Below are 52,135 nucleotides of genomic sequence, written 5' to 3'. Positions count from 1 at the left end.
CTCTTTGCTTTGGCGGACCTTATCAAATTAACTCGGCAAAGGGGGGCTTTTTAAAGTGGCGAAGAGGGGTCAATTTGAAGCGGTTTATCCAGATTGTGCACATTAGCTATCTTTTTGTGTCCTCGGCAAAAATAATTTTGAGTAAATCATTTAAAGGTTTATCTTTCCTCAAACTATTTTTTTCATCTGTTACGCTCAACAATATGGTAGTAATCCTGGCTCAGCTAATTACAATGCACTGCTCTATCCACAAGTACATCTATCAACTCAAACAGCTACTGTCTACCTCATGCCTAGGCAGTTTGGCACTACCGCTGATTACATCAGCCCTTACTTTAAACGCTACAGCGGCATGACTTTGAGGGATTATATCAGTCAGTGCCGAAAAACGCTCATCACACGACGCCTGAAAAGTGAAAATTATAGCCTAAGGCAAATCGCTACAGAATTCGGCCCTACCGATGAAAGACATGTTAGAAAGGTTAGCCAATAACCCAATCTGAATGATTCTACCACAAGTTTCTGCTTTAGAAAATGTATACCCTAAGACTACTAAAGTTAAGGCTATCTATTTCAATCTTCCCTTCGTCTCACTAACTGCAAACATTGTTACTTATCTCACGATGGCCCAGTTTAAGAATAGAAAAATGGGGTGTTGAAGCGATTGGTTTTGTATTATATTAGCTCCCCATATTTAAAAACACAAACATCATTGAAATGACGCTCAAAGAAATTCAATTAAAGAATCAGAATGCAGAAAGCATTATAAAACTCTTTCAATCAGGAATGCTGAACATTACAAAGAAGGACCACAAAGATCTTTTGAAGCAATTCGCAACATCCCTCACAGACGGAAGGTATATCCAGTCACGAAACATGTTATTTATATGCCTCGGTTACGATATAGATGTTACGCTGAATTTTATTAAGTCCAAAGGCGTTTTCAGATATTCCAGTTTTATCGGTCAAAAATGTATAGTTGAATCTATTGTTAATGAAGCGATTGGGTTTTTGGAAATGCAAAGTCCTACAGCATCGGAAGCCCTAAATTATTTCACCAGTATTTCCAATTTCTCTTTTATTCACAAACATTTTAATGAACTCAATTCAGGGATACATAATGAGATTCGAAATTTCAAAAAGAAATATCCAAAATCCTCGCTCTTCAAAACACTAATTGCATTTGTTGAATTTCAATTTTTAATTGATTACATGCCTGACAATGAGGATGAAGATCGCCTTAGCTACCAGTCACGTACCAAGGAAGATTTTTGCTCAGCTGTTTCTTATCTCACATTTCTCATTAATTCTATTAAACCTTTAAGAAAAGAGGATGTTCGGTTTGCTGCCCCTGAATTTATTACCAATAACGAGATTGAGCCAATAATCTCGCTTGCATGTCAGTTAGAAGACTATAAGGAGATAGAAATTTTGATTGACAATTTCGGATATCTTTTGGTCAGGGAGCAGAATGGAGTACTTCGTTTATGTCCGCAATCTGTCGACTTTGAAAAATCAATGAGATTAGGGTATATCAGACATGATCTCCAGGCATTAAATGACGCGATGCTGCTACTGAAAGACCCTGTCTTTGAAACTGCAGAATCTATCGACAAGTTAAGCGATATGATGCTGGAAAACTTCCCGGAATCTACTTTGCAATATACAGATACCCATAACTATCCGAGATATGTACTCGGGCTTCCGGATGGAGAACCAAGGGACATAATCAATAATTATCTCAGTCAGGATGCTTTGTTTCAGGAGGAGGTTTATCATTTGAATAAGATTTTCAAGGAACAGCTTTTTGGTGAAGACGCTCTTCAAAAAGTACTTAAGGGTTCGATAACGCTAATGGAGTTTATTAAGATCCGAAGAATATTGGTAATGATGGAGCAGATGATGAAAAAAGCACTCTTCAAGTTGGAAGGTGCAAAGACAGCTGATATCATAAGGTCAATGGTTCCAATTTTTGACGAACAATTTCTATACAAAGTGCTTGATGGGATATTGACAGATGATAAAGTTGAAGACTTTCTCGATTTGTTGATCTGGGAGCCCCAAATGAAAGGAGTTTTCGATATACAATATCACAATTTCATTTTCATCGATGGCGTATTTGTTCTACCAATCTCTGTTTTCTCACATTCTAATACAATTAGAAATTTATATGCCAGTCAATATAAAAGAAATAATACCAATCTTCTTTCCGATGGATCGGTAGACGCCTTAACTGAGGATCTCAGTGAAGCTTTGGGTGAAGTTGGCCTTGAATGCACAAAAGGTGTGGTTTATGGTACGAGTGAAGTCGACCTTGCTTTTTTGCTTGATGATTTATTGGTGTTAGTTGAATGCAAGCATACCTTACTACCTACGTCGGTCCATGAGTTGAGGACAACATACGATTATATTCAAAAGGCGCAGCTTCAATTGGATAAGGCAATCATTAGTTTCAAAAATGGAGAGCTAAGAAGAAAATTGAGTGAACGCTTTGGAAAAGCCTTGCCGCCAGAAATTAAGATTAGAACTATGGTCGTCACTAGCAATAGGCTTTTAAACGGTAACCTTTACCAGCATCCAGTACGTAATATTCATGAGGTAAATAACCTTGTTAAGTCCGGAATTATGAGAACCAACGAAGGGGATTTCTGTCTATGGACCGGAAAGCGCTTTTCAGCATTGGATCTGGAATTGTACCTTGATGAAAAAATTATCCACTATCAACATATTTATAATAGCTTGAAATCTTTTGTACAGAGATATCAAACAGCTCAAGAGACAATTTTATATGAATCTTATTTTATAAATATGAAGGAGGCAACTGATAGCTTATCTGAGATCGTGAAAGACTTACCTCAGATTTAAATACATATTTAAGACGACTAATGGTTACTAAACGGTTTTGGGGTTTTATTGGCTGATTAATTACCGGTATTTTGTACCTTTAAGTAAACCTTAATATTATCTCGGATCATGGAAAAACTAATGAACCCAGCTTTGCTGAAACGCAATATGCTTATTGCGTCATTGTTTGTAACAAGTTTTGAAATGTTGAAATCTACAATTCAGGAAAAGATAAAAGGGTTTCTTTGTCCTAATTCAATACTCAATCCCCAAGGTGAATTTGAGTACGAAATTAGTAACGAATACCGTTCTGAAATTCTGGATAAGGTTATTCCTAACATCAATAGAAGGCGAGCGCCAGACTACCACTTATTTTATTCTTCATGTCTTTGGTTGATGGACAATGGCGTAATAACTAAAAAAGATATTCGCTCTCTTGAGAAAATACGCAAACATAGGAATTTGATTGCCCATCGACCGGTCTTGCTTTTGATTGACGAGAATGTAGATGTAAATATGGAATTATTGCAAAAAGCACAAGAGTTATTGAATAAAATAGAAAAATGGTGGGTTATTAATTTTGAGATTCAAGTTAATGCAGATTTTGACGGAAAGGACATTGATGAAAAGGATGTGAAAACAGGCTCAACTATCTTTCTGGATTATCTAATGCATGTAGCGAATGTTGAGACCGTTGTTTCGGACGATGATAATAAAAACTCGTAATTTAGATTAGGAGAATAGCACCCTTCGTTAATTATGGATAATGGTCAGCTAAATTACTATACAAATCCTGAACATTTGGATAGTATGGTGGAATTTGCAAAGGATTATGCCATCCAGGTGTTGGTTAGCTGCCCCGAGGAGGCAAATAAGAAGTGGATACCCAAAAAAGACCGTACATGCAGGTTTTGTAAAAAACGGATGCCCGAAGTCAATTTTAAAATGGATGCCCATTTGATTCCTCAATTCTTGGGTAACAAGAATCTAATTTGTCAGGATGAGTGTGACACATGTAACAGCAGGTTTTCTACATTTGAAACTGATTTATCCGCTTACCTCGGACCGTTGAATAGTTTATTCTCCAGAGAGGGTAAAAAAAACCGAGTACCAAAGTTTAATGTTCCAGGAAGCCCTTTAAGTGCTAAACCAACCGTTATGTACGGGGCAAAAGTTACAGAGGTTGAAAATGAGGGTATGCCAATGGAGGTCAACATCACCACGGGAAGCGCAAAATTATCATATAAGAAGAGCCCTTATACCCCGATAAACGTTTACAAAATCCTTTGCAAAATGGCTTATTGCCTATTGCCTGAAAGTGAGATTGCCCATGATGATCCGCTACGAATATTTTTACTGGGTAATTCTTTAGATCAGCATTTTTCTATATTTGCAACAGTTCAGGAATATACCCTGCCTTTAGATTATCCAAGGCCAGAAATACGAATGTTCAAACGAGTGACTGCGTCAACTAAACTTATCTCACATGTCTGCATGCTGTATTTTGGAAATATGATGTTTGAGTTCTTACTCCCAGGTAATATTTGTGATGACTACATGAAAGGGAAGGTAGATCTTCAACAAAAATTTTGTCCACCATTTTTCTTCCAACCCTATCGACATGCACCATTCTTTTCAAATAAGGTAGACTTCACCAGTCTTGAAAAAAGAAAGGCAGAAGAAGGGTTTATCTATCTTAATTTTGATCCAGGCCAGCTAAAAAATCTAAAGGGATACGATACCATAAACGAAAGATGGACAGATAAGAATCTTGCAGATAATGAAATTGTTAAGCTCATTTTCGGGAAAATGGATACTGAAATGAAATTTCCAGATAAACCCATGGGTTAAAAATCTGGCTTTTCCTTAATTTTTATTCCTTTCCTTTATCATAGATATGACAAGTACCAGTACAAATATCAGCAGTAAGAAACATCTCACTATGGGCCTTGAGGAATAATTCCATCCTGCAGAACATTTTAACTGGTGGACAAATCATAACGTACAATCTCCAACGCTTAATTATCTGCTTTTTCTTTCAGGAGTGATTTTGCTAAAATATAGGCATCCTCATAATATTGGGCAGATTCAAATTTCTGACGCGTTTGATGAAGTAAGTAGATATCCCTATTCATCGTATATTCCAGAATGTAAAATCTATCTAACACTTGCTGTAAAGATTGTTTTCCCCAAGAGTCCTCCACACTGCCATCTGGGTGTAGGATTACTACATGACAAAAACCAAGTTTGTTTCCACAATCTGGATGGTACCGGGATACAGAGATGCCCATTGCCTGTAAACCCGTTAGTTCAGATAAAGCCTGAGCAAAGGGAATGCAGTTGCCATGCGAAAATTTGGAAGCAAGATAGGCTGGAATTTCCGGATTTTGTCTTTTCGGGATTAACGCTAGAAAACTGGGATTGGCAAAAATGGCCTTCGTAGCCCTTTCGATTTCAGCCTCGTTGGCCTTTACCCGCAGTGGCATTTCTAATAGGTTCTCTTCCTGATAACAACGGGTTGATATATAAGTCTTATCCGGCCTAACCCTGGATGCTGCAACTCGACGGATAACATACTGATTGAAGGCCATAATGCCCTTTTTCCCCGTAAAATCAAAAACGACATCCTGATTGGTCTCAACATAAACACGAACGGGTATCATTTCATTCTCGGTCGTTTCCTGGCTGCCTGTTAACCAATCTACCTGAAGCATCCAGCCAGTGATTCTGGCCAATGCAATGGCAAAATTAATGCCATCTGATTTCTCCCAGTGGCTTATTAGGGCAGGTGGAAACGCTGCAGAGTTTGGTTTTAATTTCATATGTTACATTATTTTGGGCTTTAAAATTAGTTTTTTTTTGTGCTGGAAGTAAACTTCAAAGCAGAAGTTTTTCGGGCGGTAGGCAGCGGATCAAATTTAAGTTAACTGGCCACCGGGTGGAGCAGCATTAATGCGTGCTGCCTCGCCTAGTATTGATACTTTGTCTTCACGACCGCTAAGTGGGCCAATTGTAATTGGGCAACAATCTGGGAAGCAGAACCTATATGCTGCGCGTGACGCCAGCATACGTTTGTTTCTGCAATAAACTCATCTCTGTTTAGGCTCATTGCCGCTATTTATGGATTTTCTATTCGCCTGCAACTTTCGTTTATAAACATCTACTTCGATATTTTAACTAATGTCAAATAATAGTGCAGAGGTGAGGTGTGTCAAGAATAATTTGCTTAAATTGCTTGCAGGACTAATACCATAACGCTTCATCAATGCCTAAAATTCATACACTAAAAATCTGCAATTTTCGCGGTATAAAGAATTTTGAACAATGCTTCGCAGACGAGGATTTTATTTGTATACTCGGGAGGGGAGATTCTGGGAAGACAACTATTTTGGAGGCAATATCCATAGTGCTATCTCCAAACTGGAATTTAGTATTTACTGACGCCGATTTTTATGATGGAGATATCGAGCATGTGATTCTCATCGAAGCTTCGCTGTCAGAACCACCAGAAGATTTATTGCGGGATCATAAGTTTGGGAACTATCTTCGCGGGGTTGATCCTGAAAATGGAATTATATCTGATGAAATTCAGGATGAACACGTCGATGCGATCACCATCCGATTGACTGTGACCAGAGACTTGGAGCCGCTTTGGGAAGTGATCTGCGATCGCCATGATCCTGCAGAAATCAAAAGCTCTGATAGAGCGAAATTTAATGTTTTTTTAGTTTCCGACTACTTAGATAAGCACTTTTCATGGAATAAAGGAAATCCACTCTACTCACTTTTTAAACAGGGGGAGGAAGAGGCACAAAATAAAAACATCATCATTGATGAAATGCGTAGTGCTAAAATACATATCGACAGTAGTACAGGGTTTTCTTATTTAAATGAGACAACCGGGAAAGTCCAAGAAGCTGCAGCGTTTCTAGGTGCAAATATTTCCAGCGCAAAAACTACCATAGACGTTAGGGACCTAAATATAAAAGATGGAAAAGTTTGTCTACATGATGATAAAATCCCCTTCAGGTTAAAAGGAAAGGGGTCAAAGAGACTAATTTCTATCGCAATTCAAACTGAGTTGATGAAGCATGGTGGTATATTGCTAATAGATGAAATAGAACAGGGACTGGAACCAGATAGAGCCCAGCATCTGTCGAACGTTCTAAAGAACTCCAATAATGGACAGGTGTTCATTACGACGCATTCCCGCGATGTGTTGGTTGAACTAAAAGCACACAATTTATTTAGAATGAAGAATGGTGGAAGTGCGCTCTATCATTTTGATTCAGAAATGCAAGGTTGCCTTCGAAGCAATCCGGAAGCTTTTTTCGCTGATAGAGTCATAGTCTGCGAAGGGCCTACTGAAGTAGGGTTTCTAAGGGCACTTAATGCTTTCAGAAAAAATAATGGTAAAGAGAGTATCGCGCTGAAAGGTATTCGACTAGCTAACGGTAATGGATCATCTCAGATTGAGTATGCTGAGAGGTTTAATAAAGCTGGTTATGACGTCTGTATTTTCTGTGATTCAGATTTAATGGAGGTCAACGATAAAAAGTTGGGGTTGAAGGCACAAGGCATAAAAATTATCGATACTGAAGTTAACAATGCATTGGAATATCAGATTTTTTCAGACCTCAATTGGAAAGGTGTTCTTGAACTTTTAGAGTATCGGAAGCTTGAGCGGACAGAAGCTGAGATTATTGCCCAAGTTTCAAAATATCATTCTGGAGCATTCCCTCTTGATGGTTTTGCTAATGATACAGCCAGTTTAAGAATAGCGCTTGGCAAAGCTTCGACAGAAGGAAAACAGGCTTGGTTTAAGAGAACCGATCACGGAGAGAAGATCGGAGCGATCTGTTGTGAAAATATGAATGACTTTACCGGTACACATTTACATGACCAGCTGGTGCAGTTGAATAAATGGATTGACAATGTTTGATATTGACGACTTCATACGGCAAAAAAAAGCCATACTCATCGCGCCCGCTGGATATGGAAAAACGCACACTATAGCCGCCTCAATGGAAAAATTGAAGGAGAATGGCACACATCTTATCCTAACGCATACACACGCTGGACTGGCATCAATTAAGGAAAAACTGAAAAAAGCCTCAATTCCTAGCAGTTCATTCCATATCGAAACTATTTCTGGCTTTGCCCAGCGTTATGTTTATTCATTTGGTAAACGGAATGAAATTCCCGACCCAGTCGAAAGTGACTATTTTAAGGTCATCATAGCAAAGGCTCTTAAATTGTTTGCACTTAAACCAGTTCAAAGAGTGTTGTCCAGAAGCTATCGAACGCTATTTGTTGATGAATATCAGGATTGTACACTTCAGCAACACAAGCTTATCTTAGCCCTTTCTAATTTATTTCCGACTAGGTTTTTAGGAGATCCCTTACAGGGTATTTTTCAATTTGAACCACTCGATCCGATAGTTGATCTTGAATGCGAAGATCAAATGGCTGGCTTTTTGGATAAAAGGTATGAATTGACTGAACCTCAGCGTTGGTTGAGAGGGAACAATGAACAATTGGGACTTGACCTGAAGAAATTGCGATGCGAATTACTTCTCGGTAATCCAGTAAATCTAAACCATTATCCATCGATTGTACATTACTCTTTCGACGAATCGGATATCTATTTGCCGACAAAGCCCTACTATAGATTGGTCAGCAAGTTGCTGGAGGAACAAAACATTTTGATTCTGCATCCAACCTCCCACAGCATTGGGCCGCGGTTAAAGCTTGTCAAGCAATTCAAAAATCGACTTGTTCTATTAGAGTCAATTGACGACAAAGATTTTTATAACTTGGCTCAAAAGTTTGACCAGCATATAATCGGGTCATCGGCAGTGACTCTTAGAACAGTTTGTCTACCGCTTTTCAATAAGACAGTCCTTGGTAAATGGTTTAATGAAAGAGGACTGATTTCAAAAAATAAGCAAGCAGATAAGGATGCTATCGCCAAGCTTAAACAAATTATTCAAAGTTTAGATATAAATGTTTCTTATATAAAATTTAAAGAAGCGTTAAAGGAAATAGATAAATTACCAGAATTAAGGTGTTATAGGAGGGAAGTTTTTCAATGTCTCTGCAAGGCTTTGGACTTGGCTCATTCAGGAAATATAACAGTTACTGAAGCAATGGTTGAAGTAAGGAATTCTATACGGCGGTTTGGTAGAAAAGCAAATATTAAGTGTATAGGTACAACTTTGCTCACCAAGGGACTTGAATTCGACACAGTTCTGGTTTTAGATGCCCACAAATTCAATAATATTAAACACTTGTATGTAGCCTTTACCAGGGCAGCAAAACGATTAATCATTGTATCTAAAAGCAGCACAATTAACGTCATAACAAACTAATTAATTTTTCTGACTGGCTATTCCTTATCATTATTTGAAATTTCTTCCTCCATGAAAAGCGTTCTTGGTGTCTACATTGACACTTTCACGGACTTGTACCTGCTTGTTCAGTGTTGGGAATGTTGAATGCATCTCTTTTTTACCGACTAGGTTCATCACAGAAAGATCAAATACGAAACGTCCGCTCATTGAACTCAAGTTCAAAGGGTGGCTCTAATTCCCTCATCAATAAAGATAACAAAATGTTTTTGAATGCGATTTTGGATAAATTTAATTGACTTAAAATTATGGCGTGTTCTTTGAATCTCGCTTTCCATTGCAATTCCTCGTACCAGCGGGATTTCCATTAAAATCGCTCACGCTGGCGATTTTGCTAGTGTGATCAACTCATTTCGGAATTTAAGATCAGTCTCTTTCAGTCTAAATGGACCAGTTCAACAATTTGATAATTAATATGCTCCAAATGAGTCATGTGTTTTCTTGGACTGGTCAATCCGCTACGGAAGAATCTGGTCAATGAAACCGAAATCTCCAGCAAAAAAAATAATTAAGTCGTCGAAGTTTTTCGCTTTCGGCTGGGCGGGATACATTAACAAGGAAGGCTGAAGGATGTAGTCTACTCATGCTTTCCGAGCCGGTATCCGTGTGGTCGATTAGCGAAGTCTCGAAAGCAGGGCCTTTTTATGACTTTGAGATACAGGGATGAGTTGACCACCAATTTTTAACATGTCGTTTTGAAAGAAGTCGATCTTGTCTAGGGCAATTAGGTATGATTTATGTACGCGAATAAACCTTGATGGGCTCAGTTTTCGTTCCAGATCGGTGAATGTTTCAGGGGTTTTAAAAGATTTACTCTGCGTGCAAATAATTCTATAATCTCTGTCACCTTCGATGAAAAGCAACTCGGATAAGAATATTTTTTCTAGTTTATAGCCTGATTTGATGAAGATCACTTTGCTATCAAATTTTTTGTCATAAATATCCTTTGCTCGTTTGACCGCATGGTAAAAACGTTCAAATAAAAAAGGTTTAAGCAAATAGTCCGTCACATTTAATTCAAAGCCCTTCAACGCATATTCACTAAATGCGCTCAGGATGATCACCTGACCGTCGGGACGTGCTATTTCTAGAAATTCAATTCCGGAAATTTTGCCGATATGGATGTCTAAAAAAATTAGGTCAACGATATTGGATGAAAGAAATTCCACTGCATTAAAAGCCTCCTCGAACACAGCCATACACTTAAGGAAAGGAATCTGTTTTGTGAACAGCTGAATACGCTCAACTGCTAAGGGTTCATCCTCTATGATAATATAGTTCATAAACTTACTTCCAGTTTAACATTATAATAATCTCCTTCAGCTTCCGTACTCAAACGATGCCTGTTTGGATAGAGCAGTTCCAGCCTTTTTCTTATCAGCGCATTACCGAGCCCTCCACGACTGATAGCTGTATTTTCACCCAAAACCGAATTGGTGCACTGGAAGCGTATTGTCCCCGCATTGGTGCTAACCAAAATTTTTATGGTGGCTTTGGCTTTGTGGTTTCCGGTATGCTTGAAAGCATTTTCGACATAAGACAATAATAGCATAGGGGGCACCGGTAATCCGGGCTCAATCTCCCCGGTTTGAAAATCGACATAATTTAAATTGGATGTCCTGATTTTCTGAAGGTCAATATACTCCTTTAAGCAGGTGAGTTCCTGTTCAAGGCTGATAAACTCCTGTTTGGTTTGATATAAGAGGAATCTTAACAGATTGGATAACCTGTTTAAATAGCCGGAGGCAGCGAGCGGGTCTTTGCCGATAAGCACGTCGATATTGTTGATGGTGTTAAAAAGAAAATGCGGGTCAATCTGCGATTTTACAAAAGCGAGTTCTATTTCCCTGTTTTTAGCGTGCAATTTTTCCTTTAGCTGGATATCGCTATACCAGGCAATGCAGCCTTTTATTACTGTTCCTGCAATGCCATTTAACCAGGCAAGTATTGTGATAATCAGCAGTATTTCTTTCGCTGGCCGGGAACCTTGGCTAAAGCTAAAATGATTAGGACGGTCAATGATGAGGGATGCCAGCGCAAAGCCAGACAGCGCAGAAATAAAGGCGGTTAACACGCTGGCTAGCACGAAATACGAAATCTTCCTTTTTGGCAAAAATGCGTTAAAGAGTAATGCATAGTGCAGATAAAAACACATCAATCCGGGCATTAGGGCAAAGCTTATCATCAGCTGTATCCAGTACCTGAATTCTCCTGTACTTAAAGCTGCCGGATGGGGAGATTTGGGGCTGATATTTATCATAAAATATACCGCCGTCAGCGAACAGGCAAAAAGACACCAGTATCCAATATGCATCAAGGTTACCAATAAGTTTCTCATGATTTGTCTTTTTTCTGAATGTACAAAATATAAGCGAGCAATAGAAACAAGGTGAAATAACCCAGTGAAAAACTGTTAAATGATACCCCGGGTGCAAAGTTCCGCTTATCACGAAGAAAATTCATTGCCAAGTAACCATATGGCAGCCAGTAAGCAAATTTCCAGCTTAGCATACCAATCGAGAGGATCCAAAGGATGATCCCACTTCCCACCGGCACTAGAAAATTTTTGAATTGTAGACTGATCAGGTATTGTAAACTGATAATCGGCATACAGCCAATCAGGTAATTCAGATTTTCCTTTAGAAAGTAACTTGAATCTATTTTTGCGTCCGGGTAACCAATTCCCCGTAGCAGGGGCGGGAAGATGCCAGAGAGGTAAATGCCCAGGTTAAAAAGGAATAGAAATAGTAGCATCATCAATAGGATAACTGAAAACTTAGCGAAAAAAATCACGGAAAACTGCTGGGGCGAGGTGTGCAATAGTTTCCAGCTATTATTTTTATACTCTATTTGCGTGATCAGGCTACTGGCCAGTATCGCGCCAAGGGGAAGTAAAAATACAGCAACAGATTCCCAGCAGTTTTTCCAGTGCATCTGCCAGTATTTAGCAGTATGGATGGCTTTACTGAGGCCTTGATAATGAACGGTCCTGACCACCGTAAGGATTAGAGGGGTAAAAAAAGCGCCGCACACCACTAGCCAGGAGGCCAGGCTCCGCCTGGTTTTAAGCCATTCACTTTGGAAGCTATTAAAAAAAGAGAACATAGGATTATGGTTTTGTAATGACCTCCAGAAAGATTGTTTCCAGGTCATTGGGTAAACGGTAACATTGATAAACTGAAATTTTTGCATCGACCAACCGGGAGATAATTTTAGGGATATCTTCCTGGCTTACGCTCAGTAGGACGCCATCCTCTACTAGCCTCAGTTGAATGCGTGAGGCGCTTAAAATTGAAAAAGTCCTTTGGGGCGCGTCTGTAGAGAGGAAAAAACCCGATTTTGCCGCGTGCATCAGTTGAAGTGCTTTTAAGGTGTCCTGGAACAACAACTTGCCCTTATGGATAATGCCTACATGGGTGACGAGCTTTTCCATTTCTGCCAGCAGATGGCTGGAGATAAGCATACTTGTTCCAAACTGCCGATTCAAATTTATCAGGAACTCGCGGACTTCTATCATGCCATTTGGGTCCAGACCATTAGTCGGTTCATCAAGAATGAGTAATGAAGGCTCATGTAATAGGGCCATGGCGAATGCCAGTCTCTGCTTCATTCCCAGTGAGAACTGACCTGCCTTTTTTGCCCCTACAGCTGAAAGCCCAACCATAGCCAATACCTGATCGATCCTGGAAGGCGCGCACCTATACACGCGCTGTAAAACCAGCAGATTTTCTTTTGCAGTTAAATGCCCGTAAATCGAAGGGGATTCAATCATCGATCCTATTTTTCTAAGGCAATTCCTGCGATAATCATGGAATGAATGTTGAAACGCAATAACCTCCCCTTGCTGCAGATCCAGTAAGCCAAGTATTAGCTTCAATGTGGTGGTTTTGCCAGCTCCGTTAGCGCCCAGAAAACCGTATATTGCAGATTCGGGCAATTTGAGATTGATATCGCCGATCACTCTTTCGCCATCACGATAGCTGTAAGAGAGTTTCCTCGTTTCCAGAATAAAGGGACTGTTCATGAAGCAAAGGACCGTCTAAGATTGGGGAAAAACAAAATTATTAGAGCAAGTAGGTTATTGGTCCTGCATGATGGTTGAAGTACTCTGCAAGTTGAAACTAATTTGAATTAGCGAAGAGCATGCCGGTCGGTTATTAATCATTGTACATATAAGTCAAATTATTAGTCGGCTTATTTTAGTACCTTGGATTAAGTTTTTATTATCAATTCTTAGTCGCCTGTTGATGATGAATGATCTTTAGATTAGTAAACCAACCATCTGAACCGTTTCCCGTCCAAAAGCCAACTTTACCCACTTTTGGTGAGGTAAGCGGTTTTGACTTGAAAATTTCGGAGTTTGATCCATTGATGAAGACGGTAATTATCTCTGCAAAAATCTCCACTCTCACATGAAACCAATCTTCAGGGTTGATGCTGGAATTCATCGGCGCCTCATAACGATCAGGAAATTTTTCTCTTAAGATGGGCCAGTCTGATTTGGGCAGCGACATATATTGAACCGCGTGCTTTCGGCGTACGGGATCGGTTGTTCTAAAGTTAAATGGTCTGAAGTAAATCGATTGATATGTGGTATCGTTCTGTCCGTGAAAAGCAATACCTACGAAGCTTTCTTGCAGGACGTCTTTTCCCTTAACATCGAACTCGATACTACCTAGCTCAAAATCCAAGCCTTTAATCCATAGGATTCCCGGATTTGGGTTTGCCTCAACATAGATTATAGGTGAACGTGTAGGATCGTTTTTAATACTAAATTTCCGATTAATCGCCTCAAGATTATCTTCTTTGAGCGCAGGGGAAATTCTCTTTTGTGCGTAAGTACTAAAATTTGCCAGCAGCAGGCTGCTAATTAATGTTATAATTTTAAATTTGTTCATGAATTATTGTTTTTGATTATTTGCCAGTAATTTTAGAACTTGATAGTAATTAGTGGTGTTTCAGAGCTGTTCAAATCTGTGCAAGTTGATTCATATAAATTATGTCAGAAATTCAGGAGCTAGTTTTTCTTTGCACCCAGCGCATAGAACAACATCTGGAGTGGGGCGATAGTCAAGGCTGGCAGTCGGAGGATTTTGAAAAACTGAGTGATCGCATTTTTCAACAGACCGGCGTTATGCTCAGCTCCAGTACACTCAAACGCATTTGGGGAAAAGTCAGGTATGATAGTTCGCCAAATCGGAACACTTTGAATACACTGGCCAAGTTCATTGGTTTTGAAAGCTGGCGCGCCTTTGCTTCCGCACAGGATCTAAAGGGAAATCCTATACAGATTGAACCGGGGGTCACGATTTTCTCCGAAAAATCAGTATCTGAAAAAAAACTGTCCCGAAAATGGCTTATTGCAAGTGTCTCACTTGCAGTGTTTTTTGTTGCTGCACTGATATTCTCTGTGAGCGGTTCCAAGCGACTGCGATACGGAAAGCTCCTCTTTTCGAGTAAGGCATTGGCTTTCGGAGTGCCTAATACCGTAATCTTCCGTTATGATGCGACGAGTTCGAATGCTGATAGTGTATTTATTCAGCAAAGTTGGGATCCACGAAGGCGTTTAAGAGTGGACAAATATAAACATGAATTTGCCAGCACCTACTATTTGCCAGGATATTATCGCGCGAAGCTCGTATTGGATGATTCAGTTGTAAAGGAGCATGATCTTTTTATTGAATCGAATGGGTGGCTGGGAGTTATCGAAAAAAGTCCCTTACCATATTACCTGCCGAGAGGAGCTGTAGAGCATGAGGGTTGGCTGGGTATATCGCCTAAAGACGTAAACATAAATTATACCGACTATACTGCTAACGTTCCGACCTTTGTTCTTACCCGGGTCGATCGTGGTTGGGAAATTCCAGTTAAAGATTTGATGTTACAGGTGGATCTTCAAAATACATTTGAGTGGAATAATCCCTGTAGGCGTGTATCTTTACAACTGCTAGGAACCCGGGGAGTGATCACTATACCGCTGCTATCACCAGGCTGTGTGGGGGAGGCAATTGTGAGGCTTGGGGATAATGTGCTCGAAGGCAGCACTAATGACCTCTCTGCTTTTGGGGTTGACTTTTCCAAATTAGTCAGACTTTCCTGTATTTCTACGAAAAACTCTTTTCAGGTTTTTATTGACGGAAAGTTAGCTTACAGGGGGACAGCCATCCAAGGTACTGGCAACATTGTTGGCGTTAGAATATCATTTACAGGAACCGGGATCCTGAAAAACTTCAAATTGAGTAGAGCTATAAAATGATTTTCCTTCACTCATGGTTTATCTTTATTCTCAAAAATCATTCTTCGAGCTGATTTCCAGTTCCTCAAACTAGTCGCCAGCTTTTTTTCAGATCGATAGTCAACACTTCACCTCTTCAAATGAAATATATAAGCCGTCGATTTTGTGCTTGTTCGAATTAAAAGAGTGGGGGCATAGCGTTACCTTTTAGAATTATGGTTAACCATTTGTCATTGTTTTGTTCTTCTTCTTTTGAATCCTTTAATCAGTTTTTTCTAGCCCTAGTCGGGCATTTCCTTAGCCATGCTAAATCCGGTCTTTTTTTTCAACAATCCAGGTAAACGGGAGTTGCTCATCATAAATTACAGGAATTTAGAAATTTTCAGTGTCAAAGATTTCACCCTACTCACATCCGGTAGAAACCATTTTGTCTCTGGGTATAGAATTGGGGATAAAAATCACATTTCCCAACTTTCGCTTGCTATTCGTCATCAAAACGGGTATCCTTGTTCTCGTGTTTGATTTTATTTTTCCAGTTGATATACCACTTCTGGTGATGAAGACTTAGTAAAAAATAAATACCTGCCGCAGATGCGATAGAAATGATGAACATATTCAGTCCAACTGCAACTCCAATGCCCGCTGTACACCAGATTGTAGCGGCAGTGGTTAATCCATGGGAACTGTTTGTTTCGTTATTTTTATAAATAATCCCAGCACCCAAGAAACCAATACCTACCAATATATTGGCAATGATACGAGAAGCTGCGGCAATATTCCCCATGTGCTCTCCTATGGCGGTAAAAAGAGCTGCACCAAGGCATACAGCAGCGTAAGTTCGTATTCCTGCGCTACTAAAATGCCGCTCCCTATCTAGTCCGATTACACCGCCCAGTATAAAGGCCAGCAATAGTCTCAACACAATATTCCACTCGTTATTTAAGTCCATATCATTAAACTTTTAAAAATATCATTTCGTTGAATGTTGATGTGTGTATATGAATTTGTCGTTGCAATTCTCGAGAACCGTACGGTTTGGACAATTCTCGAAAAATCTCTACCTCTTTCATTGTTACTACTTCATATCAATCTTTTGTAATGGTGACCTCAACACTGCATTAAATACCCAATTCTATCTGAAAAATGCCTCCAAAAATGTTTCCAGGGGCATTAGTTTTAAATTTCCCGTCATTAAACTGGTAGTTAGCATTCAATTGTAATTTTAGCCGGTGAGCCCGGAAATATCTAGTTAGTCCGAGCTCAACAACCTCTGTTTTTTTTTCATACTGCCGAATATCATTACGGGGGCTTAACCGGGTATACCTGCCTGCAACCTCATAACCACTTTTTTTGTTCAAGATATAGGAAAGCTGTTGATTTAATCCGTGTCCTACATATACATTAGCAGTTTGTCCGTTCAAATCCTGTCGTATTGGGTTTGTGGCATTGCGCTCCATATATTCGAATTGATACGCCCATCCTCTAAATTTAGCAATAAAATCAAAAAACTGTGTTTTCAGTGTGACGGGGGTGCTCAAATAAATCCCGGTCTGTCCACCAGCTCTTGTTGTTCGGTCATTATAACTGTATCCACCGCCAAGTGAAAGTTTAAGGGATTGTTCATAAGCAAGATCTCCTTCAATATAATCCCCTTTCCCTTTAAATTCTCCCAAGGGCAATACCTCCGCGCGCCCTGTATAGGCAAGTCCCATATCGGTGCTTGTAGATACCCTCCCTTCGCCAGTGCTCACGGCAAACTTCAACTTCATCGGAACGCCACCTATTTTAGGTGAGTAATATGCCTTAAGCCCAAAGTCCCTGTCAATGTTAAAATTGGCGTTAACTAACGAGCGTTCTGCAAATTGTAACTCGCCTGAGGAATTCACCCGCTGTCGATTGCCAGGTAGTTTACTTTGGCCAAAAGAGATATAGAATTTATCTGTGAAGTTGTAGAAAACAACTGCATCACGTACAATATTCACAATGTCGGTGTCATCATAATCCTGGTCCCCCCTTGTAAAACCCAGTTGAATGCTGTAGGTTAGTTTTGAATTATAGATGAAGCCATCCATCCTTAGTCTCAGACGGCGGATTCTAGCTTCAACACGCTCCGTATTTTGTATTTCACCTTTTGTAAGTGTGTACATAGCTCGGTTTTGCATTCTGAATCGAAAATTAATGTAAAAGGTAGAGTCATCTCCCAAGTACTGTATCCCCTTGAAGTTTTCTACAGTTGCTTGTTCGTCATGTTGTGCAAAGCTTATAGTTGAAGAGAGCAGAAAGAAACTCATTAGCAAAAGCAATCTATTCATACTATTTAATTATATGTGATGTTAAAATCATAAAATGTTTGCTATATCCCATTGTAGGTCACAGCAAAACCTGATATAAATGAGGGTAATCGAATTAAAATTTGACCTTTCTGATGGAGGGTTTAGATTTAAATGAATTATAAAACCCTATTTAGAGTTTACAGAAAATTCCCTTCCGTTACATCGGATTGGAAATTGACAGTATTCGTCTGGAGCTTAAATTTTAATCGCTTATTCGTTGAAATAGTGGGATGTCTGGATTTTTCAGACCGAGTGAATCGAAAACTGCTTGACCAGTCTTTAAACTAAAAGCTGATTAAACTAATATCCAATTCAAAATGATATTTTATATCAATAGGGTTTTTTTCTTAATAAAGAGGGGTACTTTGGTGAGAGAAAGAGGTATAGTGAGAGAATAGTAAGGAAAGCCTTCGAAGCAAATATCATTTAAAGGATTTTTTTTTGAAAGGTTTGAGACGGGCAGCCTTACTATTTTAAATTGAGCTGTGGGAGTTTTGGCGGGCTGAACAAAAGATGACTGAACGCATTCAATTACGCTCTCATCACTAGACACCTCACCATGCCCGTTATAATACTTATTATCCTGATCGTAATGAAAGAGACTACTTTCACGTGTAAAACTGTTGATAACTATCAATAGATAGAAACCTGCTAAAAATATGCGCACTATTAGTCTCATTTATGAAAAATTACTTCAAATATAAAATTTGCTGCTTTATTCTAAGATAAAATTTTAAAAAAAATGACTGAATCACCTTCTATAGGTCAATAAATTCATAATGGAAAAAATCTTAAATATAGATATTAACCACCTAGATCTGAATCCTTTTACACTTACTCTCGAAGGTAATCAGATGTGTTAGAAATGAAATAAGTCACCAAAGAATCCGCGTCTCTTTCCGCTACCGTGGTGTCCACCATGACGTTCACTATGATGTCCATGTTGGTTAATTTCTTCGGCATGGGGCTGTGGAATCTGTTGAGATCTTTGGTTTGGGCCACTATAATCAGAAGTGCGTTCAATAATTTTGTCGAGCTCGCCCTTATCAAGCCACACACCACGGCAATTAGGACAGTAATCTATTTCAACACCCTGACGTTCGGACATTACCAATGTTTCATTACAATGAGGACATTTCATATTTTTATATTTAAATTGTGTTAACAATTATTGCAACAATCATCTTTTCAAACTGTTTGAGTTATCGATGAAAAAGCTTTACTCAGCCTCAATACTTGGCGTTTTTTAATACAGTATGTAACTTGTTTTAATATGTATAGCACTTATGGTATTTGATATTAGATATGTTTTTTAGTTTACAATTAGAATAAAATATAAGTCTATATTTGTCTTGTGAAATTTAGATTGATTCATATTGCTATCGCATTTGCGTTCAGTTTCCTGATAGATCAGTTTGTTGCAGACAATTCGCATACATTTCACGCCAATGATTCTACGATGATGCGAGGTTTGTCTCGGGGAAATGAATCATCCTTGCATAGTGTAATTGCTCCCAAAAGTTTTCTTTTAAGCGTCCAGTTCAACAGAAATTTCAAGATTTTGCCCGATTTAATCAATCGGTTTGATTTTTTATTGCTGGAAAATAAATGTCAACTATCTACAGGACATTTTGAGTGGATTGCCAATTTCACCACGTCATTCAATATCCAGGCGCTAAACCATAGAGGTCCTCCTGAATGTCATATTACAGCTGCTTAAATGCATTCCAAGTCTAAGGGGCTTTCTTGTGTTTAGCCAATTTCTTCCAATATTTTTCTTATTAAACCCTTGTCGGTAAAGCAAGGGGCTACTTATACCTTTTCAAATGGATTTTTTTAAACGGATTTCGCAACAGCGCATGTCCGCGATATTTTATATGCTTATGGCCATTATTCTAATCCGAATTTGTGCCATATTTATCATGGGGCCTATGCCTCAAGATGCTTATTATTTTTTCTATGCGCAACATCCCAGTCTGTCTTATTTCGATCATCCCCCGGCAATAGCCTGGTTGATTAAAGCTTCCACGACGATTTTTGGCAAAAATATAGTAGCTATAAAATTGGGTGACTCAATACTTTCAGCTCTTACAGTATTGAGTGTTTATCTTTTGGCACGTCTTTTCTTTCTAAAGAATATTGCAGGTAAAGCAGTTACTTTATTATTGTCTACACTCATGGTGAGTGTCCTGTCATTGATATCCACTCCAGATGCGCCGTTGCTTTTCTTTTGGACATGGACATTATACAGCCTTTACCGAGCTATATTCGAGGAAAGGAGGGTTTATTGGTTGTATTCTGGAGTACTTATGGGCCTTGCTTTCGATAGCAAGTACACAGCAGTTTTTTTACCTGCAGGACTTATACTATTTCTATTAATATCAACAAAATATCGTCATAGGCTTTTCTCTCCTTGGCCTTGGCTCACCATAGTCATAATGGTACTTGTCTCCGCCCCAGTGATTATTTGGAATTACGAAAACCACTTTGCTTCATTTGCTTTTCAGGGTTCAAAACGACTGGAATCCGTCGGCTCTTTTGAGCTGAATCCGAGATTCACCCTGGGTTTGATAGGCCATCAACTAGCTCTACTCATTCCTGTTCTATTTATCTTTCTGTTGCGTGGGGTATATCTGAGTCTCAAAGATTGGGGGCAAAAACGTGTATTTCCAGAAAAAAAGAAATTTCTTTTAAGTTTTTTCTTACCCATATTCTTGACCTTTTTCCTGCTTTCACCAATCTATTGGGTAAAGATAAACTGGATCATGCCGGCATATATATCCGGCATTATTCTCATAGCCGCGAGCGTAAAGGAAAAATGGATTGAATATCAGGTTATTTTCTCATTTATTATACACTTAGGATTACTTGCTGAAATTCTATTTTACCCATTTCCGATAAAATCTGATGATACCTGGGTGGGATGGAGGGCACTTTGGCAGAGAACTGAAATCTACAAGCAGAAATACAAAGCCGACTTTGTATTTTCAGCCGACAGCTACAAGTCTTCGGCCACGTTAAACTTGTATAGTGACTCTTTTGTTTTGGGGCAGAATGTTATTGGAGAACCCGCACTTCATTTTGATTACATAGGCACTAACCTAAGTAAACTTAAAGGGAAATGCGCAATATTTATCGATTCAGATCCCACGTTTAAAAACATTGCAAGGGGAGAACCAAACCCGGCAAAGCTAAAACCTTATTTTCAAAGCGTGAATCAATTAAAACCTATTATTATTTTTCGAAATGGTAAGCCTGTCCGCAAGTTTTTAGTTTATCTCTGTCATCTTTATAATCCTTTTCCTTTAGGAAAAAACCCGATGTCACAGATAGACCGGAAGCATCAATTAACATTTATTAAACAAAAGTCAACATCATATCCGTATATTAATCTAAAAAAATAGATACTATGCTTACTCAAAAAAGAATCTCAGTATTATACTTTATCAAATTAATCAAGAACGACCTGTTAACAATTGGTATTTATGCTATGACAATAGGAACTCTTGATCACTATGGCTTCTTAAAACAAATACAAATACCCTTGGCCCTCGCCGCTTTTGTCGGAACGACCATTTCCTTATTACTTGCGTTCAGAACTTCACAGTCTTATGAGCGGTGGTGGGAGGCGCGAGTGGTCTGGGGTGCTATAGTAAATGACAGTCGTACACTCATCAGGCAGCTCAAGCAGTTTCTACCCAAAAGCGACGAGGCTAAATGGTTCCTGGTATCCTACGCAGAACGTCAGAGTATCTGGTGTTACACGCTTGCAGATTCACTGCGCAAGGTTCCTTTTTCGCCAAAAGTTGCAGAATATTTCGAGAAAAATAATCTGGAAAGTGCCAATCGGCCAAATTTACTTTTAGATATTCATTCTAACGATCTGGCATTGATGAGTGAGCTTTTTTCTATAAATCCTAATAAACAGGTACAGGTTGATTCAACAATAGCTCGGCTTTGTGATTCGATGGGGAAATGTGAGCGGATTAAAAACACGATTTTTCCAAGGTCATATAGTGTGCTCATCCATTTTCTGATCTATGTACTGATGACCATTTTGCCGTTTGGTCTGGAAGACAAATCCGTGTTTGTGGAAATTCTGCTTACCTTTTTGGTACCTGTTTTATTCATTATGATTGAGCGGACAGCAATCTTCATGCAGGATCCATTTGAAAATCTGCCAACAGACACCCCGATGACGACACTTTCAATGACAATCGAACGCAATATCATGGAAATGGCAGGCGCCAGGCCTCCCGTTCAGCCACAGCAGCCTGATACTTACTATATCATGTAGTAAAGCAAAACTGGTGAAAATAAATTTTCTTCGAATAACATCTAAATAGAATAACGTATCGAAGACAACAGTATTAAAAACATTATGTTCCAAAATCACAATTGACAATGCCGAATCCCCTAAATTTAAATTTAACAAACATTGAAAGCAATTGGAGCAAATTGTCTGCAAAGGCAATAGATTATGCGCCCCGCATTGCTACTGCGATAATTTCTGCTGTTATCATTCTACTTTTTGGCTTATGGATGATCAAAATCATTAATAAAATCATTTCGAGAGTGTTCGAAAAACAAAACGTTGATATTTCACTGCGAAGGTTTCTAAGCAACCTAACTGACTGGTCTTTAAAAATCCTGCTATTCATTATTGTTATTACCCAACTTGGCGTTCAAACTTCTGCGTTTATTGCCATGATCGGAGCTGCAGGACTTGCTATTGGGCTCGCACTGCAAGGTTCGCTATCAAACTTTGCTGGAGGTGTACTTATTCTGACCCTGAGGCCATTCAAAATTGGAGATTATATCTCTGCCAGCTCTGGTGTCTCTGGAACTGTGATGCTGATTGATATATTCAATACTAAACTGCGTACCCCGCAAAACCAATTGCTTGTGGTTCCCAACGGAATATTGTCAAATAGTAGCATTACCAATTTTACGGAGCTTGGAACAAGAAGGACCTGGTTTGATATAGGGGTTTCCTATAATACAGACTTAAATAAAGCAAAAGATATCTTATTAAATACTATAGCCAAAAATGAGTTAGCTTATAAAGATCCGAGTCCAGAAGTTGTAGTAACAACCTTGGGAACAAATACTATAAACTTATCAGTCCGGGCAACAACAGGCAATGAAAACTTTTGGACAATGAACGAGCAATTGATTATCGATTGTAAGAACGCACTCGATGCGGGTGGAATAGAAATCCCTTTTGCCCAAACAGATGTCTATGCCATAGGAAAGAAATCCCATTAGACACTTTTACTAAGCCGCCTGTTGCAATGCTTGAAGCTACAGGCGGTTTAGATTATTCTAATACACTTCATTCAAGTTCAACTCCGAGATTAGTTTACTTATTTTGGTATTCACCAGTGAGGAGTGATTGATAAAGGACGAATACTAGCATTATATGACAATTTTCAGACGGTTAATTAGCTAATCTTTTATCAAGATATTTGTTTGTTAAAAATTTTGTTTATTTTTGGAAAAAAAATACAGTGAAATACACGAGTTTGTTTTTCGGCCTATTAATTTCGCTACTAAGCTTTGTGCCTTGTAGTGATGTATTCGCGATCAGCAGAATGCAACAGGCGACTGTATCTATCTCTAAAGATTTATCTCATCCTTCAAGGGAAGTGCAGGATTTTTGCTCTCCGTTCTGCATATGTTCTTGCTGTAATGTGATGAGTGAAATTCCCAATCCCATTTCAGTAGCGCAAGTGTTGCTTCAGATTACCACAGATTATCAGGTTCTCGAGCCCGCTCAAGTAATTTCTTTACCATTATCGGTTTGGCAGCCGCCAAAACTTAGTTAATTCAGATTTTTTCGATGCCATATTGTGCCCTAATTAGATTGGGGTGACAGTGTTTTGCATCGTTATTTTTTTGTTTTTAACTTAATTAAAAGAATAATGCTTCAAAAGATTATTCAGTTCTCCATAAAGAACAAGCTCGTTATTGCTTTGTTCACTTTGGGGCTGATTGCATGGGGAATATATTCCCTTAAAAAATTACCAATAGATGCCGTTCCAGATATTACCAATAATCAGGTTCAGGTCATCACACTTAGCCCATCCCTTGCTACTCAGGAAGTAGAAAGGCTTATTTCATTTCCCGTTGAGCAGACCATGGCAACTATTCCGGAAATTGAGCAAATACGTTCAATTTCCAGGTTTGGTCTTTCAGTAGTTACCATTGTTTTCCATGATGATGTAGATATATACTGGGCCCGCCAACAGGTTAACGAAAAACTCTCAGAAGCCAAAAATAATATTCCACAAGGTTTAGGAAACCCTGAAATCTCGCCGATTTCAACCGGCCTCGGGGAGATTTATCAATATGTTGTTCATGCCAAGCCTGGCTTTGAAGATAAATTTAATGCCCGTGAACTTCGAAGCATCCAGGACTGGATCGTTAGAAGGCAACTTCTAGGTACACCAGGTATAGCCGAGGTGAACAGTTTTGGCGGACTGCTTAAGCAATATGAAATTGCACTCGATCCTGATAAATTGAGAAGTTTAAACCTAAGTATCAGTGATGTATTTTCTGCATTAGAGAAAAATAACCAGAATACAGGTGGTGCTTATATAGATAAAAAGCCAAATGCTTATTTTATTAGGAGCGAAGGCTTAGTTGGTAACATAGATGATATCAACAAAATCGTAGTTAAAAATAATGCTAATGGCATTCCTGTACTAATTCATGACATTGCCACAGTTCAAATCGGAAATTCGATCCGCTATGGTGCATTAACTCGCGCAACTAAGCAGGGTGAAGGTGAAGCAGTAGGTGGTATTGTGATGATGCTTAAAGGCGCAAACGCCAATAATGTGGTGAAACAGGTTAAAGCCAAAATTGCCCGAATCAATAAAACCTTGCCTCAAGGTGTTACCATAGAGGCATTCTTGGACAGAAGTGCGTTGGTAGACCGTGCGATGGGTACTGTAGCGAAAAATCTGATTGAAGGTGCTTTGATCGTTATTTTTGTTCTCGTGCTATTCCTTGGAAACTTCCGAGCGGGACTCGTTGTTGCCTCTGTAATTCCATTGGCAATGCTTTTTGCAATTGCCATGATGAACCTTTTTGGTGTGTCAGGAAACTTGATGAGTCTGGGAGCAATTGACTTTGGATTGATTGTCGATGGTGCGGTGATTATTGTTGAAGCTACTATGCACCATCTTGGTATGCGCAGAGAAGGGAAACTTACCCAAGCAGAAATGGATGAGGAAGTATATGAATCAGCAGTAAAGATTCGTTCGGCGGCGGCTTTTGGTGAAATTATTATCCTGATTGTTTATCTGCCTATTCTTGCGCTTGTAGGCATTGAGGGAAAAATGTTTGGTCCTATGGCTCAAACCGTTTCCTTTGCTATTCTGGGTGCCTTTCTGCTTTCTATGACTTACGTACCAATGGTGTCGGCATTGCTACTTAGCAAAAAGATTGTCCATAAGAAGAATTTCTCAGACCGGATGATGGACTTTTTACACCGAAAGTATCTGCCATTGATTAAGGGTGCTTTAAACTGGAGAAAGGCAGTTGTGATCATATCTGTTGGACTTTTAGCAATTAGCATATTTGTGTTTACAAGGATGGGCGGTGAATTTATTCCTACCCTTGAGGAAGGGGATTTTGCTGTAGAGACAAGGTTACTAACTGGAAGCTCGCTTTCCCAAACCATTGATAAAGTTAACCTGGCTTCAAAAATCTTAGTAGATAAGTTTCCTGAAGTAAAAGAGGTAATCGGTAAAGTTGGAGCCGCAGAAATTCCTACAGATCCAATGCCAATGGAGGCTTGCGATTTGACAATCGTTTTAAAGGACAAAAAAGAATGGACGACAACTCATGATAGGGAAGATCTTGCTGAAAAGATGAGTAAAGCCCTTGAAGAAGTACCAGGGGTAAGTTTCGGCTTTTCACAACCTATCCAACTTCGTTCGAACGAGCTTATTTCCGGTGTGAGGCAGGATATCGGTATTAAGATCTTCGGAGATGATCTGCAAACGCTTACTGATCTTTCTCAAAAAATAGGTAAAATCGTCTCCAGTGTTCAGGGTGCGAAAGATTTATATCTGGAACAGGCTACAGGCCTTCCACAAATTGTGGTGAAAATTAACCGCGATCGCGTAGCCCAATATGGATTAAGTGTCGAAACGGTAAACCAGGCTTTAAATACTGCATTTGCCGGTCAGTCAGCAGGCCTTGTTTACGAAGGCGAACAGCGTTACGATATTACCGTTCGCTTGTCCCTGGCTAACCGAAAAGGAATAGACGATGTTAAAAACGTTTACGTCACCGCGCCTAGCGGAAATCAGATTCCTTTGGACCAGTTAGCCGAAATCGAATTTAAGATCGGTCCTAACCAGATTCAAAGGGAAGATACCAAAAGAAGAATTATCGTTGGCTTAAATGTTCGTGGTCGTGATATCCAGAGTGTAGTTACTGAGATCGAAAGCAAAATTAACAAAACCATAAAATTGCCAGCGGGTTACTATATTACCTATGGAGGGCAATTTGAAAACCTGAAAGAGGCAACAGCACGATTATCTGTAGCTGTTCCGATAGCGTTGCTTTTAATCCTTTTGTTGCTATATTTCTCATTTGGATCGGTAAAACAGTCGGTGCTGATTTTCTCGGCCATTCCAATGGCCGCGATTGGTGGTATTCTTGGGCTACTGGTTCGGGGTATGCCATTCAGCATTTCTGCAGGTGTAGGTTTCATTGCCCTGTTTGGTGTGGCTGTACTAAACGGTATCGTACTGATTACCGAATTTAATAGGCTCAAAAAAATGGACAAGTATTCTATCCGAGAAATTGTGCTGGAGGGTACTTCGATACGTTTACGGCCAGTGTTAATGACCGCGATGGTAGCATCACTCGGATTCCTTCCCATGGCCGTTTCCAGTGCCGCAGGAGCCGAGGTCCAAAAGCCGCTCGCAACAGTAGTTATCGGCGGATTGATTACTTCAACGATTTTAACATTAATTGTTTTACCAGTGCTATATACTTATTTCGAAGGCTTTAAAAGCAAAAAGAAAACAACCACGCTTCCACCAGCAATCCTGGCGATTGTAGCTTTGATTGGTTTATTCTCATTTTCAAGTCCCGCCATGGCACAAACCGGACCAACGCAGCCTATGAACATGGAGCAGGCTGTTTCCAGGGCAATTGGAAATAACCAGGCCGTCAAATCTTCCACACTCCAGATAGGGAAACAACAGGCCCTCCGGGGGAGCTCAACAGACCTTGGAAAAACCAGTGTGGATGTTCAGTATGGTCAGATCAATACCATAAAGAGAGATAACAATTTTTCTGCCACTCAAAGCATCCCTTATCCGGGACTTTTCAAGAGTCAGCGTAACCTGTACGATGCGCAGATTAAAAGTGCAGAGTTGGGCTTAACGGTTACCCAAAAAGAACTGACATATCAGGTGAAGACGGTTTATACCCAGCTGGCCTATTTCAGAGCCCTTGAAAAACTTTATCTAAGTCAGGATAGCGTTTACAGTAATTTTTTGAAGGCAGCATCCTTGCGATATAATGCCGGAGAAACTAATTTGCTTGAAAAAACAACAGCCGAAACCCAGTATAATGAAGTTCGCAACCAGATGAGTAAAAATCAGGCGGATATACTGGCTTACACGGCAGAACTGAAGCGTTTGCTGAATACAAAAGAAGACATCAGTATTATCCAGGACGAATTCAAACAAATTGTCTGGACTGGGGCGCAAGGTGACTCCGTTACTGCTGAAAACCCGATCCTATTGTTACAGCGCCAGCAAATTGAAATTGCTGATAAGGCCATCAGGGTAGAGCGTGCGCGTTCAGGGCCCGATTTTAGTGTGGGATACTTCAACCAGTCGCTGATTGGCCTACAGAATGTTGATGGGCAGGATATCTATTATGGCGGGGGCAAGCGTTTTCAAGGAATTTCAGCTGGAATTTCAATTCCCCTGTTCTTTAAGCCATTCGCTTCGAGGATCAAAGCGGCTAAAATTGAAAAGCAGGTTGCTGAAAGCGATTTCCTACTCTCGCAAACCGATCTGAGAGGTCGCTATGCACAAGCCTATCAGGATATGCTAAAGAACTCCAGGAGTACAGCCTATTATAAAAATAGTGCTTTGCCAAACGCGAACCTAATCTTAAAGCAAGCCCAAATTGCCTTTCAGGCTGGAGAGATTGGCTATGTAGAATATCTCCAGGCGATTCGCACCTATTCCGATATCCGCTTCAATTACCTGGCGGCAATTAATCAATACAATCAATCAGTATTCACATTACAGTACCTAGAAGGTCAATAATAGATCAAATGAAAAAAATAATGAAAGCCCTTAGCCGATTGTCTTATGTAGCCGTTGTGGCTATCTTACTTTCTTCTTGCGGCAATAAAGAAAAAGATGCTGCTTCGACAGAGGAAGCAGCCGATAGTACCCAAACAGAGGAAAGTAATTCCGTTGAAGTTAGCTCATCACAATACAAAGCAATCGGCGTATCCCTCGGCAGCCCAGAACTTCGGGCACTAAGTGGAATGCTCAAAGTAAATGGTTTCATCGATGTGCCACCACAGAATCTGGTAAGTATTACCACGCAAATGGGCGGTATCGTAAAATCGACCCCACTTCTTCAGGGGAGCAAGGTGAGCAAAGGCCAGGTTATCGCGATTTTGCAGAATCAGGAATATGTGCAGATGCAACAGGATTACCTGGAAAGCAAAAGCCAGCTCGAACTTTCAGATGCTGAATACAAACGTCAGCAAACCCTCGCACAACAAAACGTTAATGCGCAAAAAACACTCCAGCAGGCAAAAGCAGCGTACCAGTCAAATCTTGCCCGGGTGAGTGCGCTCAAGCAGCGCCTGCAACTGATAAATATTAGCCCATCATCTCTTAATGAGGGAAATATCAGAAGTCAGATCAACATCTATTCCCCTATCAGTGGTTATGTTACCAAGGTGAATGTGAATACAGGAAAGTTTGTTGCACCGAATGATGTGATGTTTGAAATCGTAAACAGCTCAAATCTGCATGTCGAATTAAATGTTTTTGAAAAAGACGCACAACTGGTAAAAAAAGGCCAAAAAGTTGTCTTTTCATTAACCAATGACTCAACACAGCGGACAGCAGTTGTGCAGCTAGTGGGTGGAGAGATCACTGCTGATAAAACCGTGACTGTCCACGCCATTGCACAAGGAAGCAATGGTTTTATACCTGGAACTTATCTTAAGGCTTTTATCGAAACTGGCGCTGTAAAAGTGATGACCCTACCTGCGGCCGCTGTAGTGGACTTCGAAGGGAAAAAGTATATTTTCGTTAACAATGATGCGGATTCAAAAGGGAAAGCCGTTAAGCCTGTTAAGGAAGATGCTCAGGGAGCTGAAAATAGCGGCCCGTCTTATCATTTCGAAATGGTTGAAGTAAGTACAGGAATTACCGACGGAGGTTACCTTGAAGTGAATGTTCCTGCAGGCCGCGATTTTACAGGAAAAGTGGTACTTAAAGGAACATATGACTTGCTTTCAAAAATGAAAAATAGTGAAGAAGAATAATCTTGTTATGCCTTAGGGCATTTCACACAGATTGAAACCAGGGTGTCCCGGTTAGGGGGACACCTTCTTTACAAGAAAACATCAAAAGCTATGGATAAGAAAAAAAAGGAACATGACCACGACCACCAAAATCACAGTAAAGCTAAAACTGTCCCGGGTGGAAAAAAAGTGAGCTCCAGTAATAAAACCGGAGGTAGAAAAGCAGAAAGCGAAGACCACGAACATGGAGGTATCTTTGGCCCGAATACCGAAATGATTTTTGCGATTCTTTGCGGAGTATCATTAGGAACGGGTTACGGTTTAACTTTTGTAAATGGTCTGCCAGACTGGATTAGCCTAGTGTGCTATATTCTTGCCTATTTCTTTGGTGGCTTTTTTACTGCAAAAGAGGCTATTGAAACTATCGCCAAAGGAGGTTTTGAGATTGACTTTCTAATGCTTGTTGCGGCAATTGGTGCAGCAATTTTAGGTTCCTGGGCAGAAGGGGCGCTTTTATTGGCTTTATTTAGTTTAGGGCACGCCCTTGAACATTATGCAATGGGCAAGGCAAGAAAATCTATTGAAGCCCTGACTGATCTAGCTCCTCCCGAAGCACTTGTCATTCGGAATGGGAAAGAATCTACCGTTCCCATTGAAGAACTGGAACTAAGAGACGTAATTATCATCAAGCCCAACAGCAAAATACCTGCAGATGGGGTGGTTGTAAAAGGGCAGGGATCTGTAAATCAGGCGCCGATCACTGGTGAAAGTGTACCGGTTGAAAAAGTTCCAATAGACGACCCTGAAAAGGATTATTCGAAAGAAGTAAAGATTAAAGCTGAACATCGTGTTTTCGCTGGGACTATAAACGGCACTTCGGTTCTTGAAGTAAGAGTAATCAGGGAGGCAAGTGATTCGACAATATCAAGGTTAATAAAAATGGTTAATGAGGCGGAAAAACAAAAATCACCCACACAGCTTTTTACAGATCGTTTCCAGAAATTTTTCGTTCCGACTGTTTTAATCCTTGTGACTTTATTATGTTTTGCGTTTTTAGTTATTGATGAGCCTTTTTCAAAAAGTTTTTACCGTGCCATGTCGGTGCTGGTAGCAGCCAGCCCATGTGCGCTGGCGATCTCTACCCCTAGTGCAGTGCTGAGTGGTGTAGCCAGGGCAGCAAGGGGTGGTGTATTGATAAAAGGTGGAAAGCCTTTGGAAGACCTTGGTGAATTAAACGCAATAGCTTTCGATAAAACCGGAACGCTGACTGAAGGCAAGCCTCAATTAACCAATGTTATCCCGTTAAATGATTTTCCGGAGGAGGAATTTCTAAAGATTGTCGGCGCGGTTGAAAAGCGTAGTGACCACCCTCTGGCGCAGGCTATTGTCAAAGGAATCCAGGAAAGATCCAAAGGAATTAAATTTCCAGAAGCGAAAAATGTCAAGGGTGTAACGGGAAAAGGTGTCGAGGCTGAAGTCGGAAGTAAGAAAGTTCAAATCGGTAATCGTGCTTTATTTAAGGATGATAAGATAGGTCGGGTAGTTCTTGATAAGGTTGAATCCCTTGAAAAAGAAGGCCACACCTCCATGTTTGTTAAAATCGGTGATGATTTTGTCGGAATTTTATCCCTTATGGATATCCCCCGCAAGGAAGCAAAACATGCACTTAACGCATTGGCGGAAATTGGTATCAAAAAAATGATCATGCTCACTGGCGATAATCAACGTGTTGCAGATGCAGTTGCCAAGCAGATCGGCGTGACTGATGTCTGGGGCAACCTGATGCCTGAAGACAAAGTCGAAGCTGTGCAGAAGCTTGCAAAATCTGAGAAAATGGTTGCAATGGTCGGCGATGGTGTCAACGATGCGCCTGCAATGGCCAAAAGTACTGTCGGCATTGCAATGGGAGCAGCAGGTTCTGATGTAGCGCTTGAAACAGCTGATATCGCCCTGATGGGGGATAAACTTGAAAGTCTTCCTTTTGCTATAGGCCTTAGCCGTAAATCAAGAGCTATTATCAAACAGAATCTGTGGATATCCTTGGGCGTTGTAGCCGTTTTAATTCCACTTACCATAGCGGGGGTGACCTCTATCGGCCCAGCTGTGGTTGCACACGAAGGATCAACTCTTATAGTAGTATTCAATGCCCTTCGCCTGTTGGCTTATCAGAATAAATATCCCAATATCGGCAAAGTAAAAGAGAAAAAATAACCCACATTATAGATCGTAGGACATAGGGGAACAGGATTCTGTTTCCCTATTAATGAGAACATGTTTATGACGTGGAGGGAATGCTATTGCGTTTATTTTGAAGCTAATTTATTTTTAAATAACTAAAAATCAATATTATATGATGAAATTTAGTCAGCTTGACTCCCATTATAAATTATATATCTCGTTAGTTTCAGCGGCAATCGCATTTGGAATTTCCGGGATTTTTTCTGCGGACTTCCCGATCCGTCTCATGTTTACTTGGCTCACGTACTCAGCAGTCAACATTGCACTATCTTGGATGACCATTCTTACCTCGCATCCGAAAGATGTTAAACACGAGGCCCACGCACAAGATTCAAACCGGAGTCTGGTCTTTCTGTTTATGCTCGCAGCAGCATTCTCGAGTCTCTTCGCCATTGTGATTCTCTTGCAGGAAAATGCAGGCAAGCATAATCAGAACATGGTCGGAAGCATAATCATTCCACTACTGTGTGTAGCTGGCTCGTGGTGGATGATGCATACCGTATTCACACTTCGATATGCGCATTATTATTATTGCGATGTTGACCATGAGACCAAACACCGGGTTGAAAAACCTGAGGGACTGGATTTTCCGGGTACCAAAGAACCTGGTTACATGGACTTCGTTTATTTCTCGTTTGTTGTCGGAATGACATTTCAAGTGTCAGATGTCGCGGTTACCTCAAGCCGAATTAGAACACTTGCATGGGCCCACGGTGTGCTTTCATTTGCCTTCAATGCTATTATTATCGCCCTCACTATAAACGTGCTCTCGGGTATGGTACAAAAATAAAGTATATGGATGATAAAAGAATTATAGACGCTATCGAGCAGACACAGGGACTCGATCAAAAAATCAAGGCCAAAGCGCTGGAAATTGCCATGACCTTAGAAGGAAGGGAGAGTCTGGGAGAGAAGCTCGTCACTATCATAGCGATCAAAAAGGCACAGCAATGGTTCATTAACCTGAATGGCTAAAGACGTTGCTGAAATTATTAATCACAATAAAAATCTTATGCAAAAACCAAAAATCATTGAAAAGAGATCTTTTCCAAAAAACAATGGCCCCGCTAAGAAGAAAAAAAAAATAAAACCACGATTATCACTTCCGGTGATGATATTCTTTTATCTGCTCATGATACTTTTAGCGATTGCAACATTTTTGAAGGTGAAACATTTCATTATTTCTCACTGGAACAAGGATAAAGAGCGAACTACTTTCAAAATCGAAGGTAATTTAAATCTCATAGAAAGGAGTGAGGTATGAGGAATAAAAATCTTGTTTACCAGAAGCTTTGTAAAAAAGTGGCAGAACATGTGGAAATGTTATTTGCGCTATATTGGACACCGGAACTGGTTTATCATGATCTGCAACACACAGAGTTAGTAGTAAAACGTGCGATGGAAATTGCAGCAGATTACTGTCTGAGCCAGGAGGAAAAATTTATACTCTATGTTGCTGCATGGTTTCATGATACTGGCCAGTTGCTTGTACCACCAGCATCACACGAGGTGCGAAGCGTTGAGCTGATGTCTGTTTTCTTTCAGGAACAGAAAATATCGCAACCATTTATAGAATCAGTCAAACAGTGTATCCTCGCAACACGGTTGACTACTGAACCTACCGGCACGCTCGAAATGATCCTTTGTGATGCTGATACCTTCAATCTGGGTACAGCTTCCTTTAGATTGACAGATGATATGGTCAGGCAGGAATTTCAGCTTCGAAATGCCATGCCTTCAGGCGACTGGAACGAAAACACATTAAAACTTTTAAAGAACCATCGGTTTTACACACCATATTGCATCGAGCGTTTAACCGAAGGGAAAATCGAAAATATTGCCTTAGTGGAATCGAAAATCGCCGGCAGGACATAAACAATAATTTATAAATGAAGAATTCACTTTTTATATTTTTTTTAATTTTCTTATCTACAGGTCTTGCCATAAATACCAAAGCACAGCGACCTGCAGATAGTCTTACAGATATCGGAATGAGAGATCCAGAATCTTTCAGGATCAAAATGAGGACAACAGAAATTGTAGCCACTTCAGCTTCCATTGCTTACGGTGCTATAAAACTTGGAAACCATGGTTTAACTGATGTAGATATCGCTGCCCGTCAGGAATTTGCGCTTGAACATCCACATCCAAAATTTAGGGTAGATGACTACCTTCAGTTTGCACCAGGTGGAGTAACCCTAATTATGGGTGCTGCAGGAATAGAAGGAAGAAATCGATTCGGTGACCAGGCCGGAGTATATCTGCTATCCAATCTGATCCTGAATATTACTACCCAGTCTATCAAGCGCATCACCAAAGTGCCGCGTCCGGATGGCAGCAGTAACGCTTTTCCCTCAGGACATACTGCTGAAGCCTTCGCCTCAGCTGAATTTATGAGTCTGGAATACGGCCGAAGATCTATAGCTTACCCAATTGGCGCCTACGCTTCAGCAGTTGCTGTTGGTTATCTTCGGATGTATAACAATAAACATTGGCTGAGCGATGTGGTGACTGGTGCGGGGGTAGGTTTTCTTTCAACACGTTTGGCCTACTTGATCTATCCGGCAGTTAAGCAACTATTTTGGAAAAAGGGAACAAAGAATGCAATGGCATTACCCAGCTATAATCATGGGATGGTTGGTGCTTCTTTAATTGGAAATTTTTAGTTTATATGTACAGACGAAATCCAAAAAGGGTAAAGCCGAAAACGAAACAGGTTGATGCAAGAGCCTCAAAAAAAAAGAAGTTTCAAAATATTATTTTGATTGTTTCAATTGCATTAATTACGATATTTTTCTGGTTGTTAATCTTTATTTCAGGTAGGATAGCCCACAAATAAATTTATTTTTAACACAAAACGCCCTGGCAATGCCGGGGCGTTTTGTTGACCATCAGTCTTCTTTATCAGGATATAAAAACATTATAAAGGATATAGCCAAAAGAGATACAGCGAGGAAAGTGACTAGCAAATACTTAAAAAAACTCATGAGAGAAAAGTTACTTAGTGATTGAACCTAAACATAAGAACGACATACGCCGTAAATAGAATCCATAGCAGGATTAGCGGAATGATTTGCTTGAAATGTTGGCGGATAAAACCCCTCAAAGATCGATTTGATTCGGGGAATAAAATAAAAGGAAGCTCATTTTTTTTACATCTTTGGTTTTTTCTCTCGACAATCATTAAATGAGAAATAATGGCATTATTTTTTTTTGGCGCGGCCAAATTAATTTTTTGATCCCTTTCACTGCAGGATCTGTTCTTTTTTTTGAAATAGCGGTTCAATTGTGATTTCAAGTGGAATTGATTTAAATTCAATAGACATTTTCTTTGGTTTTGTACATGTTGATACATACCTCGACATAACTTGCAATGACATTACGGAAAGTTCATTAACGAAATTGCAAGACGCTGATCAACGTACTTCAGTCTTATTACCGACCGAAAATTCAGACAGGATACCACGTTCAACGTAGTACATAAATGCTGACGAGCTAAGAAAAAATTACGCCTTTGGTGGCCCCCTTAAAAAATCAGAAGTAAGATGTGGGGGAAGGGGTAAGGCTACAGATAGATGCTTATAAGCAACTTTTACAGTTAATACACTTGGGAGGTAGACGATATCCTCATTCCACCACAAAACCGGATAAGTAAAATGCGAAATACCTAACTCGTCATTTCCATTCAGCCTGATAATGCTCGTCGCATCTTTCTCATAGACCAAATCTTCCAGCACAGCATCCGTAATGCTTCCCAAAGAACCATCTAACGCTGGCGTACCGCCCGTTTGTTGGCACTGCGCGAAGATATCCTGGTGGTGATGGGCAAGTGAACGATGACCGAGTACAAAAATCTCGGCTAAAACAATTATCAGGATTGCAAACTGTTTTCTCATCTCCCACAAAAATAGAATTATTTTGTAAACAATAGTGCAATTTTTCTATCTCTAGCTGTTAAATGCTATTAGCGATTTATTTTTTTTAATTTGCTAAATATCAATTGGTTAATTTATGAGAGCCACTATAGCCTGAGTGTCGTCCTTGATTGCAAGTATCCTGATTCAGCGATTACACTCTAAAATTGTAAATGATTTCAAACAATATAACCTTAGGAATGTTATTTATTTAAATTATTAGGAATATGAAACGTTTGGTTGTGATGCTTATTGCAGCATTCTACCTTCTTGGGTTAACTGACATGCAGATAGCTGAGCCTATGGCACTAAGCAGCCAATTTGGTGCATCCAAAGACGGTTCAACCTTTGTCCGCGAGTCGCAGAAGGTTTATAGCTCAGAACATGATCTTTGTTCAAGCTTCAATTTGAATTTTGTCGTTCAGCAATTTTATAGCAGTGTACCGGACTATCCTTTTAATTGGCTCTTTCCAATTAGCCTTAAAAATAAATATTCTTTTAATTCCCTTGATGATATCAATTTCTCAGGGACGATGTTTTTTTCAAGTGAGAGACCACTTGTCTGGAGTAAACTACCAATTTATATCAGAAAGCAGTCTTTTTTAATATAGGATTATCGTGCGTAAGCTAAAAGATAATTTTATTCACTTTTTAAACATCATAGATTATGGAAAATTCACATAAAGATCACCAGCACCATAGCGGTAACACCGCAGCTAACGAAAAACATCACGAAGCAGAGCATCATGCCCACAAAGAACACCATGAAGGTGCTTCACATGCTAATGAGCCAGAGCATCATCATGAAGCAGAGCACCACGAGCATAGCGAACATCATGGCAATGATCGGGAAAAACACGGTGAAAAGGAGCATCACAAACACGAGGAACATCATGGCAAGGATGCAGGTAAAGGTCCTGAACAACATGATGAAAATGAACATCATCCCCACAAGGAACATCATAAAAAATAGTTGTAGACTAATTGGTTAATTCAGGTTACTCCTCATTCAATAGTCTCCATTTAACCGGTAAATGTTCAGAATTGACATTTGCCGGTTTTTCAGTGCTTTATTTTGCTAACAAATGCTCTTCCTGAATCCAATTAATATTAAAGAAAATAGGTGTCAATATCCTTTTTGAACAAATAGTGAAAATATCCTGTTTATTTCTTCTAACCATGGTACTTCTGCTGAGCATCTTGCCCTGCCAGGATGGATATGCCATGCAGAAAACTTCGGAAAGGGCTGAGATTCATAAAAGCGGTTTTTCAAATAGTTTTAGCGCCCAGGACCGTGAATCATGCTCCCCGTTCTGCGCATGTTCATGCTGTAGCGTGGCCGATGAAATGATCTGTGTTTTACAACTTTCCTTTGATTTTGACCCGGTAATATTTGAATATAATACTCCCAGGAATTTAAAAGTACCTTTAGTATTCTTTGCGGTTTGGCAGCCGCCGAAACTGGCTTAGGGAGTGGTTTTTCCAGAGATTTTGCCAATATCAAGGTAAAAGATTCAGGATTGATCTTCTTAAGGCCACAAGTGAAGGAAAATACTGCCCTTCGCTAATTGGCATTTTCCCCTCTTTTAAATAAACTTCAGTTAAAACGACATTTAAGTTCCGCTTAGATGGATACTATAATATTTCCGAAATGTTAAGGAAAATCCAAAAATTTTTCAAGGCCCTGGGGCCGGGCATCGTTACTGGTGCGAGTGACGATGACCCCTCAGGGATTGCTACCTATTCCCAGGCAGGTGCAAAATATGGCTTGGCAACGCTATGGACCGTAATTATTACTTTTCCCCTGATGGCAGCTATTCAGGAGATTTGTGCCCGCATTGGTCTGGTTACGACAGTTGGGCTTACCACTACCCTGAGGAATCATTATCCAAGATGGGTGCTGTACATGATGATTATTTTCAGCGTACCGGCAATTATCCTCAATATCGGCGCCGATATAGCGGGAATGGGCGCTGTGGCTCATCTGATATTTCCTTCTGTAAATGCCATGGTTTTTAGCATCATATTTACCGCTATTTTGCTTTTCTTTGTTATCTACCTTCCTTATTCAAGATTTGTTTCGGTGTTGAAATACTTGTGTCTCACCTTGTTGCTATATATTATCGTACCCTTTTTTACTAAGCCCGACTGGCTTGCTGTTATAAGAGCAACTTTTATTCCCAACATCAGATGGGATAAGGAATTTATCGGAATGCTGGTTGCGATACTGGGTACCACAATATCCCCATACCTGTTTTTTTGGCAAACCACAATGGAAGCAGAGGATGTTAAGGCTGTGAAGATGCAGATGATGGTCAACAAGAGGCTGGTCAATATAGATGGTGAAAGGCTTAGCTCCAAAGATCATGAGAAAAAAGAAAAACGGTTATATCGTTTATTGATCAGTAAGATGGGAATTGACGTCAACCTTGGTATGCTGCTCTCCAACCTGATTATGTTTTTCACCATTTTGGCTACCGGAACAGCTTTGTTTAGTCAGGGCATACGCCAGATAGATACAGTAGAACAGGCAGCAAAAGCGCTTGAACCAATCGCCGGGAAGGCTTCCTATCTTTTATTTGCAATAGGGGTGATTGGAACAGGTTTCCTTGCAATTCCAGTTCTCAGCGGTAGCCTTTCATACATTATTTCCGAAACCTTTGGATGGAGCGGAAACCTGGATAAAAAATTCAGTCAGGCCAGGCCATTTTATGCCATTATCATTGTCTCCGTTATCATAGGTCTGCTAATAAATTATATAGGCGTGAGTCCGATCGATGCACTGCTTTACACCGCTATCCTTTACGGGATTACCTCCCCGGTAATCATCGCTATCCTTTTGCATATTTCTAATAATAGAAGGATCATGGGAGATTACACAAATGGGCTAAAGTCAAATATTCTAGGTATTGCAACTTTTTTGCTGATGACAGTTTCTGCAATTTTCCTGATCTATCTTCAGTTTTCATCATAAATGTTCTTGCCCGATGATTGTTACAGGTAATACCCAATTTCCATTTTCTCTTAAAAGTATAGTACTCTTACTCGTGCCTGTACTTTTTTTGACTATACATATCAACAGCACTACGTTTCTCATAGGTTTGGATAAAAGGATGCTTGCTATCGTTAATAATCCTCGTCATGATTTTTGGGATGCATTTATGGTCAAGGTATCCAGCGTCTATTTTTGGATACCATTTTACTGTTTTCTGCTGCTCGGGATTTCCGGGCTGGACAGGGTGAGGTTTCTGAGGATCATAAGCTGCATTGGGGCGTATCTGTTAATTTCAATAACATGTTTGATGATTTTTAATATAATCTTTGGACACCCCAGGCCATTATATGATCATCCCTTACTGTCCGGATTAATTATGTGGGGTAGTGGGATGGGGCCAGAACAAGGATGCCTCCCGCTATCCTCGGTATCTGCCGGGCTGGTTCTTTTGATTGCAAAATTTTTTAAAAGCAAACATCTTCCTTTTACCGTTCTAAGCATTTTATGGGCCGCTGTATTTACCTCTAGTAACTTATATAATGCCTGGAACTATCCTTCGGAAATCCTGGTTGGTGTAACAGTTTGCGCAGCTATTGCTTTGATAACATTTAACATTTACAAAAGAGTAAAATAAAAAAAATATATGCAGCCTCAAAAACTTGATGCAATTAAAATATTGCTCTTTACTACCTTTCCAGTAACACTGCTAATTTTTGGAGGAATTGTCGTGCTGTGGAAGCGACCCTCCGAGCCTCTGCAGAGCACCATCCTGCATTTTGCAGCAGGTGTAGTTTTCTCTGTGGTTGCAGTTGAAATCCTTCCTGATATGATACGCATTCACGATACCCTGGCAATAATCATCGGATTTATGCTAGGCATCTCTGCAATGCTTTTAATAAAAAACTACACCCAAAAAATCGAAAATCAGACCCAAGGGAAGGAAGGTAGTAATTTTCTTCCCTGGGGAATGGTTGTAGCAGTCGGGATTGATTTGTTGCTTGATGGATTGCTTTTAGGAATTGGCTTTGCTGCAGGTTCGAAAGAAGGTATCCTTCTTGCCCTGGCGCTTGCCATGGAATGTCTCTCACTGGGACTTGCAACAGGGACGAAACTGGTACAATTGGGAATTTATAAAAAGCAAATTTTTACAGTCCTGGTGATGCTGGGGCTACTTTTTGTTCTCGGAACCGCTGGCGGGTTCTTTATGCTGAATTTTACAGGAGAAAAGACCTTGGAATTTGTACTCTCTTTTGGCTGCGCAGCCTTGCTTTTTCTGGTTACAGAAGAACTTTTGGTAGAAGCCCACGAAAGCAAAGATTCACCTTTCTACACTGCTGCATTTTTTGCAGGTTTTCTGCTGTTCATGGTTTTGGGACTTATCATCTAGAGATTTGCTTTGCATCAACTATTTAAAATAATTTAAAACTAAAAATATAAAAATTAAAGCTATGGCATGGACATCAGAACATTACCCTTTCGAAATGAATGAATTGACACCTCAGGTAAGGGAAAAAGCAATTGAGATCGCAAACGATCTGAAAAAAACAAAAGAAGTGAGTGAACTTAATATTGTTGAGGTCGCAATCAACCGTGCGCAGCAGTGGTTTATTAACCTTGAAGGATAACGAAGCTCGAAAGATTTTATCATCGTATTCAGATTTTGCTATTCTGCTTTTTCATCCCGGCTATTGCGTATGCATGACTGTGCATTTAGCCAATTTATGAATTGGCCTGAAAAAGGATTTCTTTCAGAGAAACACAGAATGTTTTCCTTACAACTGGGCTAAATAGCTTCTATTTGATTTTTGTCCAATGAAATGTCCCGTTTTGTTGTATCACAAAACCATTTGTTTTATTATTTTCGATTGCAAATGCTCCTATGGCATCAGAAATATCCTTGAACTCGAATTTGGACTCGGACTGAAAAACAAATTGTAGTTTCTGACCTGTTGAGGTAGTCGCAACAAGTCTTCCGTTTTCCATATTAACACTGATTTTTCGTTTCGGATCTTCGGATAATTCATAAACACCGCAATAAAGGGCTAAGACGGTCTCATTTTGTTTGAAATCGGTTTGGGTAGATTTTCCCAGAATAAGTGTCGAAATACTTGTAGATAATTCCTCTGTAGGTGCCTGATCGCAGTTCGCCAAAATAACTATATATACGTCCTGATCTGGGTAGTACAACTGTTGTGTTCTGTATCCAGTCATCGCACCGCCATGTGAAATTGACTTAAAGTTACCTAAGTGACCAAGCATCCAACCATAGCCATAATTTATGAGCGTGCCATCCTTTAATTTTGCGGGGGTAAATGCTTTTCTCAGACCATCCTTCTTTAGCACTTTGCCCGACAATAATCCCAAATGCCACCGGAATAAATCATCAACATTAGAAATCAATCCGCCAGCGGCAAAAGGGAGGCTAGCTCCCCAATAGTCGGCTTTTAGGTACTTCACGCTACCTTGGTAACCGCTGGTGCGCCCAGGTAAGATCGTATTCGAACTGTCATAGAATGTGTTGTTAAGTCCTAATGGATTAAAGATGTATTCCTGCAGGTAACTTAGATAACTTTTTCCACTGATTTGTTCGATAATGTAGCCCAATAGGACATAGCCCGAATTGCTATAGCTATATCTGGAGCCGGGTTTAAATTCCAGCGGCTCATCCTTGAAATAATTTATAAGCTCCTCAGGTTTGAAATCGTGCCGGTCGATAAAGGGATCTTTATCGTTCATTTGCATATAATCCCTTATTCCCGAGGTATGAGTTAGGAGATTTTCGATTGTAATCTTATAACCTTTCTGTGGGAATTTGGGGATGTATTTTTGGATACTGTCCTGTAGAGATAGCTTTCCCGATTCCATAAGCTGAAGCACCGCTACAGCAGTGAATTGTTTAGTAATAGACCCAAGGTTGAACAACATTTCAGGCCTCATCCCAACGCTTAATTCCAAGCTTGCCAAACCAAATGCCTTTCGATATTCTATTTTTCCTTTCTTTGCAACCAGTACGGCTACACCTGGAGTTCCGGAATTGAACTTTGCCAATAATATGCTGTCCAGCGGGGCATCGAAGCCGATGGTTTGGGCTGATTGGGCTGAAGCACTAACGATCAAAAACTTTAGGATAATAAAAAGAAATAGCTTTTTCATAAGATTTAATTAAGATCCAAAGCTCTGTAAACATCTGCTAAAAAAAATATCCTTAATTTATCAAATCGCGATTTGAGAAGTGATTTTATCTGCGAATTTGGATTTCACGGAATTTCGAGGGCGCATAGCCGGTCGATAATTTGAATACCCTTTGGAAAGTGGCCTGCGAGGAAAAGCCACATTCAAGAGCGATACCTGCAATGGTAAGATGTTCACAATCTGTGCCGGCAGACCTTTTCTTAAATTCGTTTATGCGATAGTCATTGACAAAATCATTAAAATTTTTACCGAAGTGCTGGTTAATCAGTGCCGACACCGTTTTTGGTGGATAGTTAACCAATTTCGCCAATGAAGAAAGATTGAGGTCAGGATTTAGATAAGCACAATCTACCTCCATCCTTATTTTGATAGCGATTATGAGTGATTTAAGGTCAGTTTCGCTCAAAGTTTTCTTGATATCAAAGATTCGATCCCTGTCCCGTTTTTGGTACTGGGAATGCATGTAGCCTTTTATGCCCATCCAATATATTAATACTGCAAGCGGAATGTAAATTGGATACCAGCCAACAAGTTCCAACAGTTCATTTCGGTAACTTGGGATGAGGTAGGGGATGAGATAAATTAGCCATAGCGCCTCGAATGCTGCGAAGATATAAACCAAATTTATCAGCCACTTAAAATTGACCTTTTGAAAGTTGCCGTATTTTTTATGGGCTGATAGATGTTTATATGCCAGATAGGTGTATAACGTTAATGACAGCCAGCGGATAACGTCGACATAGACATTAAATTCCTCAATGAAATTTACCCATGCCCGGGGATCTCTCTCGATCCACCCAAAGATAGTTCCTAGAAGATAACTGGCAACTAAAAGTGACGGGATAAGCTCAATAAAGACAGGATAAAAGTGGTATTTATACACGGGGTCATCCCTTAATTCAGACTGATCAAGACATCTAATGTAGAAATAAAGTAGTGGTCCGATTGGCAGGATTAAGATCATGGGCACCAGCTGAACAATAAACTGGATTATACTTAAATTGAACCAGTTGACATAGTTCCCATAAAGGTTAATGCTCGCTAGTGCAATGAAGAAAACAAGAAGTCCCAGACATCGGCTAGCTGTTCTATTGTATTTGGAAAAGAATAACAGTGTACTCATGATAAAGCCCTGGATTGCTCCGAAAAGAATAACGGTATTGAGGATATCAGTTATCTTCATGATGATTAAAATGATTGCTAGATGCCATATTCATTATTTAAGCTTTAATCCTGATAGCGTGGTCAGTTAATGAGTTTAGGGATCATGTCAAATATTCCTTTTTGATAACAGGCCAATCGCTGTCCAGATAATTACTTTTTTTGCAGAAACTTGCTTTTAAAGTATATGGCATAGCGCTATTTAATTATTTCAGAAATTATATGGTCGAGCATCAAATTTAGTTTTTTGAAATCATAATTTTTGAAATCAGGCACTTTCAATTCCGTAAATATTTTTTGGTAATTTTCTTTGTTTAATAAGGCACCTTGATAAGTCCCTGTCGTACTTATGAAACTTGACCATTGAACTATCGGAATTGACTGGGTTTTATATGTCAGGTCTAAAAACATTTCTACCGCTACTGCCCTTCCATTAATATCCTGATCGGTCTGGCCAGTGGGTCCAGTAGTGTTAAACTTTGAAAATTCCGGCAGACTCGGATAGGCGATTGAAATGAAATTACTAGGGCTGGATACCTTGCCGATGGTGATGAGTCCCGCCTGACCTTGGGCATCATTGTCGAATATGAAGATGATCCTTCTTTCGGTACCGATCTTGGTGAGGCCCTTAAAAAAATTGCAAAGGTTTCCTGCACCACCAAAGGGATAGTTTTCCTCCATATCCATGTACTCAAAAGGTCAGCAATATTAGGCTTGAGGATTTCCATTGCTTTTTGAATCACTGCTACATCTGTCTTACCTTCGGTAACAACCAAATACCTTTGTTGCTTGGTTGGTGGAGTAATAGCAGCATCACTTCTCAGGCAGAGTTCTATTTTTTGATTTTTAGGATTATTCGCCAAAGCAGCTAAAATAATATAGGGGTCGATTTGCTCAAACAGATAATAATCGAAACTTCTGATTTTTTGTATCAGCTTGCCGATGGGAGCAAAGGCCGGCAGGGAGAGTATTCTGCGTTGGAAAAATTCTCCTAAACCAGCATCCCCTTCATGTTCACCAAATCTTATCCCACTAACCTCGATAGTAGAAAGGGTAGAGATGAACTTTTCCACACTAAGGTTGCGAATTTCAGGAATTTCATAGGGTAGATGTTCAAATTGTTCGCGCAAAAGTTTTGGCAGGTTTTTGAAGGAATAGCCGAGCAGATCCAAACGATCTTTTACTTCAATTAATTTTTTTCCATAACCTGGGGCTTTTTTCGTCGAGAATTTTTTTGGCTCGTCCTCGTTATAATAGAAGTATGAGATATCCTTTCTATCGCCAGTCTTGAAAAGTATAGTATGATCCTTTTGAAAACTACCTTTTGACCAATCAATCTCCAATTGACCCAAACCTAAATATAGATATTCTTCTTCCATTAATTTTAAACGTTTGTTTTACTTTAAAAAATATATTTTTTTATGAGCGGTTTATCTTTGAAAGCGCTCCCGATATGGTGTATCTTTAAGTCCTTTTTCTTTGAAATATGAGTCTAGATTTTTACTAAGTTCTTCCCTGATCAACGAATGTAAAGGAAAGGGATCCAATAAAAACCATATCGTGCGTGATCCCTTCATCCTGATTTCGTAATCGATTCCATCTATCCGGACGGACCACTGATCTGGATTGTTTTGTCTACTCTCAAAACCCTTCGGACAGTTTTTGTCATCTCCTTTAAAAAGAAGATAACGGTTATCAACTGGTTTTTCGCTGACACAATGGTAGGTTTCAACGAAAGCTCTTTTAGATGGATCGAAATGCCATATATAAATGATCAGCTGGTATTCTTTAAACAGGCCGAGTTCCTTGTGCAAATAAGGGAATTTCTCTTCTATAAATACAGGATATATTTGCGAAAATTTTTCAAGCATTATCTTCAGCGTTTTAAATGCATCTTCCTCTTTCAAACCCATCCATGGTCCAAAATTTGGAATGCCCGGTATTTTGAAATCAGTGTAAGGAGAGGAAATCTCCACTACTCCCAATTTTGTTAGGTAACTCATGTAATGTTCGATAAGTTTCATGTCGAATTTCTTTGAATCAAGAGTAACAGTTACCTTTGGTAAATAGCCACTTGCAATAAGTGTTTCAGCGTTTTGGATTTGGTTATGGTAGTTCCCCGCTTTCTCTCCCATGAGCCCGTCGATACCATAGGTGCTAATTTTTATACCTTGTCCAAAACTCACTCTTTGCTCTATTGTTACAGGAAGTATTGCAAGTATCAACGCCCTCAAACGTTCAATTGAGATGGGAAAGTTTCTATCGGGCAGTCCCAAAAATTGATAAAAATCTTCTGTGAATTTAGCCAGGTATTCCCTTGCGGCCATCGGATCCGGAATGCTGAGATGAATTTTGTCGATAACTTTAAATACATCTTTACATACCGTTTTTAAAGCGACTGCATCCGGCATTTCTCTAATGCTGTTTCGATCACCAGACCATTGCAGGCTCAGTGCACCATCTTCCAGGAAAATCTCATCTTTGTGAATTTCGTCAATATCTTTTACCTGTTTGATTAGGGGGCTATTGTCTGTAAGAGCTTGTGGAATGATAAAAAAAGTTGAAGTATTAGGCTCATAAGCAGCAATTGCAATTCCTATTTTCCAGAAATTAAAATATAAAATCTGCTTTATGGTTCTGAATTCACAGTCATAAAGGTTATTTAAGATATCTAAAAAAATATGGATTTCTCGAATTTCGGCATGATTCAACGAAAAGGCTGGCATAATCCTATCATTTAATCTTCCCAGTTCCATTAGAAGAGCATTGCGTTGATTCTCTATAAGATCGTACTTTACATATTTAGCCTTTGTTTTTTCAAGGATGGTATTCCAGAAATCCAGATAGTCATGATTGGTCCCGTCCAAAAATTGTTCCTGAAGCATTGGCAAGGCAACCGTATCACCTTTTATCTTGGGAGACAGTTCTCTCAGCAGCGCATAGTCAAGGTGCCGCCAATACGCCTTTTTGTTGACTTGGTCTACAACAATAAGAATGACAGGTAGCATTTCCTCCTCAACATAAGCTAAAAGAGCAAGTTCACATTGAAAAGTTGGGTTTGTTTTTTTTTTCTTTGATAGGGTTTTCAGCTGGACATCTAATCGGCCTTTCGGAATCTGATCTTTCCCCGTTAAGGTTAGAATTCCATCGGTATTCGGTATCTTATCCATTACAGTAACATAGCCTTTAACAAAAGTTCTGTCTAAAAATCCATGGAAGAGATCAATTGAGGTCGATTCAGAAGCGGATGTATTTGGGTACGGTGCCGGTTTGGAGTTGATCAGTTTTTTTCTATACATGGTTTGTAAGTAGAATTTCAAAATATGGCAGAAAGGGAATTTGGAACCCAAACAAAAAGTTTCTTCTTTGGATTTTGGCTGTTAGCATATGGAGTCATTAATTTTTTAAAACTACAAATAGTTTTCAATCTGTCAATTTTGATATGTTGAAAATTGAAAAAACATTCTCCCATGCAGTTTTATCATTTGTTCTTAACAAACTCACCAGGGTTTTCATATTTGAATCATTGAAAAATGTGGAACTCCCATTGAAGCTAAACAGTTCAAATATTTTCACTAAAAATGCATTTTGGATTAAGCTGTTCTAATCAACTAATGTTTTTTAACTTGAACTATCGGAAACCTTCAATATTTTCTTCAATTATGGAAAAGATAGTAAACCAGGCGTTACTTAAAAGAAATATGCTTATTGCATCATTATTTGTTACGAGTTTTGAAATGCTAAAGAATACAATTCAAGAAAAGATAAAAAGCTTTCTTTGTCCAAACTCGACCTATAATGCCCAAGGCGAATTTGAATATGAAATTAGTAACGAATACCGTTCTGATGTACTGGATAAAAATATTCCTGGCATCAATAGAAAACGAACCCCAGAGTATCATTTGTTTTATTCGTCATGTCTTTGGTTGAGGGAAAACAGCGTATTAACTAAAACAGATTTTCTTTCTCTTCAGCAAATACGCAAACATAGGAACTTAATTGCCCATGAACCAGTTAGGCTTTTGATTGATGAAAATTTAAATGTTAATATGGAATTGTTGCGAAAAGCTCAAGGATTATTAAATAAGATTGAAAAATGGTGGGTTGTCAATTTCGAGATTCAGGTTAACTCATTTTTTGATGGACAGAAAATTGATGAAAGTGATATTAAAACAGGTTAAACGATCTTTTTAGATTATCTCATGCATGTAGCAAATGTGGAGACTGACGATTCAGCTTTTAAGTATAAATAACATTTTTGAATACGCTCTCTGTGCTGATTTTTACGCTATAATTAGATAAGGAAAATAATCCTAAAAAGTTATGAATCATGTTGATCAAATGCTATACGCTAAGCCCAACCTGGCGCATCATACGGATCCTTGGGCATGTGGGTATGTTGGCAGGGTACTATTGTATTAGAATTGATGTAAAAAACTTACTGGGATAGATTTATATTTTTAATTTTATAAGCGGCCAAAATCATTATCGTAAAATATGTTTTTTTCAAAAGAGAACGCTCCATATTTTGTTATCATTAGTGTAAACTAGCTTACTTGAAGTTTCTGCCGCCGTGAAAAGCGTCCATGGTTTTCTTCGCTGCATCTTCGCGCACTTGTGTCCTTTTATTTAGGGCTGGATAAGGTGCTGTTTTTCCATCGCCACGCGCCAAGGTCAATACCGGCAATTCATCAACTTCCCGCTGCACGAGCTTTCCGAGCATTTTTGTAAAGTCAAAACATTTGCTCACGACCACGTGTACCACCTGTCCTTCGCGCTGCAGACGGCCTTCTACCATGAGCAACCTTGCGTGCAGGATTTCTTTTCGATAGGTTTCAAACAGCTTTTCGAACACGACCAGGTTAGAATATCCTGTTTCATCTTCGATGGTAATAAAACACACTCCACCTGCAGTTCCAGGGCGCTGTCTAACCAGAACCAAGCCTGCTACTTTTACCAGCTGTCCATCTGTGGAAATGTTATTGATATGGTGGCATGTGCGGATATTGAGCATATCCAGCTGGGGACGCACGAAACTCACCGGGTGAGCCTTTAAGGATAATCCGACGGTAGCGTAATCCTGCACCACGTGTTCGCCCTTTCCCATTAGCGGGAGCTCGACCTGTGTTTCCAGCACACTCTCCGATGCCTGTCCCTTGAACAGTTCTACCGGCATATCCTGCAATGCAGAAACTTCCCAGAGCGCCTTTCTCCGGTCCATGCCCATCGAACGAAAAGCATCGGCATCGGCCAGTCTTTCCAATGCTGCGATAGATACACCAGCATCGCGGATTGCCGATATACTTTGAAAACCAGCGTCTCTTCCACTGATCAGCATCTCCATATCATCTTCCCTTATACCACTGATCTGCCGAAAGCCCAACCTTAGGGCAAAATATTTGCCCGATTTTTCTTCCAGTTTATTATCCCACACCGAATGGTTTACATCCACCTCCCGCACCTCGACGGTATGTTTCTGCGCATCGATAACAATCTGTGCCGGCTGGTAAAATCCCATGGGCATGCTGTTGAGCAATGCCGCCGCGAAGGCATCGGGGTAGTAATGCTTTAGCCAGCATGAAACATAGACCAATAGCGCAAAACTCGCCGCATGGGATTCGGGAAAGCCATAGCTTCCAAATCCTTCGAGCTGCTTGAATATCCTTTTGGCAAATTCCAAAGAATAGCCCTTAGCCAGCATCCCATCGATGAGCTTCTGCTCATACTGATTGACCAAGCCCTTAAACTTGAATGTGGCCATGCTCCGCCTAAGCCCATCGGCCTCGGCCGGGGTAAAGCCTGCCGCAACGATGGCGATCTTCATCGCCTGCTCCTGGAACAGTGGCACGCCCAGGGTTCTTCCCAGGATTTCCTTCAGCTCGGGCGAGGGGTATTCAACCGGCTCTTCGCCATTTCGCCTGCGCAAGTACGGGTGCACCATATCTCCCTGTATAGGGCCAGGCCTCACGATTGCTACCTCGATTACCAGGTCGTAAAACTCCCTTGGCTTTAGCCTCGGCAGCATCGACATCTGTGCCCGGCTTTCGATCTGGAAAACGCCCAAGGTATCGGCCAGACAGATCATATCATAAACCTCTGGATCATCCTGAGGGATATTCGCCAGCGTATATTGTTTTCCATAGTGATCCCGGCAGAGATCAAAGGCTTTTCTGATGCACGTAAGCATTCCCAAAGCCAGCACATCAACCTTTAAGAATCCCAGCGCATCGATATCATCTTTATTCCATTCGATATTTGTGCGGTCTTCCATCCGGGCGTTCAAAATAGGGCACAGGTCGGTAAGCTTCCCCTGGGTAACGACAAATCCTCCGGTATGCTGGCCCAACTGCCGGGGAAAGCCCATCATCTGCGCGGTAAGCTCGAGTGTTTTTTTTAGATGCGGATCATTTGGATTCAGTCCCTGCTCGGTAACCCTTTTCCCCTCGAACCACTCATCGGTAAACTCCCATATGGAACTGGATAAGCGGTTGATCGTATCTACCGAAAGTCCCATCGCTTTGCCCACATCACGGATTGCTCCCTTCTGATGCTGCTGGGTAACGGTAGCTACGATTGCCGCTCTATCCCTGCCATATTTATCATAGATATACTGGATGATTTCCTCTCTTCGCTCATGCTCGAAATCCACATCGATATCGGGAGGCTCGTTTCGAGCTGGTGAAATAAAACGCTCAAAGAGCAGATCAAATTTCATCGGGTTTACCGAGGTAATGCCCAGAACAAAACAGATCGCAGAATTGGCCGCCGAGCCACGGCCCTGGCAGAGAATGCCCCGGGACCTTGCCTCCCGCACGATATCTTCGACAAAAAGAAAATAATTGGCGTAATCCATCTTCTTAATAAACTCCATCTCATGACCTATCATATTAACCACCTTCTCTGGAACTGTTTCCCCATAAAAATCATGGGCACCTTTCCATGTAAGGTACTCGAGCTCTTCGAGTGGTGTGCGCCCGTTTTTATTGATTTCCTCGGGGTACACATATTTGAGCTCATCGAGGGAAAACTCGCAGGCCTCTGCTATCGCCATTGTATTTTCTATAGCGCTGGGATATTTTCGGAACAACCGCTCCATCTCGGCAACCTCTTTCATATAGCGTTCCGCATTCTGATGCAACCGGAAACCGGCTTCCTGTATAGTGCATTTTTCCCTCACACATGTAAGCACATCCTGCAATTCTCTTCTCGAGGGATGGTGGTAATGAATATCGCCCGTTGCGACAACGGGGATATCGTAGAACCTTGACAGCTGTGAAGTCCTAAATATCAGCTTATCATCATTTCCCATATATGACCTTGTTGCCGCCAGGTATAACTGGCCTGCCAATGCTTCCCTGTATTCAGCGACGGATGAGATAAAGGCCGGCTCATATTCAAATCTCCGGTTCAATTCCCCTGGCATAACAACCGTAAATATGATATCCTTGCTATGGGCATAGACATCGGCCTTTGAAATATGGCAGGAACCTTTCTCCGCTCGCATATTGCCCAGGGTCAAAAGCGCGGACAATCTACCATAGGCTTCCTTGTCAGTGGGATAGGCAAGAAGACTCGGTCCATCCAGCAGATCCAGTCTGCAGGCGGGTATAAGCTTTACGTTTTTTTCCCAGCAGGCCGCATGCGCACGGACAATGCCAGCCAGCGTATTTCTGTCGGTGACCGCTATTTTTTTATAGCCGAAAGCCTCGGCCTGATCGACCAGTTCATGAGCATGTGATGCCCCGCGCAGGAAGCTGAAGTTTGAAGTAATCTGTAATTCACTGTAAGCCATATCACCGTCGTTTATGCAAAAAATCCATGGATAAACCACTTATAAGTCTGCTCTCCTCCATAATGGCCGGAACGGAATAGCCAATAACGGCCGCCCTGCTCGTCCTCCACTTGGTAATAATCCCTATGCTCCCCCTGATCTAACCACCATTCGCGCTCGATCCGCTCGGGACCATCGGCCTTTGCAATAATATGCCGAACCCCTTTATAGATAAAGAACTTAGGGGGATGGTCTGGGATGATTGCCATCACCTCTATTGGGACAGGATTTTTGAGCAGCTCTGTAGGCCGGGGCTTACTGGTCCTCCAGCTTACCTGAGATTTATCCGTAACAGAAACCGCTCTCAGCACCGATCTCTCCGGCCAGTATTTTGTAGCCGGAAGATAGCGGTGGATTACCTGTGGGCCAACTTTTCCCGCCACACGGTCGAGCAGCCTGATTAGCCCCTGATCATCCAGTCCCGGCGTTGAAGTCCACATCTCTTCTTGGGGAACCTGAACATCATCCACCTTTGGCGCATCCAGCACAAAAAGTTCGATGCCCAGCGCTGGCCTGATCTGATCGATCTTTAACTGAAAAAGCTTGAACAAATGACCTGCACTGTGCGATGCCCCACTGGTTCCGATGTCTACCTTCACGATTTTTCCATCGATCCGGTAGCAGGTAAGCAGGCCCGTGCGCAATCCCTTACCTTCGGTCTGCATTCGCCTGCACAGCTGATCAAGCAATTTATTGATGGCTATCTCTATCGCGTTCCGCGTCCTGATCGGCTCCAGGCATGCGAGCCTTTCGCTAAAGGGCACGGGAACCTTTAGGGGCATCAGCACTTCATTTTCCGTTCCGATGGCCTGTGCCAAGCGCAACAGAAAATCCTCGCCAAACCTTCTCCGCAGCACCGATCTGGGCATGCCGATAAAACTTTTTATCTGGTAAAATCCCAGTTTGCGGAGTTTGGCCAGCACGTTATCTTGGAGCCTAAGAGCATCGGGAATAAGTCCCAATAGCGCATCAACCTGTTCTCCGGGTGGGATCAAAGGGGTGATTTTGCCGAAACGGGACACTGCCCAGGCTGCACCAGGTGTATCGGCGATGGCCAGCCTCACGGTATATCCCTTGCTTTTGAGCCTGGAAACGATTTCTTTTAAATAATTCCGTTCGCCTCCCCAAAGATGGCAGCATCCCGAAACGTCCATCAAAAGTCCATTCATTCCAAACTCATCGATTGCCACTATGGGCGAATAGCGCACGCACCACTCGCCAAGGCCCTGAAGCAATTTTCTCTGGCGACCCGGTTTATCATCGAGTACCTCAAGACCGGGACATATCGCCTTAGCATCGGCTGCCCGCATTCCGACTTCGACACCAAAGTCCTGGGCAATAGGGCTAACGGCGGTAATCTGGATAAACCGCTTCAAATTGACCCCTCTTCGCCACTTTAAAAAGCCCCCCTTTGCCGAGTTAATTTGATAAGGTCCGCCAAAGCAAAGA

At 40.5% G+C, this 52,135-nt stretch carries 41 protein-coding genes; 25 read left to right on the top strand and 16 right to left on the bottom strand.

Annotation, left to right across the window (positions count from 1 at the left end):
* The 4 genes from ACIQXP_RS24090 to ACIQXP_RS24075 form a co-directional block, all read left to right on the top strand.
* Positions 1 to 356, top strand: a 356-nt coding sequence (locus ACIQXP_RS24090) for a hypothetical protein (protein WP_387508381.1), incomplete at its 5' end; no start/stop codon positions are given.
* A 361-nt stretch (positions 357 to 717) separates the two neighbouring features.
* A complete protein-coding gene (locus tag ACIQXP_RS24085; protein WP_362222321.1) occupies positions 718 to 2,865 on the top strand; it encodes a hypothetical protein in 2,148 nt (715 codons plus the stop codon).
* Positions 2,866 to 2,973: 108 nt separating this feature from the next.
* Positions 2,974 to 3,570, top strand: a complete 597-nt coding sequence (locus ACIQXP_RS24080; RefSeq protein ID WP_362222324.1) for a hypothetical protein — start codon at positions 2,974 to 2,976, stop codon at positions 3,568 to 3,570.
* A 33-nt stretch (positions 3,571 to 3,603) separates the two neighbouring features.
* Positions 3,604 to 4,695 (top strand): HNH endonuclease, encoded by a 1,092-nt coding sequence (locus ACIQXP_RS24075; RefSeq protein ID WP_362222327.1) that lies wholly within the window; start codon positions 3,604 to 3,606, stop codon positions 4,693 to 4,695.
* A 167-nt stretch (positions 4,696 to 4,862) separates the two neighbouring features.
* On the opposite strand, the gene ACIQXP_RS24070 is transcribed toward ACIQXP_RS24075, so the two are convergent.
* A complete protein-coding gene (locus tag ACIQXP_RS24070; RefSeq protein ID WP_387508378.1) occupies positions 4,863 to 5,666 on the bottom strand; it encodes a hypothetical protein in 804 nt (267 codons plus the stop codon).
* 443 nt (positions 5,667 to 6,109) lie between these two features.
* Between ACIQXP_RS24070 and ACIQXP_RS24065 the strand changes: the two genes are divergently transcribed.
* Positions 6,110 to 7,786, top strand: coding sequence for an ATP-dependent nuclease (locus tag ACIQXP_RS24065; protein ID WP_387508376.1), 1,677 nt, complete (start codon positions 6,110 to 6,112; stop codon positions 7,784 to 7,786).
* The gene (locus ACIQXP_RS24060; RefSeq protein WP_387508374.1) at positions 7,779 to 9,215 is read left to right on the top strand and encodes a UvrD-helicase domain-containing protein; all 1,437 of its coding nucleotides are present in this window, start codon (positions 7,779 to 7,781) and stop codon (positions 9,213 to 9,215) included. Before ACIQXP_RS24065 ends, ACIQXP_RS24060 begins: the two co-directional genes overlap by 8 nt.
* Before the next feature lie 653 nt (positions 9,216 to 9,868).
* Here the strand turns inward: ACIQXP_RS24060 and ACIQXP_RS24055 are convergent.
* The 5 genes from ACIQXP_RS24055 to ACIQXP_RS24035 form a co-directional block, all read right to left on the bottom strand.
* Positions 9,869 to 10,537: a LytR/AlgR family response regulator transcription factor gene (locus tag ACIQXP_RS24055; protein ID WP_387508372.1), complete on the bottom strand. Its 669-nt coding sequence runs from the start codon at positions 10,535 to 10,537 to the stop codon at positions 9,869 to 9,871.
* Positions 10,534 to 11,592 carry a sensor histidine kinase gene (locus ACIQXP_RS24050; protein ID WP_387508370.1) on the bottom strand — a complete coding sequence of 353 codons (1,059 nt, stop codon included), beginning with the start codon at positions 11,590 to 11,592 and terminating at the stop codon, positions 10,534 to 10,536. Before ACIQXP_RS24050 ends, ACIQXP_RS24055 begins: the two co-directional genes overlap by 4 nt.
* Positions 11,589 to 12,359, bottom strand: a complete 771-nt coding sequence (locus ACIQXP_RS24045; protein ID WP_387508368.1) for an ABC transporter permease — start codon at positions 12,357 to 12,359, stop codon at positions 11,589 to 11,591. The genes ACIQXP_RS24050 and ACIQXP_RS24045 overlap by 4 nt, the downstream gene beginning before the upstream one ends.
* A 4-nt stretch (positions 12,360 to 12,363) precedes the next feature.
* Complete coding sequence (locus tag ACIQXP_RS24040; RefSeq protein WP_387508366.1) at positions 12,364 to 13,278, bottom strand: ATP-binding cassette domain-containing protein; 915 nt, start codon at positions 13,276 to 13,278, stop codon at positions 12,364 to 12,366.
* 202 nt (positions 13,279 to 13,480) lie between these two features.
* The gene (locus ACIQXP_RS24035) at positions 13,481 to 14,152 is read right to left on the bottom strand and encodes a hypothetical protein (RefSeq protein ID WP_387508364.1); all 672 of its coding nucleotides are present in this window, start codon (positions 14,150 to 14,152) and stop codon (positions 13,481 to 13,483) included.
* Between the two features lie 101 nt (positions 14,153 to 14,253).
* Between ACIQXP_RS24035 and ACIQXP_RS24030 the strand changes: the two genes are divergently transcribed.
* A complete protein-coding gene (locus tag ACIQXP_RS24030; RefSeq protein ID WP_387508362.1) occupies positions 14,254 to 15,510 on the top strand; it encodes a hypothetical protein in 1,257 nt (418 codons plus the stop codon).
* Positions 15,511 to 15,970: 460 nt separating this feature from the next.
* Here the strand turns inward: ACIQXP_RS24030 and ACIQXP_RS24025 are convergent, their stop codons facing one another.
* The 3 genes from ACIQXP_RS24025 to ACIQXP_RS24015 form a co-directional block, all read right to left on the bottom strand.
* Positions 15,971 to 16,438, bottom strand: coding sequence for an MgtC/SapB family protein (locus ACIQXP_RS24025; RefSeq protein ID WP_387508360.1), 468 nt, complete (start codon positions 16,436 to 16,438; stop codon positions 15,971 to 15,973).
* A 169-nt stretch (positions 16,439 to 16,607) separates the two neighbouring features.
* Positions 16,608 to 17,636 (bottom strand): porin, encoded by a 1,029-nt coding sequence (locus ACIQXP_RS24020; protein ID WP_472977853.1) that lies wholly within the window; start codon positions 17,634 to 17,636, stop codon positions 16,608 to 16,610.
* A 1,045-nt stretch (positions 17,637 to 18,681) separates the two neighbouring features.
* Positions 18,682 to 18,963 (bottom strand): TFIIB-type zinc ribbon-containing protein, encoded by a 282-nt coding sequence (locus ACIQXP_RS24015; RefSeq protein ID WP_387508358.1) that lies wholly within the window; start codon positions 18,961 to 18,963, stop codon positions 18,682 to 18,684.
* A 685-nt stretch (positions 18,964 to 19,648) separates the two neighbouring features.
* On the opposite strand from ACIQXP_RS24015, the gene ACIQXP_RS24010 reads away from it, so the two are divergent.
* From ACIQXP_RS24010 to ACIQXP_RS23955, 12 genes are all read left to right on the top strand, one after another.
* Positions 19,649 to 21,226: a glycosyltransferase family 39 protein gene (locus ACIQXP_RS24010; RefSeq protein ID WP_387508356.1), complete on the top strand. Its 1,578-nt coding sequence runs from the start codon at positions 19,649 to 19,651 to the stop codon at positions 21,224 to 21,226.
* Between the two features lie 5 nt (positions 21,227 to 21,231).
* Positions 21,232 to 22,119 (top strand): bestrophin family protein, encoded by an 888-nt coding sequence (locus ACIQXP_RS24005; RefSeq protein WP_387508354.1) that lies wholly within the window; start codon positions 21,232 to 21,234, stop codon positions 22,117 to 22,119.
* A 107-nt stretch (positions 22,120 to 22,226) separates the two neighbouring features.
* Positions 22,227 to 23,090, top strand: coding sequence for a mechanosensitive ion channel family protein (locus ACIQXP_RS24000; protein ID WP_387508352.1), 864 nt, complete (start codon positions 22,227 to 22,229; stop codon positions 23,088 to 23,090).
* A 242-nt stretch (positions 23,091 to 23,332) separates the two neighbouring features.
* Positions 23,333 to 23,650 (top strand): DUF6660 family protein, encoded by a 318-nt coding sequence (locus ACIQXP_RS23995; protein ID WP_387508385.1) that lies wholly within the window; start codon positions 23,333 to 23,335, stop codon positions 23,648 to 23,650.
* A 96-nt stretch (positions 23,651 to 23,746) separates the two neighbouring features.
* A complete protein-coding gene (locus ACIQXP_RS23990) occupies positions 23,747 to 28,132 on the top strand; it encodes a CusA/CzcA family heavy metal efflux RND transporter (protein ID WP_387508351.1) in 4,386 nt (1,461 codons plus the stop codon).
* A gap of 8 nt (positions 28,133 to 28,140) precedes the next feature.
* Entirely contained in the window at positions 28,141 to 29,376 is a 1,236-nt protein-coding gene (locus ACIQXP_RS23985) for an efflux RND transporter periplasmic adaptor subunit (RefSeq protein ID WP_387508349.1), read from the top strand.
* Positions 29,377 to 29,466: 90 nt separating this feature from the next.
* Positions 29,467 to 31,566 (top strand): heavy metal translocating P-type ATPase, encoded by a 2,100-nt coding sequence (locus ACIQXP_RS23980; RefSeq protein ID WP_387508347.1) that lies wholly within the window; start codon positions 29,467 to 29,469, stop codon positions 31,564 to 31,566.
* A gap of 139 nt (positions 31,567 to 31,705) precedes the next feature.
* Positions 31,706 to 32,383: a DUF1345 domain-containing protein gene (locus tag ACIQXP_RS23975; RefSeq protein ID WP_387508345.1), complete on the top strand. Its 678-nt coding sequence runs from the start codon at positions 31,706 to 31,708 to the stop codon at positions 32,381 to 32,383.
* A 5-nt stretch (positions 32,384 to 32,388) separates the two neighbouring features.
* A complete protein-coding gene (locus ACIQXP_RS23970; protein WP_387508343.1) occupies positions 32,389 to 32,568 on the top strand; it encodes a hypothetical protein in 180 nt (59 codons plus the stop codon).
* The gene (locus ACIQXP_RS23965; protein ID WP_387508341.1) at positions 32,561 to 32,857 is read left to right on the top strand and encodes a hypothetical protein; all 297 of its coding nucleotides are present in this window, start codon (positions 32,561 to 32,563) and stop codon (positions 32,855 to 32,857) included. The genes ACIQXP_RS23970 and ACIQXP_RS23965 overlap by 8 nt, the downstream gene beginning before the upstream one ends.
* Positions 32,854 to 33,468, top strand: coding sequence for an HD domain-containing protein (locus ACIQXP_RS23960; RefSeq protein WP_387508339.1), 615 nt, complete (start codon positions 32,854 to 32,856; stop codon positions 33,466 to 33,468). Before ACIQXP_RS23965 ends, ACIQXP_RS23960 begins: the two co-directional genes overlap by 4 nt.
* A gap of 14 nt (positions 33,469 to 33,482) precedes the next feature.
* Positions 33,483 to 34,259 carry a phosphatase PAP2 family protein gene (locus ACIQXP_RS23955; protein ID WP_387508337.1) on the top strand — a complete coding sequence of 259 codons (777 nt, stop codon included), beginning with the start codon at positions 33,483 to 33,485 and terminating at the stop codon, positions 34,257 to 34,259.
* 840 nt (positions 34,260 to 35,099) lie between these two features.
* On the opposite strand, the gene ACIQXP_RS23950 is transcribed toward ACIQXP_RS23955, so the two are convergent.
* Entirely contained in the window at positions 35,100 to 35,489 is a 390-nt protein-coding gene (locus ACIQXP_RS23950) for a hypothetical protein (protein ID WP_387508335.1), read from the bottom strand.
* A gap of 245 nt (positions 35,490 to 35,734) precedes the next feature.
* On the opposite strand from ACIQXP_RS23950, the gene ACIQXP_RS23945 reads away from it, so the two are divergent.
* The 5 genes from ACIQXP_RS23945 (at position 35,735) to ACIQXP_RS23925 (ending at position 40,127) form a co-directional block, all read left to right on the top strand.
* Positions 35,735 to 36,118 (top strand): hypothetical protein, encoded by a 384-nt coding sequence (locus ACIQXP_RS23945; RefSeq protein ID WP_387508333.1) that lies wholly within the window; start codon positions 35,735 to 35,737, stop codon positions 36,116 to 36,118.
* A 56-nt stretch (positions 36,119 to 36,174) separates the two neighbouring features.
* Positions 36,175 to 36,480 (top strand): hypothetical protein, encoded by a 306-nt coding sequence (locus ACIQXP_RS23940; protein ID WP_387508331.1) that lies wholly within the window; start codon positions 36,175 to 36,177, stop codon positions 36,478 to 36,480.
* A 678-nt stretch (positions 36,481 to 37,158) separates the two neighbouring features.
* A complete protein-coding gene (locus tag ACIQXP_RS23935) occupies positions 37,159 to 38,481 on the top strand; it encodes an Nramp family divalent metal transporter (RefSeq protein ID WP_387508329.1) in 1,323 nt (440 codons plus the stop codon).
* A 664-nt stretch (positions 38,482 to 39,145) separates the two neighbouring features.
* The gene (locus ACIQXP_RS23930) at positions 39,146 to 39,889 is read left to right on the top strand and encodes a ZIP family metal transporter (RefSeq protein ID WP_387508327.1); all 744 of its coding nucleotides are present in this window, start codon (positions 39,146 to 39,148) and stop codon (positions 39,887 to 39,889) included.
* Between the two features lie 61 nt (positions 39,890 to 39,950).
* Positions 39,951 to 40,127 (top strand): DUF2188 domain-containing protein, encoded by a 177-nt coding sequence (locus ACIQXP_RS23925; protein WP_387508325.1) that lies wholly within the window; start codon positions 39,951 to 39,953, stop codon positions 40,125 to 40,127.
* 169 nt (positions 40,128 to 40,296) lie between these two features.
* Here ACIQXP_RS23925 and ACIQXP_RS23920 read toward each other — a convergent pair whose 3' ends face one another.
* From ACIQXP_RS23920 to ACIQXP_RS23905, 4 genes are all read right to left on the bottom strand, one after another.
* Positions 40,297 to 41,655, bottom strand: a complete 1,359-nt coding sequence (locus tag ACIQXP_RS23920) for a serine hydrolase domain-containing protein (RefSeq protein WP_387508323.1) — start codon at positions 41,653 to 41,655, stop codon at positions 40,297 to 40,299.
* Between the two features lie 85 nt (positions 41,656 to 41,740).
* Complete coding sequence (locus ACIQXP_RS23915; RefSeq protein ID WP_387508321.1) at positions 41,741 to 42,877, bottom strand: helix-turn-helix domain-containing protein; 1,137 nt, start codon at positions 42,875 to 42,877, stop codon at positions 41,741 to 41,743.
* A 397-nt stretch (positions 42,878 to 43,274) separates the two neighbouring features.
* The gene (locus ACIQXP_RS23910) at positions 43,275 to 44,234 is read right to left on the bottom strand and encodes a HEPN/Toprim-associated domain-containing protein (RefSeq protein ID WP_387508319.1); all 960 of its coding nucleotides are present in this window, start codon (positions 44,232 to 44,234) and stop codon (positions 43,275 to 43,277) included.
* A gap of 51 nt (positions 44,235 to 44,285) precedes the next feature.
* A complete protein-coding gene (locus ACIQXP_RS23905; protein WP_387508317.1) occupies positions 44,286 to 46,154 on the bottom strand; it encodes a DUF4365 domain-containing protein in 1,869 nt (622 codons plus the stop codon).
* Between the two features lie 363 nt (positions 46,155 to 46,517).
* Here ACIQXP_RS23905 and ACIQXP_RS23900 point away from each other — a divergent pair, with 363 nt between their 5' ends.
* Complete coding sequence (locus tag ACIQXP_RS23900; RefSeq protein ID WP_387508315.1) at positions 46,518 to 47,036, top strand: hypothetical protein; 519 nt, start codon at positions 46,518 to 46,520, stop codon at positions 47,034 to 47,036.
* A 371-nt stretch (positions 47,037 to 47,407) separates the two neighbouring features.
* On the opposite strand, the gene ACIQXP_RS23895 is transcribed toward ACIQXP_RS23900, so the two are convergent.
* Positions 47,408 to 50,647 (bottom strand): error-prone DNA polymerase, encoded by a 3,240-nt coding sequence (locus ACIQXP_RS23895; RefSeq protein WP_387508313.1) that lies wholly within the window; start codon positions 50,645 to 50,647, stop codon positions 47,408 to 47,410.
* Positions 50,648 to 50,658: 11 nt separating this feature from the next.
* Positions 50,659 to 52,062 carry a Y-family DNA polymerase gene (locus tag ACIQXP_RS23890; protein WP_387508383.1) on the bottom strand — a complete coding sequence of 468 codons (1,404 nt, stop codon included), beginning with the start codon at positions 52,060 to 52,062 and terminating at the stop codon, positions 50,659 to 50,661.
* Positions 52,063 to 52,135: the final 73 nt, after the last annotated feature.

It is taken from the genome of Pedobacter suwonensis (assembly GCF_044762335.1).
Taxonomy (GTDB): domain Bacteria; phylum Bacteroidota; class Bacteroidia; order Sphingobacteriales; family Sphingobacteriaceae; genus Pedobacter.
The sequence above is the reverse complement of the archived record's forward strand: the minus strand, read 5'-3'. Positions and strand labels throughout refer to the sequence as shown.

Coding starts and splice junctions, on each gene's coding strand:
- ACIQXP_RS23960 (WP_387508339.1), top strand. CDS start 32,854: ATGAGGAATAAAAATCTTGTTTACCAGAAGCTTTGTAAAAAAGTGGCA.
- ACIQXP_RS24005 (WP_387508354.1), top strand. CDS start 21,232: ATGCTTACTCAAAAAAGAATCTCAGTATTATACTTTATCAAATTAATC.
- ACIQXP_RS24075 (WP_362222327.1), top strand. CDS start 3,604: ATGGATAATGGTCAGCTAAATTACTATACAAATCCTGAACATTTGGAT.
- ACIQXP_RS24085 (WP_362222321.1), top strand. CDS start 718: ATGACGCTCAAAGAAATTCAATTAAAGAATCAGAATGCAGAAAGCATT.
- ACIQXP_RS24020 (WP_472977853.1), bottom strand. CDS start 17,636: ATGTACACACTTACAAAAGGTGAAATACAAAATACGGAGCGTGTTGAA.
- ACIQXP_RS24070 (WP_387508378.1), bottom strand. CDS start 5,666: ATGAAATTAAAACCAAACTCTGCAGCGTTTCCACCTGCCCTAATAAGC.
- ACIQXP_RS23985 (WP_387508349.1), top strand. CDS start 28,141: ATGAAAAAAATAATGAAAGCCCTTAGCCGATTGTCTTATGTAGCCGTT.
- ACIQXP_RS23925 (WP_387508325.1), top strand. CDS start 39,951: ATGGCATGGACATCAGAACATTACCCTTTCGAAATGAATGAATTGACA.
- ACIQXP_RS23920 (WP_387508323.1), bottom strand. CDS start 41,655: ATGAAAAAGCTATTTCTTTTTATTATCCTAAAGTTTTTGATCGTTAGT.
- ACIQXP_RS24030 (WP_387508362.1), top strand. CDS start 14,254: ATGTCAGAAATTCAGGAGCTAGTTTTTCTTTGCACCCAGCGCATAGAA.
- ACIQXP_RS23990 (WP_387508351.1), top strand. CDS start 23,747: ATGCTTCAAAAGATTATTCAGTTCTCCATAAAGAACAAGCTCGTTATT.
- ACIQXP_RS23975 (WP_387508345.1), top strand. CDS start 31,706: ATGATGAAATTTAGTCAGCTTGACTCCCATTATAAATTATATATCTCG.
- ACIQXP_RS24025 (WP_387508360.1), bottom strand. CDS start 16,438: ATGGACTTAAATAACGAGTGGAATATTGTGTTGAGACTATTGCTGGCC.
- ACIQXP_RS24080 (WP_362222324.1), top strand. CDS start 2,974: ATGGAAAAACTAATGAACCCAGCTTTGCTGAAACGCAATATGCTTATT.
- ACIQXP_RS23910 (WP_387508319.1), bottom strand. CDS start 44,234: ATGGAAGAAGAATATCTATATTTAGGTTTGGGTCAATTGGAGATTGAT.
- ACIQXP_RS24010 (WP_387508356.1), top strand. CDS start 19,649: ATGGATTTTTTTAAACGGATTTCGCAACAGCGCATGTCCGCGATATTT.
- ACIQXP_RS23935 (WP_387508329.1), top strand. CDS start 37,159: ATGTTAAGGAAAATCCAAAAATTTTTCAAGGCCCTGGGGCCGGGCATC.
- ACIQXP_RS23980 (WP_387508347.1), top strand. CDS start 29,467: ATGGATAAGAAAAAAAAGGAACATGACCACGACCACCAAAATCACAGT.
- ACIQXP_RS24045 (WP_387508368.1), bottom strand. CDS start 12,359: ATGTTCTCTTTTTTTAATAGCTTCCAAAGTGAATGGCTTAAAACCAGG.
- ACIQXP_RS24065 (WP_387508376.1), top strand. CDS start 6,110: ATGCCTAAAATTCATACACTAAAAATCTGCAATTTTCGCGGTATAAAG.
- ACIQXP_RS24015 (WP_387508358.1), bottom strand. CDS start 18,963: ATGAAATGTCCTCATTGTAATGAAACATTGGTAATGTCCGAACGTCAG.
- ACIQXP_RS23905 (WP_387508317.1), bottom strand. CDS start 46,154: ATGTATAGAAAAAAACTGATCAACTCCAAACCGGCACCGTACCCAAAT.
- ACIQXP_RS23915 (WP_387508321.1), bottom strand. CDS start 42,877: ATGAAGATAACTGATATCCTCAATACCGTTATTCTTTTCGGAGCAATC.
- ACIQXP_RS23955 (WP_387508337.1), top strand. CDS start 33,483: ATGAAGAATTCACTTTTTATATTTTTTTTAATTTTCTTATCTACAGGT.
- ACIQXP_RS23940 (WP_387508331.1), top strand. CDS start 36,175: ATGGAAAATTCACATAAAGATCACCAGCACCATAGCGGTAACACCGCA.
- ACIQXP_RS24050 (WP_387508370.1), bottom strand. CDS start 11,592: ATGAGAAACTTATTGGTAACCTTGATGCATATTGGATACTGGTGTCTT.
- ACIQXP_RS24060 (WP_387508374.1), top strand. CDS start 7,779: ATGTTTGATATTGACGACTTCATACGGCAAAAAAAAGCCATACTCATC.
- ACIQXP_RS23900 (WP_387508315.1), top strand. CDS start 46,518: ATGGAAAAGATAGTAAACCAGGCGTTACTTAAAAGAAATATGCTTATT.
- ACIQXP_RS24040 (WP_387508366.1), bottom strand. CDS start 13,278: ATGAACAGTCCCTTTATTCTGGAAACGAGGAAACTCTCTTACAGCTAT.
- ACIQXP_RS23970 (WP_387508343.1), top strand. CDS start 32,389: ATGGATGATAAAAGAATTATAGACGCTATCGAGCAGACACAGGGACTC.
- ACIQXP_RS23945 (WP_387508333.1), top strand. CDS start 35,735: ATGAAACGTTTGGTTGTGATGCTTATTGCAGCATTCTACCTTCTTGGG.
- ACIQXP_RS24000 (WP_387508352.1), top strand. CDS start 22,227: ATGCCGAATCCCCTAAATTTAAATTTAACAAACATTGAAAGCAATTGG.
- ACIQXP_RS24035 (WP_387508364.1), bottom strand. CDS start 14,152: ATGAACAAATTTAAAATTATAACATTAATTAGCAGCCTGCTGCTGGCA.
- ACIQXP_RS23895 (WP_387508313.1), bottom strand. CDS start 50,647: ATGGCTTACAGTGAATTACAGATTACTTCAAACTTCAGCTTCCTGCGC.
- ACIQXP_RS23930 (WP_387508327.1), top strand. CDS start 39,146: ATGCAGCCTCAAAAACTTGATGCAATTAAAATATTGCTCTTTACTACC.
- ACIQXP_RS23965 (WP_387508341.1), top strand. CDS start 32,561: ATGGCTAAAGACGTTGCTGAAATTATTAATCACAATAAAAATCTTATG.
- ACIQXP_RS24055 (WP_387508372.1), bottom strand. CDS start 10,537: ATGAACTATATTATCATAGAGGATGAACCCTTAGCAGTTGAGCGTATT.
- ACIQXP_RS23950 (WP_387508335.1), bottom strand. CDS start 35,489: ATGAGAAAACAGTTTGCAATCCTGATAATTGTTTTAGCCGAGATTTTT.